We start from the raw sequence: 57025 nt of genomic DNA, 5'->3' as shown, positions 1-57025 counted from the left end.
CAAGAAGAGATCTCTACTACGATAAGATCGGATGGAAACCGATCCGGATCGATCCAGAGGAGGACAACTGGGTTGCGAAACAGGTCGGAAATCGCCTGGAAGAGTTGGTCGCAATGATCTTCTCAAGAAAAACTGGGCTTGAAGTATACGAAGATAAGAATATGTACAGCCATCCCATGTATCCCTTTATGATTGCGGATCTTGATTTTGTAATTGTTTTTCCGGATGGAACAAAAGGGATTCTGGAATGTAAAACCTGCAATTATAACAGCCAGTTCAAGTGGAAAGATAATCAGGTGCCAATTAATTATGAGTGGCAGTGCCGTCATTACATGGCAGTTAAAAATTATAAGGTGGCCTATATAGCCTGCCTGTATGGAAACAATGACTCGGAGTTCTTTATCCGCAGGATTGACAGAGATCTTGATCTGGAAGAACAGCTCATTGAGAAAGAAAAATATTTCTGGATAGAGCAGGTGCAGGTGAGACGGGAGCCTCCGTATGAGGAGCAGCCGGATCTGGTGCTGGAGAGTATCCGCCGATATGCCGGTACGCCGGATCAGACGCTTCCGCCAATTAATCTTGATGAAGAGGATAAGAATCAGATTGACCGCTATCTTCAGTTGGCGGAACGGAAATCGCGTCTGGATGCAATGAGGAGAAAGATTGAACAGGAGCAGAAAGCCTTAAGTATTCCCTTTGTGGAGAAACTGGGGAAAAATTGTTCAGCAGTACTGTTATCTGGGAATGACAGATACAGAATTACTTATAATCCCACCAACAGAAAAATTGTGAATAAAGAAAATATCACGAAGCTGGAGAACCTGTATCCGGATGCCTATGCTGACGTAGTGTCTGAATCTGTCAGTCGCACTTTCCGAGTGAAAAAGGAGGCAGCCTGATGGATACAAAGGTAAAAGCATATATCTGTTCTCCGTTATCTGCGGAAACAGATCAGGAAATTCAGCAGAATATGGTGTATGCAAGACGGTGTGTGGCAGAGGTTGCAAAAGAATTCGGATACCGGGCTTATGCACCTCATGCATATTTACCGGAGCTGCTGGATGACCATGATCCGGAAGAAAGGGCGCTTGCCCTTTCTTTCGGGATATCGGTGTTGGAGCACTGCCATCTGCTTATTATCTGCGGCAGTCGGATCAGCAGCGGTATGGAGATTGAGATTAAAAAAGCATTTCAGGATCAGATGGCTGTATTCCGGTATTATCCGGATAATAAGCAGACGCTGATCCCGGTAAAGGATTGGAGGCAGTTGGATGAAATGCAGATTCCAGTCAAAAATATTTCAGAATGAAGCCAACGGATATACGATAGCAGCTTATTGGACTGCAGATCCTTCGATTCCAAACGAGGCAAGGAAAAAGCCGGCTGGTAACGGATTTATAATTACGGCAGTAGGGAATGATCTTCCGTTGATCAAAAATCTCACATATGAGCTGACCGGATACTGGGTAAACAATCCGAAGTACGGTACGCAGTTTGAAGTAGAAACACATATGGAGATTGTAAAGAGAACGAAGGAAGGAATTATCGGCTATCTGTCATCGGGGGCTATCCGGGGGATTGGAGAAAAGACAGCGCAGGCAATCTTTGACCGTTTTGGACTGGATGCCTTGGAGATTATGGAGCAGCATCCGGAGGAACTCTTAGCAATCCGCGGAATCAATGAGAAAAAGCTGGATGAGATCAAGAGCGCTTATAATGAAAATCAGTGCTTTCGGGAGTTAATGACATTTCTTGCACCTTACAAGATAACATCAAGTCAGGTGAAGAAAATTCTTCTTGAATTTGGCTCGATGGCGCCGGAGATTATTCGGCAGCGCCCTTATAAACTCTGCGAGATCAAAGGCTTTGGCTTCCTTACAGTTGATAAGATTGCGAAAAAGTTCAATGCGAACCTGAATGATCCCATTCGTATTGCAGGCGGTATTTCATATTTGATGAAAAAAGCGGCCAGCGAGGGGGATCTATATTTGTATCAGAAGAGCCTTATATCGAAGGCATTGGAACTATTGAATGCGGAATTGCCCCAGCAGGCTGTAAATGAACGGCAGATCCAGAGGGTTTTGTATCAGTTGGCATTGCAGCGTGATCTTATTGTGGAGGGAAACCGTATCTATGAGTATGGTTTCTACGAAATGGAAAGGGAGACGGCAAAAATGCTTGTCGCTCATCTGCTGGATAAAGTACCGCTCTATAATGTGGAGAAAGAGCTGGAAGAAGCGCAGCAGGTGTTGAATATCCGGCTTTCAGAAGCACAGGCGAAAGCAGTACGCATGACATTCGCACATCCTGTATCTATTATCACGGGAGGACCGGGAACCGGAAAAACAACGGTATTGAAGGTGATCCTCTATATTCAGAAACAGTTGTGTGATGATCAAGTGCAGTTGATGGCTCCTACTGGGCGTGCCGCAAGAAGGATGGCAGAAAGTACTGGTGAAGACAATGCTTCTACAATGCATTCCGCACTGGGTCTTGCAGGAGATGATGAGCTTAATGAGGATTTTGAATATCTGGATGCGAACTTCCTGTGCGTAGATGAATTTTCCATGGTAGATATGCGGCTTGCTTACGAGTTTTTCCGGCATATTAAGCGGAACGTCCGTATTCTGTGTATCGGAGACGCAGATCAGCTCCCCAGTGTAGGACCCGGAGAAGTGTTCCGGCAGTTGATCGAATGTGGACTGATTCCGGTTACGGTATTGGATCTGGTTTATCGGCAGGCAGAGCACATCAGAATTTATGAAAATGCACAGCGAATCAAGGAAAACACCGGAGCTTTGCATACAGGAGATGATTTTCAGATCCTGGAGTGCAACGGTGCAAAGGAAACCGCTGCTTTGGTGCAGAAAGTCTTCCGGCAGGAACTTCAGGATAAAAGCATAGATGATGTTCAGGTACTGACACCCTATCGGAAACGCGGTGCTGCCAGTGTAAATGAGCTGAATCAGGTGCTAAGGGAAATTGTAAATCCCCAAGACAGCCGGAAACGGACGATGACGGTTGGCAAACGAAAGTTTCGGGAAGGCGACAAGGTTATACAGACAAAGAACAGGGATCTGGTCAGTAACGGAGATATGGGAATCATCCGGCAGTTCTTTCTGGACGAGGAAGGCAGGAAGAAAGCAAAACTGTTGTTTTCGGACGACAGGGAGATTATCTATTCTGCCGAAGATATGGATGAGATTGAGCTTGCTTATGCAACGACTGTACATAAATCACAGGGCTCAGAGTATCCCGTAGTGATCCTTCCGTGGATCAAGGGCTTTTATACCATGCTGAACCGTCCAATTTTATATACTGCTGTGACCAGAGCAAAAGAAAAGCTGATTATAGTAGGGGAACAGGCAGCATTATATCAGGCAATCCGGACGGATAACCGTGGTATGAGAAAAACAATACTGGCGAAACGGATTGTTGCAGAATATCATACTGCAACTGAAAATGTACAGGAAACAGATTGTGAACAATTAAAACTGGCAATTTAATTTCCAGAAAATGAGGAAAGAGCGGATTCTATTCTATAAGGGATGATCTGCTCTTCTTTTACGAAAGGAGAAACGACAATATGAGTGAACCATTATATAACCGTTCAAAGGCGGTCGCTGCATTGAATCGGATTGATGGATTTGAGCCGATGGAGTTTGCAAGAGTGATCGAAAAGGAGGGAAAAGAACCACAGCTTTATCTGGATGTGAAGTTTAGAAAACTTTGGTTCCGGCTGTGTAATCCGAATGGAAAGATCAGTAAAAAGATTATTTCTCTCAATGAGAATATGGCGATTGTTGAGGCAAAAGTCTATCTGGATAAGGAAGATCAGCCAGACAGCTATGTGGCCTGCGCCCTGTCTCAGAAATTTCGGACTGATGATCCGAAGTTCGGTGATAAATTTCTGGAAACGGCGGAGACAGCCGCAACCGGACGCGCTCTTGCAGATGCAGGATACGGGATTCAGTTCATTGAAGGGGAAGAAAATGATTCCAATTTAGAGATGGAGGAACGTGATCCAAGTCCGGTGGATTCTGGTATCCCAATTCCCCAGGGCGATCCTCACTTTGAAAACCAGAATGCTTCTCAAGGGGTACAGAATCAGAATTATTATTCTAACGCTGGATATCAGTCAGCACCACAGCCTATGTACAGAACTGCTCCTCCAAATGGGGGAACCACATATCCCCAGGGGCGGACGGCAGGAAAACAGGCATCGGCGGCTTTGGACATAAGAAAGCCTGTGGATGAGCTGATCCGTCTGTTGAATTTTGAGCAGGCAAAATCTGTTGTGATTGATGGGAACGGTGTAAACAGTGGAAAGACAATGGGGCAGCTTGCAATAGAGAATCCCGGATTTTTGCAGTGGTATGTGAATAACTACAAAGGACGAAATAATCTGCTCCGAGCTGCAGCACGGGTACTGCTTGAACAGGCGGCCTGAAGATAATTGTTAGAATGCGACTCCCCGCGGGGAGCCGCAGAAAGGAATTGGCATGAGACACCGCGTAGAAGAGTTCCCTTTCCGCATCCGGGATGTACAGGAATTAATGGGTCTACGACCTGTCCGTATTCATGCAGAGGACAGTGATTTTAACTGCATCTTCTGTGGCGGAGAGGCGAAAATGAATATTAATTACCGGAAAAATGTTTATGGCTGTGTGAAATGCGGCGCCGGAGGCGGGATGCTTAACCTTTATGGCAGCTATTATAATCTAACCGCGAGGGAAGCGTATGACGAGATCTGCGAGAAACTAAGTCTAGGAGAACCTGCCGAAGCTGTTGAAGCTGCAAAGGTTCTTGCCCAGGAAGATATAGAAAAGGCTGTGCCTGAAAGTATCAGAGCTTCAGAGAATGAGATCCATCATACATATTCAATGCTGCTCTCCCATTTAACTCTTTCAAAAAAGCACTTTGAAGATTTGACAACACGCGGATTGACAGAGGAGCAGATCCGCCACGAAGAATATCGCAGCACACCTGTTTTCGGTTTGAAAAAGCTGACGGAGACTTTGATTGAAGAAGGATGTACCGTACAGGGAGTGCCGGGATTCTATCAGGACAAAAACGGACAGTGGACGCTAAATTTCCATAACAGAAATTCCGGGTTCCTGATTCCGGTCAGGACGATTGACGGAAAAATTCAAGGAATGCAGATACGAGCGGATGAGGTGATAGATGACCGGAAATATGTCTGGTTCTCCAGCGTAGGCAGAAATATGGGAACATCATCTGGCAGTCCGGTTCATATGATCGGTGATGCGGACGCTGAAGAAGTATATGTTACAGAAGGCCCGCTGAAAGGAACGATTGCTCACTATATGACAGGGAAAACATTCCTATGCGTAGCAGGAGTTACACAGTATAAAAAGATGCCGCAGATTCTGGAAGCATTGAAGCAGAGGAAGCTGGTACGGGTAAACGAAGCATATGATATGGATAAACTGATCCACTGCGCTGTCCGTCCGGTGGTATGTCAAACGTGTATTAAACGAACAATGTGTGAATCTTACAAGGGATTTTGCTTGCTTAATGATTCGATTTGCAGTCAGGTGTCAGAAATACTCTGCCCCCGCCTTCAAGTGAAGCGGGAGAATATTCAGCGGGGATGTATGCATCTTTACCGGATCTGTAAGGAACTTTTGCTTCCCTGCCAGAGAATGGTCTGGTGTCTGGACGATAAAGGCGAGTGGAATGGCGAGAACAAGGGAATTGATGATTATTATGTGGCTCTGAAACAGTCAGAGCCACAGTGAAAGGAGAACAAGATGAAAAAGAAGTATTGGAAGTATTTTCTCATTTTTATAATATGTGCGATGGCATCCGGTGCGTTGACCTATTCAATCTTGCATCTAATGAAAGCACATCAGGACTACGAAGACAGCCGGGATGTATACGAAGAGCTGGAAGATGACTTTATCGAACATCCAGACACTCAGGACGAAAGTCAGCCGGATACAAACGATGGGAAATATGAATATCTGCAGATAGACTTTGACGGACTACGGAAAGTCAATCCGGATGTGATTGCCTGGATTGACATACCGGGAGGCGGGATCAGCTATCCGGTGCTTCAGGGGGAGGATAATTCATATTATCTTACGCATCTGGCATCCGGACAGTTTGGGATTAGTGGAAGTATTTTTATGGATTATCATAATCGCCCGGACTTTTCGGATCAGAATACGATTATATACGGTCATAACATGAAGGATGACAGTATGTTTGGAAAACTGAATGATTACCAGGACAGAAACATATATGAGGAAAATCCCTTTTTTTATATCTATGTGCCGGGAAAAGTAATGAAATATCAGATCTTTTCGTGTTATGCAGGCTCAGTAAGTGGCGAGGCATATATCTACTCGTTTCCTGAAATATCAGATTTTATGGACTTTACAGAAGCCATCATTTCTTCTGCTGATTATGAAACAGGAATAACTGTCGGAGAAACCGACAGAGTGGTGACATTATCCACGTGTGTCAGTTCCGGACGAAATTACCGGTATCTGGTACATGGAAAATTAACAGAAGTAAACGAGCTTAGGTATTTAGAAAAAATCTAGGGAGGAGCGATTCATGTATATACAGAATAGTGAGTTGAAGTTAGATAAAGGCATATACGCACAGAGGAAAAACTGGAATTATGAAGCAAAAATCGCGTTGGCAAAAAGGCGGATTGAAGAATGGGATGTTCATTGGGATGGCCAAGTATACCTCAGCTTCAGCGGAGGTCTGGATTCCACTGTTCTTCTGGCTCTGATCCGCATGACTATGGGAAAAAGTGTTCCGGCAGTTTTCTGTAATACTGGCCTGGAATTCCCGGAAATCGTGCAGTTTGCGCGGAAAGCAGCGAACTTTGGTGAGTATAAGGAGCTGCGTCCGGCAATGAGCTTTCGGCAGGTTATTCTAAAGGAAGGATATCCGGTGATCAGCAAGGAAAATGCCTGCAAGATCAGGAAACTTCGTCATGGAAACCTGTCACCCAGATATCGGAATTATCTGTTAAATGGTGATGAGCGTGGAAAATTCGGTATGCTTGCAAAAAAATGGCAGAAATATATCAATGCACCCTTTGAAATCTCCGAGAAGTGCTGTGATGTCATGAAGAAGAAACCGTTTAAAAAATATGTGAGAGAAACCGGATGTTATCCGTTTATCGGTATCACGCAGGATGAATCCTTCCGGAGAGCGCATCAGTATTCAAAGACCGGATGTAATGTTTATGACGGTTCTACCATTAAAAGCCAGCCTCTCGGTCCGTGGACAAAGCAGGATGTTCTGAGGTTTGCGTATGAACATATCGGAGAAAAAATCAAATTAAGAGATGGATCGTCTTATATTTTTGATATCAGCCCGGTCTATGGTGAGATCGTGAAAGATCCCCAGGGGATTTACCACTTAACCGGGGAGCAGCGGACAGGATGCATGTTCTGCGCCTTTGGCGTTACAAACGAAGAAGAGCCGAACCGGTTTCAGCGGATGCAGTGTAACTATCCGAAACAGTATCAGTTCTGTATGAAGCCTACGGAAGAAGGCGGCCTGGGAATGCGGCGCGTGCTGGAATACATGGATGTGCCTTATGAAACCTGGGAGTCTGTCGGTCAGATGAAACTATCTTTCGATGGAGATAACCAGGCAAAAGTTGCCTGAGTGAGAAGGAATAAAGGACGAAAAAGAGGAGGAAGCTAAGGCTGCATAAAAATGAAACAAGGAAAGGATGAAGAAAATGACAATAGAGCAGGCTGGTAAGGGAGTCGTAACGGTTGGTGGCGGTACATACAGGATTGGTTTTATTAATTCAGACGGATTCGAGGATGAGACGGAGTTCGATGCATTTAATATGGAGGAACTTAAAATGTTGTATCGGGATTTTTGCAGAGAAAACGGATTCAGACAGAATACCGTATTATATGTTGAGCGGTGAATGACTTTACTCTCAGGGGAAACATATCCTCTGGGAGTTTTTTGCGTTTTACGTGCAGTACACGTATATATAAGTAAACAGGATAAAGGAGAGATTAACTTATGATTAAACGTATTAGGATTCCCGTGGATCACGGTAACGGCAACATAAAAACGATGAATACAGTATTTAAGACAGGGATAAGTGCCAGTGATCTTGCCCCCGGACGCGGAATGGAATATCTGGAATACAACGGGAAATTTTATCTGCCCAGCAATCGTCGAATTCCGTACCAGCGTGATAAGACGAAAGACTCCCGTTTTTTCGCATTGACATTAATGGGGATTGCTAAGGAACTGGAATTAAATAAAAATGTACAAAAAGGCGATATCATACAGGTACAGATGCCAATCGGCCTTCCGCCGAAGCATTTCGCCGAACTTTATGAAAAATATGAGACATATTTCCGACGGAATGGGGAACTGCTCCATTTTCGCTATAAGGATACGGATTATCATATTTCCATTATAGACACACGGGCGTTTCCGCAGGATTATGCAGCCGTAATGCTCTATCATAAAGACATTGCTATGTATCCGCGTACAACTGCTGTAGACATCGGTGCCTTTACGGGTGATTACCTGATGTTCCGTTACGGAGAAGTAGATATGGAATTCTGCGACTCTATGGAGATGGGAATCATCAGTCTGTATAATCGCGTGATTACAGGAATTCGGGCAGATTACGATCAGCTCTTAGACGAGATGGATATTGATAATATCATCCAGGGCAAGTATGACTTTTACGAAGGAGAGATTGTACAGGCGGTTCTTGAGGAAGTACAGGCATATGCAAGAGATCTGCTCTCCAGTCTGCGTGAGAGAGGAATAGATCCACGGTCTACATATATGATCTTTCTGGGTGGCGGTTCCATTCTCCTGAAACCATTTTTAGAACAAACTGGTATGTTGAATCGGTATCGGTTTATCGAGGATATCCATGCCAATGCGAAAGGTTATGACTGGCTGTATCAGCAGGGAGCGTGATCGTATGACAGCAAAAAAGAAGCCATACTCTTTTACCATCGGATTCAATGAGAAAAAACCTGATCATGTCCGGGCGGCCCAGATTCTAAATGAACTGGGTAAAGGGGAAAAATCAGACTATATCGCCAGATGTATCCTGGCCTATGAGGGGGAAAGGGCAGAGTCTGGAGAGGTCAGCTTTGCTGCAATCCGGGAAATTGTTCGGCAGATCCTTCAAGAAGACTATCCGAAAATACAGCAGGAGCCTGAACACGCCGACTCTGCAGAGCAGGTGATCGATTTGTCAGAACATACAACACAGGATTCTGAATTGACTCAAAGCGTGATCCGGAGCATGGCAGCGTTCAGGAAATCCAATACATAAGAAAGCAGGGTGTTGCCCTGCTTTCTTAATGAATTCCAGTTTATGGAAATTTAATTCTTTTCACATATTCCAGACATGATATAGACAGGTTCCTCACATGTTCCTGGCGTATAATGGTCAGCCATGAAGAAGTCGTATATGTAAAACTACTTATTCTTTTCGGGGTGAAGACCATTGTAAAGCCCTTTTAGAACACTGAATGCAACCTGCAGATCCTCCGGAGAGTAATTAGAGAGTTCTTCGGCAATCACATTGATCAGATGACTGTCGTGTTCCGGGTAAAAGAATTCTGTTACCGGGAGATCCAGATATCGGATGAGCTGGTACATAGTATCATAGCGCGGATTACCACGATATTTCTCCACATCCGTTATAGTCCGCAGGGATACACCAGCTTTTTGCGAAAGTTCTGTCTGTGTCATATTTCGTCTTAAGCGTTCTGTTTTAACGGCAATTCCAAGTTTTTCTTTTCGATCCATTATTTCACCTCGTCCATTACTCATATTTTACATGAAATTCTTCATATATGATTAGCAATATAATGCGAAATACACGCAATATAATGCGTATTTTAATAGGAAAGGAATGATCGTCATGCGGTATTTCTTTCATCGGAACAGGGAAACAGGTGATTTCATAAAAAAATTCTACTCATACGATATAAGAAGTCGCCTTGGAAATACGCAATATATGAAGAAAAACAAAACGTAAATGAAGAATTAACCGGATCAGCTCTCGGCTGGTCCGGTATTTTTTTGTCGAAAACTGTCGAAAGGACAAGAGGGCCGCCCTCCGGGATTCAGCAACCTGTCAACATTACTGAATTTCGGAGGATAAAATGAAAAATAAAGATACATATAAGAATAAAACCCAGAATATGTTCGCGGCATATGTCGTACGGTCTGTAAAAGGAGCCAGAATGAAATACATGGACAAGAAAAATTATAGGGAAAGTATGGAGAATCATCTGGAAGACGATGCGGAGTATGAGCCGATGATACATTTTGATGATTATTATGAGGCTGTCAGGAGAGAAAGACTCTTGGAAAATGAAAAACAGGGAAGATACCCTGAATGGGAAAAATTGTCGGATGATCAGCTCATTAAGGCAATCCGTTTGCTTCAGAAAGAAGAAAGGGATCTCATCTTCCAGCATGTATTTCAGCAGAAATCATTCGATAAAATAAGCCGTGAGAGCGGAATGCCGCGGAATAAGCTGGAGAACCGATACTATTATGCACTGAAAAAGATCCGTCAGTGGATGGGAGGTGCAGAGTAATGAGTTTTGAAGTGATTCTGCAGCAAGCGAAGCAAGGAAATACACAGGCAATCCTCGAAATAGTTGAGATGTATAAGCCGCTCATAATCCGGAATGCGATTGTGGAAGGATTTTTTGATGAAGATCTCTATCAGGAGCTGATCCGCGTGTTACTGTCTTGCATAAAGCGATTTGAATTACTGGATTAATCGTTAATACTGGCATGAAAAAAGGGATGCTGCTGGTTCGGCATCCCTAAAAAAATAATATGCTCTTATAGACAATCAATTAAATTTAGCTTTTACAGCATCAATCCATTTTTCGATTGCCTCCACCAAAGCAAACTGTTGCTGCAAAACGGCCATACCGTATTCAGGAATTTCAGGAATATCTTCTTTCTCTTGAATGTTCTGTTCCAAATATATTTTTAATTCTTTTATGTTTTCTTCTATACTGTTTATGCATACTTTCTGTTTTTCTAAGGGCAAACTATCCAAATTAACAATGACAGCATTAAAATCCAAAAAAATATGAATGGGTTTTGTGGAAATATCCAACATAAGTTTTTCAAATTCCTGTTCTCCGGCATCTGTTAAAGAATAGATTGCTTTTTCTGGCATCTTACCCTCTTTAACAATCGTTCCTTTAATAAGACCCTTTTCTTCTAATTGAATTGTTTTTTTATAAATCGACGGTGTGCTGATTTTTACCCATTTAGATATATTTCGGTATTCGACCAATTTCTGAATGTCATAGGCACTCATAGATTCTTTTTTTAACATACCTAAAACTATTAAATCAATCGTTGCCATAATATCATACCTTCCTAATTGAAAATGCTATAAATTATAGTATCAGTTTCACGTCTTTTGTCAAGCAAAAGATAATATATTGACAACTACTATAATTTATAGTAGTATGTCTGAGGTGATAAAATACTATAATTTATATCACTATAAAATATATCACAAATAGAGAGGAGCAATGATTTTTTATGAATGAACAGAACAAAAAGATGGAATTACTTGGAAACGCACCGATACCAAAAGCGCTTGTTTCGCTCGGAATACCAATTATGATAGGTATGTTAATCAATGCACTGTACAATCTTGTGGACGCATATTTTGTTGGAGGTTTGGGTGAGAGTCCTATGGGTGCTATTTCTATTGTGTTTCCTCTAGGACAGGTTGTCGTCGGACTGGGCTTGATGTTCGGAAATGGCGCAGCTTCCTATCTCTCACGATTATTAGGAAGTGGAGACAAAAAAACAGCAAATATTGTTGCTAGTACGGCTCTTTACAGTAGTGTTCTAATTGGAGCGGTTTTAATTATTTTTGCAACTATTTTTCTTAAGCCTATTTTAACATTCTTGGGTGCTACAGAAACGATTATGCCATATGCATTGACTTATGCCAGAATTTACGTTATTTCTTGTATTTTTAATGTGTTTAATGTGACAATGAATAACATTGTAGCGAGTGAAGGTGCTGCTAAAACAACGATGTGCGCATTGCTTTTGGGGGCTGTTATTAATATAGGTTTAGATCCCCTATTCATTTACACGTTTGATATGGGCGTAGCGGGTGCAGCAATCGCTACAGCAATTTCTCAGCTTGTTTCAACTCTTGTTTACCTAACCTATATTTTACGCAAAAAGAGTGCCTTTACATTTAGCATAAAAGATTTTATCCCGACACAGCAGACCTTTGTGGAGATTTTAAAAATCGGCATTCCAACATTAACCTTCCAACTCCTTACCAGTCTTTCGATTGCATTGATTAATCGAGCTTCTAGTGATTATGGAGATGCTGTTATTGCCGGAATGGGGGCTGTAACAAGAGTAACTTCTATGGGAACGTTAGTCGTATTTGGATTTTTGAAAGGATTCCAACCGATTGCTGGTTTTAGTTATGGTGCAAAAAATTTCAAAAGATTGCGGGAATCCATTAAAATATCAATACTATGGTCAACTATTTTTTGCGTAGTTGTTGGTTTGTTAATGGTTGTGTTCTCTACTCAGATCATCTCACAATTCGCAAATGGAAATGGAGAAATGATTTCGGTAGGACAGAAATCTCTTGTTGCAAATGGTTTATCGTTCTTCTTGTTCGGATTTTATACAGTTTATTCTTCTTTGTTTCTTGCACTTGGGAAAGGTACGGCAGGCTTTTTTCTCGGGGCTTGCCGCCAGGGGATTTGCTTTGTTCCAATCATTTTCCTCCTTCCTGCAATCTGGGGCTTGAGTGGAATATTATATGCACAACCGATTGCTGATATAATTTCAGCTATTATAACTGTGTTTATGGCATTTAACTTGCATCGTAAATTGTCAATAGAGGAAAAATCTATTTAGAACAAAATATAATTAGTCATATGCCAAACACTTTTCATTATTGAAAGATTGGATAATATTAAGGAGTATTCTATGAATGGATAAGATGATTATTGTTTATATTGATAAAAGTCAGGCAAGAACAGTTGACAAGAATAAATCGGAGTGCATATTAGCTAAGAGTAAGACAGTACAGGAGCAGCCATATTTAGATCTTGTTATAAGTTCCGTGCAACATAAGATAGTGCTTAATGGAACCGAAGTCCAATTTAGTAAATATGAGTTTAATGTCCTTGAGTACTTAGCGCAACAGCCGGGTCGAGTATTTACAAAAGATCAGATCCTTCAGTCAGCCGGATCAGAAAATCCACAGGATGAGGATAACGCAGTTCGGTGCCTGATTGCAGGGATTCGTAAGAAACTTAGAAAGTATACAAATAAAGAATATATTCAGACAGTACGTGGTGTCGGATACAGATTTGTGATCCCGGAGGAATGAGCCTCCGGGATCTCGTTAAACCTGTTTTACTCCGCTGTCCGCAGGCGTTCTACGACAGTACCCTTGTTGAAGAAGCGCAGGACAATAACCGGGATCACCGCAGCCAAAAGAAGATACACCAACACGATAATCAATGCCGGAACCAAAGTAAAATGCAGCGTGAAGTACCACATCGCGGACGAGTTCAAAACGCTTTTCAGGACGGTCAAGCCAATCATAGCTGCAAAAATGATACCGACTATACCGGCGTCTCCCACATAGTAAAGCCCCTCATAGATCATCATACGGCGAAGCTGGCGGTTCGTCATGCCAATGCTCTGCATGGTAGCAAATTCATGGCGGCGGGTGATAATGTTGGTAATCATCATATTGGTAAAGTTGATTAACCCGGCCAAAGCCATGATTATTCCAATCATTCCGCCTACAAGCAATACGATATTCCCGATAGAGGCAAGCTGCTGTTTCATTAGTGCCGTAGAAGTATAGGAAACAGAAGAATTGTTGCTTGTAAAATCGTTCAGAAAACCGTCAATCTGCTGATTATAACCGTCAGCAACATCAAATCCATAGCTGAACAGAGTGGCGTTGTCATAAAGCTGTCCGAACATTTCATCTGTCATGTAGATAAATGGTGCGTCCCCACCTATGCGTGATGCAGCTAATGCACCAGAAGATGTTTCATATTCATAAGGAGTCATATTTGCGATTGCAAGCACAGTACAGGTTTTTACTAATTCCCCATTCTTATAAAATGATATAGTATCCCCCATTGGAAATTGTTCGCCAAATACTCCAAAGTCAGGCTCGCCAGTTAGCTTATCCATGTAATAGCCAATAATCACATATTCCCCGGTATGCATATTCTGTTTGAGCGTGTCAATGTTTTTTTCACCGTCATAAATCGTTATATCGTCCCAAAAGGCATCCGATACGCCAAAAACATTTCCATACCATTGATCTCCTGCATCTGGCGCAATGGCTACACGTGCATTTCCTCCATGAGCAAAGGTGCGTCCATTCCACTCGTCGGTTCCTTCAATCGTAAAGTTTTCAATACCGTAATCTACGGTTACATCTGTATCATCTAAGGTGTTCCGATATAAGTATCTTCCATTTTCTACACCGGCTTGTTGGTTTATCAATTCCGGCACAGCCAAAGGCAGTCCATCCTCGTGATACATAAACGGATCAGTTTGATTGACGGCAGTGGAATTGTAGACAGTATAATCTGTTTTTGTTTGACGGCTGATCCATTTGTTTTCATCCATACTTTGAGTAATTACAAAAGCAGAATTAAGCAAGACAATACACAAGAGCATGGAAATCACAATGAAAACTGTGCGCCGCTTACTCCGGCCTAAGTTTGCAAGAGCCATACGGGGCAGCTTTGCTCCCTGTGTCCGTTTTGTTACTTTTTTCTTGATATTTTCCTGCCCGGTATAGCGGATTGCCTCTAACGGAGATACCTTTGCTGCCTTTTTTGCGGGTTTCCGGGTGCTGATAAATACAGTCAGGATGGTAAACAAGGCGGCTATCACAAAAATCAACGGAGATACCGATACTTCGGTTGCGTTCAAAGCGTTATATCTTAAAAATTCCATGACAACGGGGAGAAGCACCCAACTCACGAGAAATCCTGCAACTAAGCCGATGGGCAGACCAATCACCGTCAGCAAAACGGCCTGACGGTTCACCAGCTTTTTAATCTGCCGGGTAGAACATCCGATTGTCCGAAGAAGCCCGTACTGCTGAACATCCTGCATGACAGAAATATCAAAAATATTATAAATCAGCAAGTACCCGCAGGCTATAAAGAGAAGTACAAACCCTACAACGGCAACCGCTATAAGCGGATCTATGGATTGTACGGTTGCCTCGTTCTCTGCACAGAGAATATAGTTACTTGCACTCATATCATCGGTGTTCCCGCCAACGGAACGGGCAAATTTCTGTAACTGTTCCTTTACATCCGTCTTATTTTTCAAAACGACATCGGACAGATAGGTGCCAGCCATTTCTCTATCTTCTGCAAAGGTGTTACGGAATAAATCGGGGTTTTCTTCAACAAACTTTTCAGACACAATCATCAAGCTGCTAACGCTGTTCGCTGCTTCCCACCAGCCGGAAAGTACCATATCAAAATGATAGGTCTGCCCCCGCAACTCAAACTCAACGGGAACCTGTGCACCAATTTCGGCTTCCACTCCCAAGGCTTCCAAAGCAAGATCACTAGTGGAAATCTCATTCGCCGCTTGCGGAGCATCCCCGTGTGTCGGCACACAGAAAGTCAATTCCTGCTGAATGGCGTCAGCATAATTAATTTCAGTGCTATGTCCGGGCGAATTTGTTGCAAAACCAATAACCCGCCTGCATCCGGCCTGTTCGACAAAATCGCTGCTGATAAGCTGATCATATTGTTCTTCGTTCATATAACGAATGTCGCCGTCTGCCTTACTTCCTTTTTGCATCTGCATGGAGAGTTGAAGCGAAGATACCATACTAAAAGCAAGGGATGTAATAGAGGTAAACAGGAAAGCCGTCAGAAAAATAGCCAAAATTGCGGCGATATTCCGTACTTTGTTTTTCTTAAAATATCTCTTTGAAAGATGTTTGATAACGGTCATGTTATTGTTGCCAAACAGAATACCATTCATCTATGGCACCCCCTTACTCCATAATCTTTCCGTCCTCAATACGGACAATCCGCTCTGCAAGCTGGGCGATTTCGCTGTTATGAGTAATCATTACAAGCGTTTGATGGAATTTATGGCTGGTGGTTTTCAGCAGACCGAGGACATCACTGCTCGTCCGGCTGTCGAGGTTACCCGTAGGCTCGTCCGCCAGCACAATCGCCGGTTTTGAGATCAGGGCGCGGGCAATGGCGACGCGCTGCTGCTGGCCGCCGGAAAGATTGTTTGGCATATTGTTCAGCTTATCTTCCAATGCCAGCATCCGAACGACTTCCTGCATGAATTTCTTGTCTACTTTGTCGCCGTCCAGTTCCACGGGCAAGGCAATGTTTTCATAGACATTGAGAACGGGGACGAGGTTGTAGTTCTGGAAGATAAAGCCGATTTTCCTCCTGCGGAAAATGGTAAGCTGCTCGTCATTCAGAGTAGACAAATCTTTACCATCCACAATGACCTTGCCGGAAGTGGGAACATCCAGCCCACCGATCATATTCAGCAGTGTGGACTTGCCGCTGCCGGAAGTGCCAACGATGGCGACAAATTCCCCATGTTCTATCGAGAGAGAAACGCCGTCCAGAGCTTTTGTAATATTTGGCTCAACTCCATAGTACTTTTTCAAATCTGTTGTCTGTAAAATAGGCATAAGTTTTACCACCTTTCTTTTGATGGTTCCATTGTAAAGGGAAAACCTCGCAGAAATGTAACGGCAGTTCTTGAATTTCCCCTTAAAATGCCTTAAAATGTCACAATCCTGTGACATTTTAAGAATGGGGCAGGAACACCGAAAAGGTAGAGCCGGTGCCGACTTCCGAAGCGACACGAATAAAGCCCCCTTGTCGGGTGATAATTTCACGGGTAAGATATAGACCGATGCCAATGCCGGGAGCGTCATGCACACTGTCCTCACGGTAGAACCGTTTGAAAATTGTTCCTTGATGTTGTTCAGGAATACCGATGCCCGTGTCGGAAATATCAATCTTCGCATACATTTCCCAACTCGCCACGGTCACTTGAATTTTCCCGCCTTCTGGCGTATACTTCACCGCATTATCCAAGATGTTGAACAGGGCTTCGGTTGTCCATTTCCTATCATGGGCCGCAGTTACCGTTTCCGGGCAATCCACTTTGACCTCGATTTTTTTCTGTTCTGCATTCAGCAAAATACCTCCCAGTGCTGCAGCAAGAGTATCATAGATAGCCAGAGGCTTCGGTTCCAAAGAAATTACACCAGCCTCCAACCGAGATGTTTTAATCATTGCCTGCATGAGAAAATCCAACTTGTCCAACTGGTTTCCCATAGCCAAAAGAAATTCTTTTTGTTTTTCCAGCGATACTGTTTGCTCTAATAAAGTTGCATCCAGCATTTTTAGGTTTGCAATCGGAGTTTTAACTTGATGAGATATGTCTGAAATCAGCTCCTGCAGATCTGCTCGTTCTTTTGCTATGCTGCTTTTGCTCTCCCGCAACACTTCATAGAGCCGAGAAATCCGATGCTGGATTTTATAAAATAGGGATTCTTCCTCTGCGTACTGCGGCATGGCCTGATCTCCCGACATCATATCGTCAAGTAGCTTGCATAGAGAGTCTGAAAACATCGTTAGTTTCTGTCGCACAAATACTAAAAAAGCGGACATACACCCAATAATACATACTACATAGAATAAGACGACGTATAGGACCAGCCTATTTTGTGTAAGGATATACAGGAGAACCAATACAGATAGCGATAGCAACAGAAGAATTGTACAGACGACAATGCATACTTTGTTAAATGATTGGTTTTTTATTCTCATTTATTGGTTCCTCCAATCCACATATAGCCCATACCATAAACTGTTTTAATATAGGCGCGATCTGGTTTTTCAATTTTATTTCGGATACGGCTGATCGTTGAAGTCAGGGCGTGCTCATCTACGAAGTTCCCATCAATATCCCACAGTTTTTCTAATAACACTTGCCGGGTTAACACAATCTTTGGATTTTTTGTCAGAACTTTTAAAAGTCTATACTCCAGCGGAGTAAAAGAAATACTTTTCTCGTTGAGTGTAGCAGTCATTTCTGAAAAGTTGATAACCAGACTTCCATCATTATATAAATCACTATCAGATTGTTTCCTGATCCGGGCCAGCAATGCAGATACTTTTTTCTGGAATACACTCATAGGGAAAGGTTTCGTCACATAATCATCCGCCCCCAGCTCATAACCTTTGAGCATATCGCTCTCCATATCGTTTGCCGTCAGGAAGATAACCGCAGTATCAGGGTGACTGTCCTTAAATTCTCGGCAAAAATCAAATCCGTTTCCATCCGGCAGATTGATATCAAGGACAATCAGATCATATTCCTGCTTCTCACATAAATTTTCCGCTATCCCCTTGGTTAATGCAGCATCTACTTCATAACCTGCAGCGGACAGGTTATAGCAAAGGGTTGTGTTCAAAAGCTGGTCATCTTCGACCACTAAAATTTTCATTGGATCACATCCTTTTGATTTATTTAGAAGTATTCTATAACTCTTCCAGAAATTTTTCCATGTCTTTTATATGTTTTAAGATCTGTGACAACATTTGTTTTTCCTTAGTTCTATTATCGCAATAATATCTATCAAGCATCTCGGCATTTCCTTTAATGACTGTTAAATGAGTTCTTAAATGGTGATGTACATATTGTCTTTGCTGTTTATCCCTTATTATGCTCATATTTATCCCCTTTTTCTTTTAGGATAACAACGAAATGTCACAGAAACCTCACAGGATTGTGACATTTCAAGGCATTTTTGAAGAAAAAAATTATTGGTCTGTGATATTCTGGTGAGATTTCTTTTTTAGTATAGATAATACGAAGAAGGTAGGTGATAAGATGTATATTTATAAAGACGAGAATACAATACGCTTTCGGGATGGACTAACGGTAATGATTACACATCGTCAGATATTATATCATAAGGTGGAAATTCCTACGACTAAAAAGGAATTTGATGTACTTCTCTATTTTGCCGGACAGCCAGGGAGAGTGTTTACAAAAGATCAGATCCTCCAGACAGCCGGATCAGAAGATCCACAGGATGAGGATAACGCAGTTCGGTGCCTGATTGCAGGAATCCGTAAGAAACTTAGAAAATATACTGATAAAGAATATATCCAGACAGTACGTGGTGTCGGATACAGATTTGTGATCCCGGAGGAATGAACCTCCGGGATCTCTATATATACAGTAACTTTTTACTCGTGCATTTTCAAGAAAACAATTTGAAACATTTACAGACTTTTCTTCACAGTCTTGAATTTTGGAGTAATTCTACAATTAGAGAGATGCAGATAGTTTTCATTTGCTCCAATTCATCCTTTCGTTTTTTGGAAGAAATATAACTATGGCACAGGTTTTCAATAATCCCATAACTAATTCGAAGCTTTTCAAGTAGCAGATTATCTGTTGTTGATGAAGATTTTTTTATTTTCATAAAAAGAATGCTTAATATTTCTTCTTCAAATTCATTGAACAAGTTTTGAATATCCGAATTGAGTAAAGCTAATGCCAAAAACTCATTATGTGCATCACGGTTCATTTGATGTGATGAAATAGCAATATCTATGAATTGATTTATTATAAAAATTAAATCTCTTTCATGATCCAGAAACACTAAAATTGGCTGAAATTGTTCGTTCAATCTGCTGATATAAAGTTTCACAACCTCTATAAGAATGTCCTTTTTATCTTGAAAATAACTATACACTATTCCAGTAGATACCCCTGCCATCTTAGCAATTTCTGCAGTATTTGTCTTATAGTATCCTTTTTCACAAAACAAGGTATAACTTGCCTTAATTATTGCTTTCTTTTTTTCGATGGAACGCTTTTGTCTTGGGATACGCACTTGATTGTTACCCATAACTTCACCTCCCTTGGTTCCGACAAAGTAATTATATATCTACTCAAAGAAAAGAGCAAGAAATATGAAAGAAATTTCACATTTTTGCTTGACAAACTGAGTTCGCCCTTTTACACTGAAACATGAAATAAATTTCATGTTTGGAGGACGCGAAATGTCAAAAATAACAAAATTCAATTCGACAAAGAATTATACTTTTTACCTGTCCTTTATGCTTGTTGCTTGTTGTGGAGCATTGATCTGGCAAATCTTTTTTCCAGAACTAGCTGAAGAATTTTCCGTATGGGGAGCAGCTTATGGCTGGCAACGAGAAATTGCATTGTGGAATGTAGGACTAATATTATCAATCGTTTATACATTCTTGAAAAGAAAGAAAGAATTTATGAAAATATTAACGCTACAATCTACAATATTATGTTGGGGGCTTGGGCTCAATCACTTAATAGCACTTTTTAGCAACTTCTGTTTAACAAATATTATACATATTTTGGGTGTATTAGAGGTTATGTTACTTGGTGGTATTTGGGGAACAACCCTGTTGATTAGGGAGAAATAAAAAGCGAACATAGAATAAGTAAAAATATTGCTGTCAGGCAAACGGATTAAAAAACTGTTGTTTTGAAGTCTGGATTATCACGCGCTAAAACAAAAAAAGTAGCCATACGGCGGTGCCCGGGAGGTATCGTTGTGTCCTTATACTTTTCCATCCCTCTATCCTATAATCTGACTTCTCGACACTTTGCCCAGAGATGCGGAGCGGCCGCTCTGGGTGCCGCCCACCGACAGACCTCGTTTCGGTTACTCATTCACCTAATACCGAAACGGAGGTTTATAATGACTGTCATCAATCTAAAAGTAGTATATAATCACTCGAGAAATAGAATAAATTGCATTATGGACAGCGGAGACAATCTGCTGTCCTTTTTGCGTTTCCTGATCCAGTAACGTATTTATTATATATAGGGAGTAATGCATGTGAGATCCCGAAGGGGATCTTTTCTTAACGCTACATAATGGTAATTATGTTGTGTTAGAGTGGCAAAAACCTCGGAAAACATAGTGCGAACGCAACATAATTTCCTACAAACCACTGGAAAGTGAACGCAACATAATTGCAGAGAGGAGGAAGCGGAATGATTTCACTGGAAGATTTTCAGGAATATATGTCGCAGCATGGAAAGTCAGAAAATACGATCCAGACCTATCTTGGCCATGTGAAAGGATATGCGCTGTGGTATGAAGAGTCATACGGTCGGGAGATGACAAAGCTCTATCATACGAATATTCTGGATTATCGATCTTATCTCCAGAATATAAAGAGATTGAAATTCAATAGTATTAATGCAAAATTGTCTGCTCTCTCCTGCTTTAATCAATTCCTTATTGAAACGAAGGACCAGGAAGACGATGCGGTTGTATCAGAAGATCGGCTGAAATTTCAGCAGATGATTGCCAGTCCGTCAGATCTTGAAAAACCGGAAGTGGACGAGTTTCTCCAGCGGGTACTTGTAGAAACCGGAAAGAGGAATTATGCGATAGCGACTCTCCTGGCTTATGCCGGTTTACGAGTCAGCGAATGCACGAATCTTCTTTTGACCAATTTAGATCTTCAGGCCCGGGAGCTGATTGTTATAGGAAAGGGAAATAAGCAGAGGATTGTATTTATCAATGATAAGATTATTCACGCAGTCAGAGAATATCTGAAGGAAAGAAATTCAGATTGCGAATACTTGTTTGTCAGCAGAAAAGGCGGGAAACTTCACCGAAGCAGTGTGAATCGGTTTTTTAGCCAGTGCTCAGATCGGATCAATCCTCATAAGCTCAGACATTTTTTCTGCTCTCATGCGCTTAAATGCGGATACAGTATTCCGGAGGTGGCGAATCAGGCCGGTCATTCAAGCGAACGGACGACGCTGCTGTATACGAATACGAGCAGGAAAGAGATGAAAGAAAAGGCAAATTTGCTTTAAAATTCCAGAATCCGTTGGATTGCTGTTTCTATATTATGAGAAACAAACATAGGAGGAACCAATGGATGGAAACAAGAGAAGGTAATTTATATTATGACAAAAGCAGCGGAAGATACGATATTCGTTTTGATGTGGAGTCGTATTATGGAGGGCTGCACTGTGGAGACTGCTTTGAGGTAAAGGTGAAAGATACGTGGATTCCGGTTCGGATTGAGATGGATACGAGTGATCAGTGGTATCTTGTGGGATACCCGAGGACCAAGCTGGACGGCCTTCGAGTCCGGATATAAGGAGGAACGTGGCTATGAAAAAGGAGTGGGTGAAACCAGAAATGAAAGTGATAACGGATACGAAGATTATTCTGGAGTGTTTATACGAAGTTTATCAGATGGATGAGGTCGCGATTGCAACGGATCAGCGGATAGAAAAAACAATGGTGTATCCATTTGTAAAGATGCTGGAAAATCAATATAGCAATATAAGCGCTGAGGAGATCCATCAAAAACTGTGGGAATTTTATATGAAGGGATATACAAAAGAATTTTTTCTTCAGGAAGCATACAGCTTATTACAGGAAACAGTGGTATCAGTATAAAGAAAAGATTACATTCGGGCAGAGGGAGGGAACGTAATTGAGAATATCCAGAAAATTAGAATATAGGAATCAACGATACTATGGTATAATCCGGATCAGTGGTGAAATAAATCCATATGCGGATGATAAAAACCATGTGCCGAAAATTCTCTATATGAAAGTTTGGAGCGATAATAAGAAGAAATGTGAGGAATTGGTTGAGTATATTGTTGAGCCATGGCAGTCCTCTCTCTGTTATATCTCTCTTTTTTATGATGTTTTTAAGAGAACCAAAAAGCGAAATATAAAAGCGGAAAAAGTGATCAATTCCTATATCCGGATATGTGCGTCTAAAGCGATACTGGAGTCTGTCCGCATACCTCTTATCTCCATATTTGAACAAAACGCGGTCGATATAGAAGTTAAAATTGGCAAGCTAGTTGTCAACAGAATAGCAAACCTTGGGAAAGGCATACAGGCACAGACATATCGTGAATTACACTATTTCAGTTTATTCGGAGTGGGAAAAGATACTATGGAAGACTATGTAAAATCTGGTTATCTGGAGCAAGCAGTTTTCTTCGGTATTTTATACCAGACTCCGCTGCGGATTGGAGAAATTCTTGAACTTGGCAGGGAGTGCTTAAAGGGAAGAATACTTCATGCTTCATCTTTGAAGGTGAAGGATAAGAAAATGTCTTATCGTTTGAATCGGAAACTCTGCAGGATGATTCGAGCGCTGAGCAGAGGCAGGGAAAAGATTTTTGAATTGGATATGCGCTACTATATTTCATGTGTACCAAGAGAATGTGGAACTTTTGCACGTGAATTTCGGCAGGCATATTTAATGCGAAACATATGGCTTGTAGAGGAAAAGTATAACAGAGTATTGTTGTGATAATATGAAAAGAGCCGTCCATAATATCGTTTTTGGTCATATTTATTTGTAGAATATTCAATACTAGAATTATAAGAGAATTTGGCTATTGGCTATTGTTTCATTGAAACTTGCGTTGTTTCATTAGTGATGATATAATAAAAAAAACAATGAAACTTATAAAGAGATTCAAAGGGAGGGCGGATATGCTTGAGTTTCTGAAATCAATATTTGGTGAAAACATTATGATTACATCATATGAATATCCGAGGAATACGCCGGCTTATATCCGTGATAATTACAATCTTCAGCTTTTATCATGGGATGAATATAGATGTGCATTGCTGTCACCGAATAGCCATTCCTGGCGTCTTCCGTCCTTAAAGAAACAGTTCGCAAATTTTTGCAGTTTGTGTACTGTACCGTGCGCACTGTATTTGGAGGGTCTTACTGCGCAGCAGCGTCGGAATCTGATTGAAAGCAGGCTCCCTTTTATAGCCGAATCACAACAGGTTTATCTGCCTTTCTGGGGATGCTTTCTTTATGAAAAATGCGCGCCTGTTTCCCAGGTAGAGGAAACTATGGCACCAGGTACACAGCTTGTATTTCTTTACTTATATTATTATGCCGGACAAAACAGGAACATGAATCAGACCGATTTGTCAAAAAAGCTCCTGCTCTCAAAAGCAACCTGCAGCAGAGCAATCAGAGATCTGACTGAATCAGGAATTATTGAAATAAAAAGTGAAGGTACAAATAAGTGGATTATCCCCCAGTTTGATAAACCGGAATTTTTAAGGAAAGCATATAGCAGGATGAAATCGCCGATAAAGCGTGTTATATATGTGAAAGGCGAGCCGTCAGGACCGCAATTCCTTCAGAGTGGTGTAAAAGCTCTTTCTTCTATATCGATGGTTGGCGCGAAGGAATATGACAGGGGAATTGCCGTCTCCACAAGGGTGGCATCGACAATTCCTACGGAATATATCATATCAAAGAGGGAGTTTGAGGACTTCGGGGGATCGGCTATCGAAGTATGGAGCTATGCCCCGGAATTGCTATCTGATAATGGACGGGTAGATGATATTTCCCTCTTGCTTAGTCTTGACAATGATCCGGATGAAAGGATACAGATGGGGCTGGATGAAATCAGGGAGAAGCATGGGCTTCCGATTAAAGATTACGAATGATAAGGAGCAGAATATGGTAAATGGAATTGAGCTATTTAGGGAACACTTCAGTGATTACAAAGAGCAGTATACAATAATCGGTGGATTTGCCTGCGATCTTCTTATGACGGATGCAGGACTGGACTTCAGGCAGACTGTAGATATTGATATGGTTATCATTATCGAGGCACTTACAACAGAATTTGCGTCTGCTTTTTGGTCTTTTATAGATGCTGGGGGATATCAGGCGCGCCAACGTAGTAGCGGACAGCCGGAATTCTATCGTTTTGTCAATCCGACAGATCCATCATATCCGAAGATGATTGAATTATTTTCGCGTCCGCAGAATAATGTAAAACTGCAGCCAAATACTCACCTTATGCCTCTGCATATTGATGATGAGGTGTCCAGTCTCTCCGCAATTCTGCTGAATGATGACTACTATCATTTTTTATTAGATGGCAGGACTGAAAAAGACGGAATCTCTATTCTGGATGCCGAGCATATTATCCCGCTTAAAATGAAAGCCTGGCTTGATCTCAAGAGCAAAAAGGAACAGGGAATCCATGTCAATTCCAGAGATCTCCGGAAGCACCGGCTTGATGTGTTCCGGTTGTTCCCTCTTGTCAGGGAAGAGCAGACGATTTATGCTCCGGCTTCTGTATTGGAGGATATCAAGGATTTTATCTTACAAATGAGGGAAACGGATATGCGGCTGGCGGATATCGGCATTTCACGATCTAAGGAATCTATCCTTGACATATATAGTAGGATGTACATAGCGGAATAAACGCGATGGATTAGAGGAGGATACAATGTTCACACAAGAACAGAATGAAGAGATTAGGAAAGTAATTAACGTATTTGATGATTATATCCGGGAAACGCCTTATTTTGATTTAGTGTGGTCTGATAAACTGGGATACGTCATGCTTAATGGGATTACGGATGATGGTGATGACTTTTATATAGCACCTGCTATCCTAAGAGACGGGGCAACTCTATTTGATCATATTATTCGTTTTATTTCCACAGATCTGATGAAACGCGAGGGCAAGCCTTCTGATCTGACATTATGTGGAACGGCAGAGCAGCAGGAAATCCGGGATACGCTGTCGCCGTATACAGAACAATTGCCAGAATACGGATATCTGGTCGATGAACTATTCGCAAAGTATGAATAATTGGTTTTGAGATATGAAAAGAGCCGTCCTTGTTGGGCGGCTCGAAGTCTCTTTACAACTTTTGTTCAAAAGAATAGTGATTCATTATGTACAGTGGTGATGGCATGAGCGCATCTGTGGTTAAAAATTCAATACATTATCCGTATAAGATGTTGGAAAGATGTAATAGACTTCCCCATTTTCCCACTGATCGGTAATACTTTCTACAACAGTTGTCTCAAAGTGTTCCGAAAGATAGTCGAAGGATTCATCATTGCTGATGTGTTGAAGAAAGTGCTTACGGACCATATCTTCCACAAATCGACAATCTTCTTTGGAATATTCTCCTGATTCCAGTTTGATACACTTTCTGTATCGTTTACAGTCAAGAAAGAACTGATGAAATTCCTCCAAGGAGGCTGTTTTTTCTGAGATGTAATATGGATCTAAAATAATTTTTCTGGCAAAAGACTCCATGAGAAAGCCAAAATCGTTATCATTTACAGTAATTTTGATGATCATTCTATCCCTCCTGTGTATTTAGAAATACGTATGGTTTATTACAGTTAATTCAAATTCCACGTTTGAGTTTGGCTCGTATATCCATCAGGATAATCCCCAGATGATTTTCTCCATAGCCATTTACTGTACCCCAGTAACGGTCGCCCCATGTATTTCCTTCAAATAGCGGACAGCAACAAGTCTGCAGGAGTTTTTCACGCAGATCCGGATGCTGGAAGAATTTGGCCATGCAGATATTGTACATCTGCTCCAGCTTGATTTCTTCCCAGTCCTCTCTGAGCTGCAGATGTCGGCCAAGCCTTTTGGCATCTCCCGGATGCTGAAGGTTCTGGATTGTGAATTCCTTCCGCTTATTGGGATTGCGTGTCTTCTGGGCCTGAAATGCTGCTTCGTTGTTTGCATAGCGCTGGCCCATATAGGTAATGGGAGCATAGTAAAAATTACTCAAGAAAAAGAATTCTCCGCGGAATTCCGTTACCGCTTCCTGTGCTGCAGGAGAAATTCTTACTGTCTCTGTATGCATTGTCCTCAATGTCTGGTTCATTCATGTTCACCTCTTTCATTCTTTATCAAAGCGACGGATGGAAGCTCGGCAATCGAGATCTGCCATTCGTGCCAGTCTCCGTGGACCACGGCTGTTGCAGAATAACCTTCCAGAAAGCTGCATTCCAGTTCATCCGGTGTTTGTTCAGCATCGTTTATTGCTTCCTCATACGCTGTCTTCATTGCATCATAAACAATAGAATAGTCTGTAGATACGACCGGATCTGTAAGCCCGTCCACATATCCATGTAAAATATATATTTGCATTTGCTGCCTCCTTATGAAAAGGAACCATCCAAAAAGGACAGTTCCTGCGAATTTTATTTAATTTCCTTCTGTGTTATTTTTCTTCTTAGCTTTTTCCTTGAGCCAAAGACCGTTGCTCTTTACCAGAATGCTGCAGTTTTCGATCTCGTACCGCTTTTTAAAAGCATTTGCGCTTTCCCTGGAATAGAACAGAAACATGGCATCATTCAGATCATAGACGGAAACAGCAACCTTTCCGTCAGGTGTTGTCCGTTCACTTTTACTGAAATGACGCAGCAAATTCGGGATTATGGGAGGCATGGGGATTGTATTCCATCTCTCACCATAGCCGAGCTCCTTATAGATGGGTAAGTCATCCTCAAAAACTGCACAGCGCATAGCAGCAGCAAAACCAGCCGGTAACAGCTCCATCAATTTCTTAAGCTCCTTGGTAACTATCTCAAAGATGTACTCCGGATCGGAAAATGCATTGATTTGTTTCCTGATTTTGGATTCAGCGGATCTGTATGCCTTGAAAGCACGATTCCCCTGTTCTTTCAGGTCTTCGATTGATATCTCGGAGGAGAACAAGTTCCTGCTATGTAAGAGATTAGAGATTGTCTCCGGATTTTCATAAAGAACAGTAATGGCAAAATGATAGAATTTCAGTTCAGAGAGAAGCAAAATCGGATTATAAACCGGCATCTCAGAGACTTCAAAATATTTTTTGCCATTATAGAATCCATCTTCACAGCACTGTCTGAGGATACATATAACCAGATCATATAACGGCTTGTCCGTAATTCCCTTTATGATGCTGCCATTATCTATGGAGGCTAATTTTCGAATCTCATCCGCAGATAATGAAGGCATTCTCCAGTTCTTTTGGACAATAATTTTGCCCAGTTCCCAACAGAGCTCGTCGTCTTTTAAAAATTCTTCGATGTAATCAAAGTCATTAAGCAAATATATTTTATTTCTCATTTCATCCCTTCTTTCCTATGCAGCCTGCAAAGCAATAGCATTCTGCTGTACCATCAGCTCTATTTTGTTAAATATTGTGTTGAGCGTATCATTAAATGTGCAGTTACAATCCTGAAGTTCCTGATACAACTTGTATGCGGCTTCCAGTAATTGCGTCTCGTTTTCCAGTGTATCTACAGGAAGATTACACAGACCGATCTCCTGATCGAACCGATCAATATACCGTTCCACAAAGTCTTCAGCGAATGCCTGATACTTCATGATTTCGTAAGCCTGCTCCATTTCCCTGTTCGTCAACGGGATTGCAATTCGTTTCGTTCCGTTCATTCGGTAAATATTCATTCGTTGCTTCCTTTCTTGTTACAGGAATCGTAGTGTCATAGGGCCGTTCCCTGAGATAGATCAGCAATTTCCACTCCAGATTAAGCTCATGATCAATCCATTTTCCATCCACCCAGATCTGCTTTGTGATCGTATTGTAGATGACCGGCTCCCGTTCCATATGATCCAGATCTGCCACAAGGCATGTTTCCAGATCCACAAAGGGCCAGAGAGCGGTTTCCACCTTACTTTTTAATTCTTGTATCAGTGGATCTATTGCTGCTATGCTGTAGGTTCTGCTGATACAGCGGGAAATCTCAGGAATCAGACCAGTCTCATCTATGGCTCGTTGAAGAGTCTCAATCTGATGACCTTCAGGCATATAAGGATTCTTATAAAGCCGGTCCGCAAGCCGCGTGCAGATATAGAGCCGGAGTAAATGGTTGATCTGACCGAGGAGCTGGTAATAGGCATTCCGGAATCTTGTTCTGAGTTCATCACGGGGAACTTGCTCTCGGTTTCTTTTCAGGATAGAGAGCAGCTTTTGCAGACTGCTCTCCAGTTCTATTATCTTATTCAAGCACATATCACCCCGGTTTTTGCGTTCGCCGTAGTATAATCAAGGCGATAGATGATATTTTTTGTTTCAAACAAAATACCTGACTCGGATACTTCCCAGATCTTTTCTACTTCGGAAGTAGGGTGGATACCTGAATTGCTGATGATCCATGCACGCTCTCCCACGCGAAGCGGAAGGGAAAGATATCCGGTTAGATGTAATTCTTTTTTGGGATGATTCTGAAAGTTAATCACTTTATTCTTCTCCATATCCTGTCTCCTCTCATATGGCGGCCTTACGGATTCTTGGCGACATCAGACGGTTGCGAAAACGACTGATGCGGTTTTGAACTCCTGCTACGCTGATACTGCAGTACTCGCTGATCTCGTGATAGGAGTATCCGTCTGCCTTTAAATACAGAACCTCCCGTTCTTTCGGTGTAGAATAAGAAAGCAGCTCATAGAGGATTTCACGATCAAACATTTGATCTTCAATCGCCTTTTCCCGATCCGGAAGAAGACGGTTTAATTCGTTAAGGCTGGAATCTTCCTCAAAGGAAAGAGTTGCAGCACAGCGTTTCGGACGGCGCTGGTAGATCTGTTCTTCTGCCAGAGCATCCATCATCCGGCTCCATGCAATCGTAGAAAAACGATACTTCTGAAGTTCGGGATCAGCAAGATAGCTCTGAACCGCAGAAAGATAACCGAAGATTACAACATCATAGTAATCTGCCATTTTCAGATGAAAATGAGACAGAAAGTGTAAAACTGTGTCGTGATGTTTGTCCGCAAACTGACGTTCATTCTCTGATAATACTGTTATTTTCTTCATTGTGTTTCTTCCTCCTTTGTAAAAAGCATGAAAATCGTAATTATATGTTGGGGCTGCTGATCAGTGAGGCAATCAGGCGGGCGCAGGCCCGTTCCGATTCCGTGATTTCACGTCTCCCCTTGATGACAACAAGTGCTGAAGACTGCCAGAATCTATCCGGTGCAGACAGCGGGATTAAAGTATCTACTTGGGAAACCGATGTATCTGTCAGATAAACCGGCTCTGTAAATATCTGCTGTTTTCCGGACCGGATATAATTCTGAAGGGTTTCAGATATAGTCGTTCCTTCCATGACACAGAGACCTTTGGATACAATCACCTGATCTTCCGTGCATATAGCAGCGCCGCAGCGGGTAACGGAGTAAAGAATATTGAGATATTTTTTCATACTGCGATCCCCGGCAGAAGCGCTTTTGTATTTACTTAACAGGACTCCGTTTTCTACGGTGCGGATCTCTAAGGTATCTCCGCCGGAAAGGTTCATAGTCCGTCGGATTTCATGAGGTATAATGATCCGCCCCTGAGAATCCATTGTCCGAATCATTGCTGGTTTCATTGTGTCCTCCTTCATCTGGTGAGGGGATAGAGATCCCCTCGAATCGCTCAGGCCGCATTAAAATCAGGATTATATCCGTTATCGTAGCCATTGCCGTAATTATCGCTGTAGTTTCCACTGTAACTGTTGTCATAGTTCCCGCCATACGAATCGGTGTATCCGTTGTATGCTGCACCGCCGTTGTTTTGTCTTTGGCTGAGTGCGTTCTGAAGGGCATCCTTTCCGCTTACGATCAGATTAGGTGCGATAGCACCTTCCCATGCATGGATATACCGGACGACGCGGTTTAAGACATGAAACATATCGGCATCGGTAAGGGAAATCTCAATCTTTGCGTTTGAATGAAAGCTGCCTTTTTTCATGTAAGATCCACCGTTTGGATTTTTAACAGCGATCCCTTTTCCGTTATCTACGGATATGATCCATGGAATCCGGCGCGGCTGTCCGTTAGGAGTAACAGTAGCCCGGATAATACTCAGCCGTGTCACCTGCGAATAGCCTCCCTGATCCTGTTCACCAAAGATTTTGTCCTGGTAAAAAGAGAATTCAGGTACTCCTGCGCATAACCGTGTGAAAATGAATTCCAGAGTGTCGGGAGATACGTTGGCATATACAGAAACCGTACGGTCGCCGGTGCCGTTGGAATAATCCAGAAGCCTTAACCCTATCAGAGAGCGAGCCTTCCGATTATTCTCATAGTATTCGCCGTCAGCGTGAAGCTGTGCATACCTGGTAACATCCGCAGTTTTGAGCTTGTCATAAAAGGCAATCAGCCTGCGGTCTGTTTTGAGTACGCTGATCTGCGTAGAAACATAAGGTTCATTCATATTGCTTTCCTTCTTTCTATTCAATGTATTGAGTAATAAGCTGGGGCAACAGCTTCGGTAATTTGTTTAAATCTGTAATATCCAGGAAACCGTCTCCGTAGATCCGCTTAATCCTCTCTTTATCTGAGCCGATTGCAGCCGCAAACAGGATGACACCTTTCTGGCGATATTCCTTTTTAATGGCCCGCAGATCCTTTTCAGCCTCGGTTCCGTAATATCCGGTTCCGGCAGGCTGACCGTCTGAGATCAGGATTAAGATTTTCAATTCTTCCGGTCGTTTTACAAGATGTTCTGCCACAAAGCGGAGCGCAGCTCCGTCTCTGTTTGCTACTCTGGCGGCCATATCCATTAACCGATAGCAGTCCTGATTATCAATCGAATCAAATTCTGCATAGGAATATAGCTGTACAGCATCGGAGTAATCTTCTGTATGACCATAGATCGTGACGGGGATATCAAGAGAACGGCAGAAATCATAGAGAATAATTGCGGTTTGGTTTGCCATTGGAAGCCGGGCCGCACTTCCCATAGAGCCGCTTTCATCAATGAGCAGCCCCACAGCCAGTTCGGATGGATCTCCTGGAAGCCGGGTTCGCGAGAAATATCCGCCGTCATTGTGATATAGGTTCCTTGGTTCCAGACGCCTTCCATATACCAGATGATTCAGCTTTTCGCCGTTCCGTTTCTTATCAAGAATTTCACTGATCGATTGCTGCAACCGTCTGGAGATGTCTAAAAGTGGTCCGGCAATAGCATCATAGCTTCGCTTCAGCCGATCCGGAACATGAGTCATGCGGTTGACGTAGATATGGATTCCCTTATGGATATTGCCGTATTGAATTGCGTTGGACTCCTTCTGGAGCTCTTCGGAAAGATCTTCCTCATACTCCAGTTCGGCCAGATCCTTTGCGAGTTTTGTAAGCACGCCCTTGATATCGTTCGCAGCGTCTTCATAACCAGAGCCGGTATAATCGAAGCTATAAGAAATCCCCGGGTTGTTGCCAACTGACAGATCAGAAGTTTTTTCAAGCGCAATGCGCCCGGTTTCCTCCTGGAGAATTTCCTGTATTTCTTCCCGGCCTTCCTGAAGAACGCCTTTGTCGATTTTTGCTTTGCGTTTATCTTTGGGGCGCCCCTTTTTCTTAGGAAGCGGGCTGCCTCCGGCCACCTGTCTGCCAAGTGTTTCCGCCAGTTCTTCTCCAAACGTGTCAAGATCTCCGGATTGTTCCCGCTGTTCTGCTTCCTGGATCAAGGGCTTGATATATTCCCACAGGATAACGAGAATTTCATTTGCTGCCTTGAACCGTTCCCGCGGATCTGCTTCATAGATGCATTCGGAAACAATGGGAAGACATTCGTAAAAATAATCCAGATATTCCCCCTGGTAATTGGTAGGATTGTTGATGTCTCCTGCCTTGCAGTAATGGATCAGCAGATTCGCGACAATGGCAAATCCCTGATAGTGGCTGTCAATCTGTTTCTGGATTGACGGGATCTGTTCTGCATATCTGTCATTGTTGAGGTTAATGCCCTGACGGATGCTTCCCGGAAATTCCTGGCACATTCTGGCTTCGATATAAACATCTTCAAGGATGTTGAGAAGCTGAGATGCAAATTTCGCCAGTGCGAGGCGTGCGGCTTTACCACTGAGGGCCTGTGATAATTCTTGATAATTAGAGGCATATTGGGAAGCAGCGATGGTTGGTTCACATGGATAAAAGCTGCCGTTTTCCAAAGAACTCAGATATAAGGACGATGCGGTGAAATCAGTGAATAACATATGCCCGCATTCATGTCCGTTCATGCCAGTTAAGCTAAGGGATTTTAAGAGCCTGGTAGGAAAGCTGGCGGTGATCTTATTGGCAGCGTTCATATGAATTGTGATGTTATTTGTATATGCGACAGCCGCATTTTCATCTTCATTCCACATCATTACAACATGAACACCTGACCGGTATCGTTTGGTAATACCTTCAGCAATTCGGCTCTGATAATCCGCATAAGCGCCAGAGGAAAAAAGTTCTTTGTCTGTAATCTCATCGCGCTTTTCCATGATCTGCTTTTTGAGTAATCTGTAATCTGCGCGCAAAATCATTCTCCTTTCGATAGATCTGTTGTAAGCAGCCGCTCCATCGGTATCCCGGAATAGAGGGATACCAGATAGACCACATATGCGGTCGGAGCTGCACGGTTTGCTTCATACATACTAACAGCATACTTAGAAAGGCAGAGCCTTCTTGCAAGTGCTGCCTGTGATAGCCTATATTTGCTTGTGCGCCTTATGTATGAAAGGTTCTTTGAGAAATTTGTCCGGATTTCGGACTCTGATAATTGATTCATAGAAACCTCCTTATGCTGCAAGAAGCGTCTTCATGCAGGTGTCTTCGATTTCTTTCCTGCAGGACGCATCTGAGGAGGCGGAGGAGAGGACAGTATATTTTGCTGCCTCTGAAATATCTTTGATAATCATGTAGGACTGTACCCATGCGATCAGTTCACGAACACCGCAGCAGCCGTCGCGGATGGAGGTTTCCTGACAGTATTCATGGATCTTATGTACAATCTGCGCCATCTTTGTTACTGCGGATTTGTCTTTACATCCGGTGACTCCCATTACCCGTTTCACCAGCGTTTGCTCATCCGGCTCATCCAGATCGATGACAAGGTTCATTCGGGATATGATGGATTGGTTCATGCCACGGCACCCGGCATAATCCACATTGGTTGTAATTACAATGACTGTATCCGGATGGCGTTCCACCGTTTCCCCGGTGGGAAGCGTGATGGATTTACACTGATCCAGAAGCCCGTTTAATCCAACCAGGACAGCAGGATTGGCAATGCAGGTAGGTTCCTGCAGCTCCAGCACATACCCATTGCGGATCGCTTCCACAAGAGGAGTATCTACATAGTGAAAAGAATTGCTCCCATTCTGTGCTGCAGCCGAATGTTCCCCATCCTGACGAACCTTCTCAAGCAAGGTTTTATAGACGGTAAATTCGTCAATTTCATCCTCATAAGTTCCGGTCAGCATATAATATGCACTTGCCGGGTCCATCTGGATATCTGTAAGGGATGGATAAGCCCCTCCGCTATCTTCTTTGTTCTCTTCTGTTGCCGGGAGAATCTGACCGATCAGATCAAATACTTCCGTATTCGCTGAGCAGGTAATGAACCGATAAGGAAGATGCAGTGCTGCAGCAATCGCCTTTGCACCTTCGGTTTTCCCGGTTCCTGCCGGACCACGCATCATAAAGTTACGCATGGCATGAGATGTTCCGGTTGTTCCTTTTGCGTGTTCGCAGATTATTTTGATCTCCGGAGGAATCAGATACCAATCTGGAAGGACTGGTACGGATAATTCCTCTTCGCTTGTCAGTACACGGGATTCATCGAGAACGTACTTCCCGATAAAATCATTGGATGCAATAGTGACTTTCGGACTGCCGGTCGCATTTATGTCTACCATGATTTCAAACTGGCCGGCCAGAGTATTTGTAGGAAGATACGTTCCACGTTTAATGTCCAGCGCGCGAAGCGCAGGAATTGCTCCTCCTGCCGGAATTACCACATTGACTCCATCTGCTCCAAGACCACTTGCATATTCAATGCGTCGGTACATATTGTCGCACATCAAAGCAGCCGCTTTACTTGTGGCGTCATCGTCTGGAAAACTGGCAGTGGCCTGAGCTTTATAATCCTGATACGCCTGGTTGAATTCCGGATCTCCCAGGAATGTAGGAAGCAGCGCAAAGAAAAGCGCCGTTCCGGAATTTCCGGCTTCGTCATAGGAATACGCAGTCGGCTTTGCCGTTGGCGCAATCGGATCGGGATATCGTCCTGCCGAAAATTTTCCGGTATTGCGGTTGAAGATGATTACCTGCAATTCCCCTGAACTGCTGGGATATTCTGCAACCGTAATGTCATTTCCCTGACTGCCTATGGCTCCCTCGTGTGCATGGCCGGAAGCCCGGTTCCCGAGCTCCAGATCCAGATACATCTGTACAGCCTGCATGATTAGCGGATGAACCGTTGCCTGACGCGCTTTTCCGGCAAAGTATTGAGTTGATATGTCTGATCGCCTCAGTAATGTTTTGGCGTATCCCGAAAAGGGAGAAATATGCGGCCGATTCCAGCTCCATGCTTCAAATAATTTACTCATTTTTTATCACCTTCTTTCTAATTCCGCCAAGAAAGGACAAGGGTGCTGCCCTGATTCTTGACTTTCAGTTCATTCTCTTCCAGGATTTTCGTGAGCTCTTTCCAATATTTCCTGCCTGGGAAATTGTCGAAACGTTCCTTGATGACAGGAGTATCTTTTTCCATGATAAATACGTCGCCATTTTCATTGATGGAAAGACTGGAATATCCTCTCGCATTTAGATCAGTGATCACCTGCTGAAGAACATTCTTCCCGATAAGTTCGTACCAGGAAGCGCAGTCAGTTGGCGGGGCCGTCTCTTTTCCATCATCTTCCGAAAAAGATGAACAGGTCAGATCTTTGATGATCAAAAGATGTAGTTGAATACTGCCGTAAGAATCCAGATTGATTTCTGCATGAGTATAATCGCCAGCCTGCATAAGCTGAATCCGGATTGTCTGTCCGGAGAGAATCCTTTTAATGCTGGGCGTTTTTTCCCAGTTCCAGGTGGCCTGCGGATATGCAGATCTTAATTTTTCTGTGATCCGATGACCAATCTGGCATATAAGAGCCGTTGCAAGAGGATCGTCTTCATCCATAACAGGCAGGTGCTTCTTCTTTTTGGGTATCCTTATCGGAGTTCTTTCCCATTGCGGAAAATGTATCCGGGGAAGGACTGCAAGAAACAGAGTTCCCAGAAGACCGATCAGAATAACAGCGAGAAGAATTCTCTGATCAAGATTTGTAGCAAACAGTGCCAAGACCAATACAACACCTGTGAATATTTTAAAAAATGTTAAACTTTTCATACTCTTTCATTCTCCTAAAAAAAGAGGAATTGTTAGGGGATTTCCCGATCCAATTCCTCTGTGATTATCCATGATTTATTTTACTACTTAATTGTACGGAAGCGGTTCCTGGGGAACGCCGTCAAACCCTTTAGAGTAGTAACTGTCTCCGGGATTCGGGTTATACCCATAGCTTCCTCCTGCATTCTGATTCGGGTTTCCATAGCCATTTGCCTGTGCAGGAACACCGCCAGGCACGCTGCCGGAATATCCGCCATTTATATTGCGGCTATTGGCAGAACTGCCATTTGGACCGTTCTTGCCTGCATAACTGCCGCCAGATGTATTCCCGTTCGGATTGCGGTTATTCTGTCCGCCGCCGCTTGGGTAACTACCATTCTGGTTATTCCCATTCGGCTGATAGTTTCCGTTCTGTCCATGATTAAAGTCCTGACCGGAATTCTGACGATTAGACAGACAAAATTCCCAGTTCTCTACATAGCAGTTGGCATTTACTCCGGGCTGCCCCTGATTATAAAGAAAAGCATCAATATCCAGATCTCCGCGGATCTGAATGCATGATCCCTTCTTTACTTTGGCATTTAACAGACGGTCAGCTAAAGTCTTGTTAAAATAACAGTGAATGAATAGAGCGTCATCTTTTCCATCTCTTTTCCGTCTTGGAACAGCGATATCAAGAGAAATATACTCCGTAGCGCTGTTCTTTGCTTGCTGCATGACCGGATCTTTTGTGGGCCTTCCTGAAAAAATTGTAAATAGTGACATAGTGATTCTCCTTTCTGCCTTCTGGCAATGAAATAATTTTGAAAATAAAAAAGTGCCATAAAAGGGCGGATTACGCCAATTTATGACACTAATTTCCAAACATAAACTACATGTGCTCTGGATGAATGGTCCAGACTCCCTTACGGGATAACACAAGAAATAAGTACAAAATCATAATAACACAATATATAGAAGAAATCAACGAATAACATACAATATATAAGCCTTGTAAATAATGATAAAGAAATCTTACAATTAGTTGATATATTTTGTGGCTCCATATTGGCCCTCGTCCAATAATATCGTGATAATAATTGTATTAATGGTAAAAAAATCTTATAATTTAACTCAGAAGAATGGAAGTTATTGTATTATCAAAAAGCGCTTCGAAAAAGGGAATAGAGAACTCCAGAGAAAGATAGTAATGAGGGAAAAAAATTATGAGTACTGTTATTGATTATTTAGTTGAGTTAGGTCTTGAAGGTGGAAAAAATTATTTAGTAGATAAAAAAGAAAAGGCTGAAATTGAAAAGAAGCTTAGAGAATATTGTAGCAAACAGCGTAGAATACATGAACTATCGTCTTTGGTAGATGAAATTGATTTTGAAGGAATATCTGAATATTTAATGACTACTTTATTAGAAAAAGTAGAAAAGTACTTGTTTGGTAAAAAGGATGAAAGAGATGTAGCCTACAATACAATAATAAATAAAGTAGAAGAATTTGAAATCAAAAAAAGTGGAAAAGCAGTATTGTTTGTTAAGGGATCATTGAACATAATATATAATTTTTATAGGAATAATATTGATAAGAGTGTATTGCTGATAGCAGGAGAGATAGAGGATACAATTTTGGATAGAATGGAAGAAATGAATAATCATAGAGTTCAAGTCAATCAAGCGGAAAAGAAGATTGTATCTAAGGGCAAGATGCTCTGTTATACGCCAAATAGGGGAAATAAAAAATTAGAGAAAATACACGATTTTGTTAATAAGAATTATATAAAAAGAGGATTAGGAGATGAATTAACTTTAGACGAGATAGAAAAGTATTCAAATTTATTTAAAGAAGTTGTCAGTGTAAAAAAAGATGAAAAAACTTACAATGTTACGGAGAATAATATTTTTGAATTTGTAAAAAAAGCGATTATAGAATGTAAAGATAAGCAAGACGTAATTAAAATTGTAGGGCCGGATGGAACTGGGAAAAGCTCTTTTTTATCAATTTTATATACCTATTTATATAAGTATTGTATAGATGAAAATATATGCCCCTTTTATATTAATCTACACTTTTATGACTCTATAATTTCCGATGACGATTATCAAGGCGAGATAACAAAGAATAAAATAAATGAAGATGTAAGAGATATAAAAGAATTTATTGAAGAGTATCCTGATCTTACATATGTTTTTATTATTGACGGTAATGAAAATTACTTTAGAACAACATTAAAAGCCGCCAAATACTTTCGCGAATTTTTAGATCATATTACAGGTCATAAAAAAATAGTATGTATTGGTGAAAAAACTAATATACATTCATATCGAACTCGAGATTACTATTATTTTATACAGTTACGTGCGGAGTATACATTTACATTTACTCCAATTTATGCATATGAGAAAGAAAAATTGAAAAAATTTATTGAGTTGTTCTTAGAAATTGGCGAAAATATTAAAATGAAGGATTCTATAAACCGCTATTTGAATTATTTTGATTTAGACGAAATTGATTTGAACATTTTAAATGTTTTCAGATTTTGTTATGAAAGAGATATGCTCAAAGGGGTACAGTCTTTAAGTGAATTATACAAAAAATATTGTCTCTCATATCTTGAAGATAACTGTGAATTTTATGATTGCGCAAAGATGTCATATCAATATTTTATGACAAATAAAAAGTTTTTACAAAACGAAATATATTCTAATATTAGAAAATGGAATTTGATTCATCAACATAAAACAACATCCAATTTCCTTATTGCATATTATTATATTGAATGTTTTAAAAGATATGATGAGGATAATAATTCAGCTCAATTAGAATGTGTGTTCACGCAAGATATTAATGTATTTATAAAATCATTAATAAATGAAAATGAAGGAACACAAAGATTAATCCTTAATAAATGTAAACAGGTATACGAAGAAGGGGGAATACTGGCTCAGGCACAAGCAGTGTACATGGTGGGGAGGCTGACCAATCCGGGCATAATAACAAGAGCACTTCATTGGCTTAACAAGAAATATGAAGAACTTGATGTTAAGTTAAAGACTAAAAATATACGTCAAATTACAGAAGAACTTAAGAATATATATTTTTTATTTAGGTGTGTTAATATTAGTCTGATTTATTTAGGACAAAAAGATAAAAAGGAAGGGTATATAGAATTATTATTAACTACTCCTATAATCAATGAAATTAATAGGACCTTTCATTTGGAATATTATGGGGATATTTTAAGAACTCCGGATAGTCCAATTTATTATTATGAAGATGATGGTTCAGCCAAGATAGATAAGACATATAGTAAATTGTATAGCCGAATACTAAAATTTTTAAAGGCGTCTAAAGGATATCGAGATTTCAGTTTTGAAATTAATTTGCTGACATTGTGTTCATTGGTTCAAGTACGAATGGGAAAAGAGTCACTACCTAATGAGTATATACAAAAGTTACAAAGTATTATTGATGAAAGTCTTAATAAAAAGGGAAATTCTTTTGGGATTGATTTTAAAGCATATTTAATGATGCTTAAAGAAGATATAACAGATAATGCATATTCAGCATACCATTTATACGAAAAATTATATGGAATTAAAAAAATTGAACGAAACGGATGGAAAAAAGGAATAAAGAATAATGCTATAGAACATCCTTATGAAAATGTCGCAGAACATATTTATTTTACTTGGATGCTGGGAATGCTATATCTTCCAGATAATCCTCCAGAGGGGGCGGAGTATAAGTATTATGATAAGCAAAAAATTTTAGATATCATATTAATACATGATTGGGCAGAAATTGATGTAGGTGATGCTGTACCTGAAGAAGATACGGAAGAACATCGTGAATTGGAAGATCTTAAGATGCGAATACTTCTAATGCATGACACATACAATGAAGTGGGAAATATGTCACAATATAAAACGATGTGGAATTTATATGGTAAAAATAAAACTGATATTAATGTAAAACTAGCTTATGAAATGGATAAAATACAGGCTATATATCAGTTTTATCTTTATTCTAATGAAGGGGCAGAATTTACTGATGAAAAAAGAGAAAATTGGATTAATGAGAAAAATAAGATAACATCCTCAGTTGGACAAAAAATACTACAAGAATTAGTGTTAGACAAATATGAGAAATGAATGATAGGTACAAAAGCTTAAGTCTAATCTGACAGATACTAGGCTATGAAAAAGTAGCAGAGGCATGAAATTAAAGTTTTGACTAAGTAGCCGGAAACGGAATAATCCTGTTTCCGGCTTTTAGCAGTATTCATTGTTTATGATTGTGATACAGATTCTACGATCTCTTCAAATCCCAACAGATTTGGCGCGGATGGATCAATCGCTTCAGTACTACTGGATTTTTTACGAAAATACAGCTTATAGTGATGTCCTTCCAGTAGCTTTATACTTTTCTCAAATGTGAAATGATATTCTTTCCCCTCATCTGACTTAAATGTAATCTGCTGACTCTTCTTAAAAAGGGAAGGCTCTCTTTTTACGCATATCCCGGAGAGGACATAATAAGATCCGGATCTGATATCTCTTAACAGGAGCAAGAAGCGGATCAGGCTGCAGGCACCAATGAGGATACTCAGCATCAGAAGGATACGATCTCCGGTGCTCAGGGCATAGACACTTCCGCCCAGTAAACAAAGAAAGCCGATTGCAGCAACTGCAACCAGCTTTGAAAATAATGGCTTTGGCATAGTAACTCCTTATTTTTGAAAAATTATCTGTTTCTTCAGGTATAAATTCGCGATTCCTTCAAGAACCGGATACTGAACATGGTTCAGTACTGTCTGTTCGATATCTTCCGGGCTTTCCGAATTCGTCAGGCGCTGAGCATCCGGTGAATCTGGTAAAAATTTCAGATCAGGCACCTCCTGCAAAGCGGAAGGATCTACAAATCCAATCAGCTCGGCTACTGAGAAGGAAAGATGCTGTGCCAGCTTCAGGATCAGGGCTTCCATCGGTGTATTCTCAGGTCGCTTCAAATAATGGGGTATCCTGTAAAGCGGCAGACGTCCACTCAGCCAGAGCTTGATGCAGGCAAAGAACCGAACGTGGAAAGCCTCATTTACTGGAGCAATATGAAGATGCCCGAGGAGATGATAAAGAGCATCTACAGCAGTACAGCCGGTTCCATTTACAACAAGTCCTCGGATGAGCAGTCTCCGCAGAATATAGTCGAAGTCCGGATCTCCGGGCAAATTCTGGTGTTTGATACCTGCCTGGTAGAACCGGAGCAGCTCTTCTTTGGTGAGGATCTGGAAAGCCAGACCGGACCAAAGAATGAGTTCCCGGGGCGTAACGGCATACTCTTTTTTATTGACTCGAACAATGGGGAGTTGTTTTCCATATTCTGTTTTCTGCATTGTCAGATGTCCTACGGCTGTAAATAGTGTCAGCATAGATTTTTCTCCTTCCTTACGCTAAAAGCTGATTTAATTCCGTGTCTTCCCGCAGATATTTTGCAGCCAGGCTCATCCAGGCACGGACAGAATTCGGGGATACACTGAAATCCTTGGAAATATCAACGCTGTTGTATCCCTCTGATTTTTTCATAAGGGAGTAGATCCCTTTTTGAACAACCCCTTTGCTGTCACGTTGCCTTTGCTGGAGGACTTCTGCAATCTGGGTTCCATGGATCACGGTGAAGGGTTCCACCGCTACAGTATCCTGGGGCTCCGGGGTATCGTCCAGAGGACAGAGCAGTTTGTGATACTGGACTGTGCTCCTGCAGTAATCGTGCAGTGCATTCCGGATCGCTTTGGCCGCATACGGCGGAAATGGAAATTCCGGATTATAGCAGTGTGCTGCATTACAGAGGGCAAGACAACCGGTCTGATACAAGTCATCCCATTCAATTCCCGGAGTTCGTCCAAATGCGTGTATATATTGTTTTACAGCAATCTCTACTAAATATAAGTGTTCTTCTACCAATTTCTGCTGATCCGGCATCAGAGAATATTTAGCCATGATGTTCACCGCCTTTCACGCCGCCGATACAGTCTGTCGGTTGTTGACAAGCACTTTTCGGGATTCCCGGATTACCTGCTCACAGCGGTAGTCACCAAACTGTGCAATGTGTGTATGCGCCGGATCAGTTCCCAGCTTGTCTGACAGCCAGTAATATGCCTGCTTGCGAGACATAATCCGCTGTTTCCAAATCTGGTCAAATGCCTGGTGAGCAAGAATCCGTTTCTTCCGAAGAGCGGCATTAGCCAGACTTCCCATAGGAGTTTTCGTTCCGGGATGTACACTCACATAAGCATCACAGGCAGGATAATGGCTACATACATAGACATATCCCTTCTGTTTTGGATCATGGAAGATCTCAGATGCGGGTTTTAAGATTGCAGGGCTGCCGCAATAATTGCAGCGGATTTCATGTTTTCGTTTCATAGGGATTCACCTCTCTTTGTTCTTATTGTAAAAAGACAGGTGATGAGATACGAGGGGAAAACCGCCAAAACTGGTTCGGATTATTCAAATTCTGGTGATTTCCCCCAGAAAATATTATTCAGAGTAGAAAAGCGCTTTTATAAGGGGAAAGTATCCCTCATCCGTAAACCGGTTGTAATTGACCGGAGTGAAAATGAACTGCGCAAGGAAACAGCGTACTAAAAAGATCAGGATCAGTACGACACAGAGCGTATGGATGCTGCGGATACGAGGCCGATCTTTTTTGAATACCCGAAAATGGTACAGAAGTAAAAAAAGAACCGGCAGAAAGATTAAAGTCTGGAAAATCTGGTCAATCTGTTTTACGATCTGAATCATCATTACTATGCAGCTCCTTTCCTTTTTCTTAAATATACGTTCCTTATGCTAAAAGCGCAAAATTACCAATTATACAAAGTATCTGTGAGCGTTTTGACAGACCACTGAAGCGGACACATTCCTTCCGGGAGCTGTTCAAAATACGCTTTATACATATTCCGGAACTGATGAATGGTAAGAGAAAAGAGGCATTCTGACGCTTCCGGACGTTCCGGGAAGATGACCAATGCATCTTCAGCGCGGAGACATACGGGAGTTCCCTGCTTGTCGGGAAGAAACAAAAAGTCGCTCTGTCTGCACGGATTATCATAGAGACAATTTCCGCAGGTAACATATATCGTGTTATGCCAGTTCCCGCCGCAGAGGGAGAGAAAGCAGCATAACAGCTTGGGATCTGAATAAAGCATCATGATTTCACCACCTGAGAAAAGGACCCGGCTTACGAAACCGGGCCCTTGCGATTATGAGTTTTTGTTGTGTCTGCGCTTATAGAGCAGATATCCGCCGGTTCCGGCTAATACGAGAATAGCGACGCCGCCGATGATCAAATAGAGCATCAAGTTGGTTTCATCGCCTGTTTTTACCGGGGCAGATACATCCGGAGTATCCTCTTCCGGCACTTCGGGCGGATTCTCGGAAAGCAGAACAGACTGTTCCGTGCTTTCCAGATCTTCGTGTGAAGCAACCGGGATTTCCGAGTCTCCGGATATGAGATAAAGTTTCTCAAATACGACGAGAGTTTTCCCGGCCAGATTGCTTCCGTTGAAGGTAAAAGATACCTCAACTGTGCCGGAACTTTCTTCCGGGGTAAATTCCACCTCAGCTGTAACCGGCTGGCCGTCGATTAAAAGCTGTTCTCCGGTTTCTTTATCCATCAACACCCCTTCGGCACGGAAGGTAAGTCCTGGAACCAGATTCTTATAGGCAATCTCATCTAAGATTGTTACTTCCTCGTCAGCAAGTGCCTCCTGATCTCCGTCATCTGCATCCGATGCAGTTGTTCCGATTTCAGGATAGTAGATGGACTGGGAGGGAGAATCAATCTGCCGGTGCGAAGCGACAACCTGATCTTTATAGAGGATCTCTTCATAGACAACTAATGTCTTCCCTGAAAGTGCGGAAGCATCAAAGTGGAAGGAAAGCTCCACAGATCCGGAAGATTCTTCCGGTGTAAACTCAGCTTCTGCAGTGACCGGCTGCTCATTGATGAGAAATTCTTCTTCCGTTTCCTGATCCATCAACACACCGCGGATCGTGAACGTTTCTCCAGGAATCAAGTTCGTGTATTCTGCAACATCCTGTATGGAGGCTTCTTCCTGAGTAAGTCCGATCTGGCTGCCGGTATCCGGATTTGTAGCCGTAGTATTAACAGAAGGAAGCACCAGCGTTTGCTCAGGTGAGTCGAGATCCTTGTGCTGAGCGATTTCTTCGCCTTTATATAACAGTGACTCGAAGACAACTATTGTTTTTCCGGATACTTCTGATGCATTAAACGTGAATTCGACATCCACGGTGTCGGCTGATTCTTCCGGTGTAAATGTAGTTTCTGCCGTAACCGGTTCGCCATCAATCAGGAGTTCCTCACCGGTTTCTTTATCCATTAATACTCCCTGAAGCGTCAGTTCTTCTCCGGACTGCACATTTGCATAGGATACCGTATCGATCAAAGTGACTTCTTCATCCGCATGGGCAATCTGCGCTCCAGTTTCAGAATCTTTTACCTGTGTACCGATAGACGGAAAATAGATTGACTGGTCCTGATCTGAAATATCAGCGTGAACAGCAAGTTTTAAGTCTTCCTGCCACAGTTCCTCGAAACAGACCACTGTGGTTCCCTCCAGGCCCGTTGCATCAAATGTAAATTCTACTTCTACACTGCCGGTTGATTTTTTCGCGGTAAATGTGGTTTCGGAAGTAACCGGCTCACCGTTAATCTCCAGAGCTTCACCGGTTTCCTTATTCATCAGAGTACCGATAACCTTGTACTCCACACCTTTCTTGAGCCCCTCGAATTCAACGGTATCGACAATCGTAACTTTGTCATCCGGTTTTGCCATCTGTGAGCCGCTTTCCTGATCCAGTGCGGTTGTAGCAATCTCGACTTTATCATTCGTCAATGTGCCAAGATCAATGGTTACGGAGTCTCTGTATACTTCTACATCAAAGGACAAAAGATTCCGGCCTTCATTGGCTTCGCAGCGCTGTTCTTCGACTGTGTATGTATCATAGATCAGCGCTCCTTTGGAATCATCCGGATCAGAGGAACCGAACCATATGCCATCCTCTGCTGTTTCCCCGCGGTTGGTGTTGGAGGTATGTTTATTCCATTCTGCAGAAGTGCTGGCATAACCATTCCGGTCGGTTACGATCGTATGGCTTTCACCTGTTGTTTTGGAAGTAATGGTGAAAGGAACACCAGCCAGACGGCTTAAATCCCCATCGCTTACCTTTACAAGCTCCAGATCTCCACGGATCACCTGATTAGAGATAGACTGATCTTCTGCGGTCAGTTCAACGATTTTTCCATTTTCCGTAACATCAAATTCAAGGGAAATACGGCCTTCGTTCAGATATCCTTCAGGAGCTTTCGTTTCGTCAACACGGTAATGACCATAAGGAAGAGTATCCGCAGCTGTGGAAGCAAGTCCGTTTTCATCCGTAGTCAGTGTCAGGACAGCTTCCCCATTTTCGTATGTTTCCCCATTTACGATCACCGGATTTTCATTCAGTGTAATAATGGTAAATTCCGCACTTTCCAGGGTAGCATTCCCCTGTGCAGCAGCTTCCCCGGTTTCCAGATCCCGTTTCTGGATCTGTACGCCGCCGCGGTAGATCTGCTCAGGTACTTCGGACGACTGATAAACATTTATGGTTTCCGATTCGCTTGTACCGGATATTTTCTGCACAAAGATGGTGTCATTTACAAAATATCCTGCAGGTGCTTTCGTTTCCTGTACAGTCACGGTGCCAAGGGGGAGACAGATGGTACTGCCGTCGCTTGTATAGTAAAAGTTATCACCGGATACAAGGGCATCCTCAGTAAATTTTAATGCCCCGTCAGAGCCGGTCTTCAGTACCCATGTTCTTACAGGTTTAGCGCCGTCCGCGGCAGGATCAGCGTCGGACTGCTGGGTATAGAACTTAACCGTGAATTCGGCCCCGGCAAGAGAAGCAGCGCCCTGGGGCGTGGAAGCCTCCAGTTCTTTATCCAGCTTCTGCAGAACAAGGTCAATGGGATTATTAATAGGAATCTCAGTTACCTCTGCAGTGCTTGTAGCATCTGAAGAAACTGTAACGTTGTGAGCCTGTGTATCTACGATATATCCTTTGGAAGCGGAGATTTCTTTTACTGTGTAATTCCCTTCCTCCAGCTCACCAGATTTTGCATAACCGTTGGCATCTGTCACCAGCGTTTCAATGAGTGATTCGCCCTGATAGATCCCGTACTGCGCTCCTTTCAGGCTGTAATTTCCATTGCCGTTAGAGACGCCCGCGTTTGCTGAAGACTTCTGAATCTCAATCCATCCATAAGGTTTCTCATACCAGCTTCCTGCAACGGTCTGACTGCTGGATGATGGAATGATAAATGCGCGGAAGGAAGACGGGGGATTTGGAAGATTCTTTATTGCATTTGCAATCTCCACCGCTTTATCAATATAGTTCTGGGGTGCGCCGTAGAAGGCTCCGCTTCCGGCATCATAGTCCGCATATACATAGGATGCAGTCAGATGACCGATGACATAACAGTTGGTTTCAGACCATCCGCTTAAATACTGACTCTGAATATTTTCTTTTTCATAGCCATATCCACCCGGCAGATAGTAAAGTGCTTTGCGCAGTGCAGAGCCGCTGGAAAGCAGGTCATATGAGTAGGTTCCGGACTCAGGTGTCTTCATCATCGGCTGCACGCAGTAGGCGGTATTGCTCCCGTCAACTGTCATCCGCGAGGTATAGTAATCTCCATAGGAGATTAAATCACCTGCATGGAAATTCAGCGTTCCGTCAGCCGCATGAACCGGAAGCTGATTTGCAGCAAGTGTTCCGACTGTAATTACAGCAGTCAGGATAAAAGCAAACAGCCGTTTTGCGGTAGTTGTTATCTTTTTTCGCATAATTCTCCTCCTTAAAAATAAATCCATAAAAGGCGGCAGAAATGTATGACTGCCGCCTGTAACCTATGGGAACTTTTAGCCGGCTTTCTGTTTTTGACGCTCCAGAAGTTCCAGAAGCTCCTGCCGGTCCGTCGTAATCAGTTCCTTTTCCAAATTTGATGCCTTGAACTCCACTGTGATGTTATTATTATTAGTGGATATCAGGCCGTTCCCGCGCTGGAAGTGGGTAATGTTCATCACCTCCGTTTCAGACAGCCGGAGAATGTTCTTCACACGCTGCGCCTCCTCATCCTCCATGTTGAGGACGATTTTGGTTTTGCAGTTGTTTATGATCCCCTTCCCGTACTTCCCGTCATCCAACGCAAAAAAATCATTGAGATCCTGAGTTGCAAAAATACCCGCGCCAGAATAGGCACGGATGACTTTGGCAATCTCCAGTACAAATTCCGCCGCCAGACGGTTGCTGGCAGCGCCGATCAACTGCCAGACTTCATCGACAAATACCGCTTTTTCTTCCGTGCGGTTTTCTTTTGCTTTATCCCAGACATAATCCAGAGCTACAAACATGCCGACCGTCAAAAGATCCCCGGTCAGCTCCGAAATATCCAGGACAGTATATTTATTTGTCAGGTCCACATTCGTATGCTGATTAAATGAGGAAGCAGATCCGTGAACCAGACGATTCAGAATATGAGCAAGGCGCTTGGTATCCTCGCTTTTTACCAGGATGTTATAGACATCCTCCAGAACCGGCATCTCCTTATAACGGTCCGGGTGTTCCGGATCGATCAGGGATTCATTTTTATGAGTGATCCCTTTTAATGCATAGGTCTTGATCAGAGCCTCATCTAAAAGCTGCCGTTCTTCGTGCGTCATATCCGGGATGAGCAGACTGAAAAAAATGTGCAGTTTCTGGATCTTAGCAGCCAGAGCCGAAGTATCCATAGTCGGCCCGTCGAGCAGCTCGTTTACGGAGTTATCCACCTTGCGGATTTCCATGATGTTGATGCAGCTTAAGCTGGCGGGCGAGATCTTGATGAATTCACCGCCTACATTCTTGCAGGCCCGATAGAATTCATGGCCTTTGAGCGGAGCGATGATGAAAACCTGGATGCCTTTGCGCCGCATCCGCAGTGCCATGGTCTGCATGGTGAAGGTTTTCCCTGCCCCGGAGCATCCCAGAATACAGATGTTGGAATTCTTGTATTGACGGGAATCAAATATGTCTGCAATTACAAGGCTGTTATTATGCTTATTTACGCCAAACAGGATTCCATTATCGTCACATATGGAATAGCTCACAAAAGGATAGCAGGTGGCTGCGCCGCTGGTCAGGACATTCCGTTTGGACAGCTGGAACAGCTTTTTGTCCAGATTCATCAGCGGCAGAGTAGATAAGAAAGCGCGCTCCTGAAGAAAATAGCAGGAACGCAGATCCATATCCTGTGAGATCAGCAGTTTCTTCATCTCCTGAATCCGCCATTCAAGCTCCTCAAGGGAGGAGGCTGTAATGGTGATCAGAAGGTTCATATAATAAAAGTCTTCGTTATTGGCAAGCCCCTGCTTTAAGTAATAACCAGCGCGGATGGCAGAGTCCAGATCGTCATAATCCGTATTTGTATCAGAAGCATCTTTCAATTTGGAACGGTTGATCCGGATCTGCTGGCCAAGACGCTGCTGGATTTTATCCTTTGGCTGTTTCTGCAGATACAGATCCACGTCAATCCCTTCCCCTGCGTTGATGAGTAAGGACAGCCAGCCCGGATACACCAGATTTTTATAGCCGTCACTGGGAACCATCAGGTAAGAATGGTATACACCGTTGATGACGATATAATTTGCATGGCGGAAATCTATGGACTCCGGAGCGATAAACTCATTCATCCGAATATGGTCTGCCTCTGATTCCCGATTCTCAGCAACATACCGATCCAGTACCTCGCGGATACGGTCGGGCAGAGGCTTAGACGCACAAAGGCTTCGGTTCAGAAGGGTATAAAGGACATCTGTAGTAAATTCGTCTTCATTGTCATGTTCTGCCACAATATTTCCACATTGGAAGAGATAGGTTTGGGCCGTCTGTGCTGCTGTTTCTAACTGAGCAATGATGTCTTTTTCCTCTTCTTTTCGATTTGTATTAAAAGGCTCATACTCAAAAATAAGAAAAAACCGTCGCGAGACGGCCTCCCTTGAACTCAATTTTTGTACAAACTGAATGTAATCTTTCTGCAGTTCCCGACAGTGAGGATCGGTTTCACGATCCAGCTCCAGTGCAGCCTGCTCCAGATGTTTGTTGATATCTGCCTTTTTAGAGATCATCTTGATCTGCAGCTTCACAGGGCTGATCTTCAGATATGAGATAAAGCTGTAAATAATTCCCTGTTGTTCCCGAGCGCTTCTAAGAAGAAAGTTAATCGGATCAATCTCCAGAATTTTTATATAACAGTGATCCGTCGTATAAACGATACCGTTCATGATCTTTTCGATAGGAAGATAATCCTCAAGTATCTGATCCTTCCGTTTTTTATCGGCGGACTTCTGTTTCTGGACAGAGGCCGTTTTCTGCTCAGCATATCGCGCATTCCGTTTCGCCTGCTTATCCGCCTTTTTCGCATCCCGCGCATCCTGTCGCTCCTTGCGGGCTGCCTGTTTCTGCGCGGACCGGGCTGCTTTCTGAGCCTGAATTTTCTGATGTTTTTCCTGTCTTTTTTCATATTTTAAAATTCGGATATCCTCCCGGGCCTGTCTGCGGATTCCATGCTTGGTTGATGTATCAAACTGACGACGCTCTTTTTTTTTAACGAGTGTCTCTTTCTCCTTAGCAGCTTTGGTCCGATTGTCATTGCCATCACGTGCAGAACGACGTTTCTTTTTTGTTTTCTTCGGCTTCGGCTCCTTACTGCGGGATTTCACTCTCTGCTTTGGAGCGGGAGCATCCGGAATCTTGTCCGACCGATAAATGATCCGCCGATCCTTGATAAAAAGAAGAGCGCTGCCAAGAAAAGCAGTGATGCTCATTCCTCCGATTCCGATCAGTGAGATCATAAAAAGAGGAAGCGCAGTCATGCAGAGAATGATGATCCGTACAGTTACCGAGAAGGGAAGCTGCAGAACCGGATAAGTGATTAAGGCAGCAATAACGCCGCCTTCAATCGCATTGCGAATGTCAAACATACCACCGAAGATCTTCCCTTTTTCAATAAAATTCGGCGGGATGAGAGTGGGTTTCTGATTTTCCTGTTCGCTCATTTGCTCACCTCCGATTCAGCAGGCTGCGATGAGGAGATATCGTCATAACCGCCTTCCTGCCTGTTTTCCACCTGATCGGTTGTAACCGTAGGCAGCGAGTCATCCGTCTGCTTTTCGTAACTCCGCTGTTCTGTCGGAAACTCAGCCTCTTCATCCCCGAATAAAAGAACACCCAGATCACCGATATATTGAACCGGCAGCCGGGTGCTGTCAGAAAGCAGGAAGAAAAGTCTGGTTGTATTGTTATCCGGATATGTGGTTTCATCCGGAAGGAAAGTAACGGATTTAATTTCGATCCGTCCTGAATTCTGCAGATAAACAGGAAACAGAGCCTTTAAATCTGCAGTTATGCTGTCGGGGAAAAAGGGAGACAGCTTTTCAAATCCGGTATATTCCAAATCTGTCATCTCTTCATTGGGCGTTGAGTCTTCCCGGTCAGAGCTTGCCAGATCTGTTTGTTTTTCTGAAGTATTTTTGCCTGATTTCCAGAGGTTGGGAAGTATGATCCCGATGACCACCAGAATGATCAACAGCAAAATGGCAAGAATTACCCTAAGTCTGCTCATTGTGTAAAAACTCCTTTATTTTGCAGGGAAAATCCAATACTGACGGGAGGTTGCGTGAATCTCCGTCATCATATCGAATTTCCGGTTTACATAGTTTTTTTGGTCACTGTCATTCGGATCATTGACTAGGACTTTACCGTTTGCAGTAACTCCCCGCAACACGATGAAGTGTCCGCCGGAAGTAAACAGGCCCGGCATCTGAGAAGAGATTACCGGACAGCCCTGGGAGAGAGACTGCAGCACGGTATTCGCATCCGTAGTTGTTGTAACAGTTCCGCATCCGAAGTGATCGGAGGCTGCCTGAAAATAGGACCACTTTGTTCCATATCCAAACGAATAGTAAGCGTTTCCGCACCATGCGACCGCATCTGCAGGAGTAATCGTCGAGTCGGTCAGATAGCTTGCAATCATGGCGAAAGCCGTAGGCCCGCAGCCACAGTCGGCAATAGAACCGGACCCGTAAGGAATATTGGAATATTCGGTCTGGATGTAGAGTGGGATCTGCATTCCGTTTGCCGGATAATTTCCACCGGTTGACATGATCACGTAATATCTCAGAACATGATCCACATAGTCCTTATCGCCGTATACGGAATAGTTCCAGCCTGGGCGGGAACACATCATATCAGAATAGGCGGCTGCGTTTTCTTTCGTATATCCGCCGTCGCGTTCCATTGCCCAGTCAATGTAAGCGGAACCGAAATTATAGCCCTGAAGGGCCAATTTAATCCGGTCCAGGTCGGTCGGCCCGGTACACCCTGCTTTTGTCAGGACGGCTCTGAGTGCCTGTATCCCGCATTCGATAGAATATTCCGGATCTGTAATCCCTCCGGGCGTTCTTGGGTAGCGTGTGTTATAACCGCTCTCAGATGCCTGCATGGGATCACTTCCCTGTCCGCCGGATTCCTGCATCATCACAGCCAGAACAAGTTCCACGTAATCGCTCATGCCATATTGAGCCGCAATCCGCTGTACAGTGCTTCGGTAAGCCTCGACTTCTGCAGAGACGTTGGCAACGGCCACACCAGAGGCGCTTCCTCCAAAAAATGTGGTCAGGTTTTCCGCATAGTCAGAAGCAAGCTCTTTCTGTTCATCGTCCAGATGAAACACATGGTCTGAAAAATAAGTATCCCCGGCATATTGAATATAATAGGTATGCCGGATAAAAGTTACTGGCTCGGAACCTTCTTCTGCTTCTACAGTTACCTCCTCAGAAGAAACAGTATAAGAAAAAAGCCCTTCTTTGTTTTCCCGGATCAGTGCCTTTAGTTGGTTTGTGTTGATATTTTTGAAATCCTCCTGACTTGCACAGAACTGGGCAATCAACTGATTGGCATTGACAGCAATCAGATTGGCATAGGGATCTGTGATTACAGCAGTATCCCCTTCTGGAAGAGCTTCAATGGCTGCATTAACCTCAGCCAGAACTTCATCATGGCACTCTTCCAGCACCTCGACGATTGCCTGGTTTGCGCTTTGCAGGTTCTTCTGGATCAGGTCATTATCATTGAGTGCGCCGGTATCATCGGTTAAGGAACCGAAGATCAGGCCGGGGAGCATAAGAATAAAAAGGACTGCCAGAATCGGAATCGCAAGGAGCGCTGCCAGGATTTTCAAGATGGTATGCCGGTTCGCGATTGCAAGACTGAGGGCAGCTCCCAAAGGTCCTGCGACAGCAGCGCCTTTTGCACTCTTGGCAAATAGGGAGAAGGTTCGAAGCGACCGGATATGGGAAACAGCGGATGTGCCTACCTGAACTGCTTCATCCAATCCACTCTGTTGTTCCGCCATATTTAGATGCGATCCTTACGCGCAGGAGCAGGCGGAACTTTCTGGACAATGGATTCCTGGTAGGCAACGGCTCCGTTGTCATCCTGATAAGGTTTCTTTTCTACTGTGTCCTGTGCGTATTGTTTATACCAGGTGGCACCGTCTACGGACTGAACGGTTTCATAGTCGCCGTTTGTGGGAGCCATATACTGATCCGATAGATACATGGCAAAATCCCGGGATGTTCCATCTGTAGTTTCTGTACCGGTAATGCGTCCGCCGCCAATCTCCATATTGGAGTACTGCGGGAGCGGTTCAGAGGTAGATGTGCCTTCTGTATCGCCAGAGCGCAATCCCATATAGGAAGCGTAGGCTTTCGCAGCATCATCACCGGTAATTGAACCGACCTGTCCGTAGCTGCCTTTGGCAATATCACCGATCACCCGGTTGGCGAAATCTCCGCCTTTCTGCAGGGAAGACTGATACATGGAATTCCCGATGCTGCCGCCTTCGGAATAACCGGTCGCTGCATTGACAGCACTGCGTTCCATCTGTCGTCCGACTGCACCGGCGAGCCCGCCGGAGAGAAAACTTCCGCCAACTGCGGCGCTTCCGGGCGACGATGCTTTGCGGTATCCGCCTCCGCCACCATGACCACGGAGGGCGCCTGAAAGACCGCGGCCGGCGATTAAAAGTTCTGCCATCATATTCCCGCCGGTGTTGCCGACATTAATTCCGAGGGAAGCCATGAAGCTGTCGATCTTTTGCGATACCTTCAGGAAAGCAATGGCGCATAGAAACCAGATAAATATATTTCCGGTTACGGTTTCTTTTCCCTGGTCCGCCACAGCCTGCTCAACCTCTGCTTCTGTCAGCTCTGCCGCAAAAGCAGTACTGGAGAAACAGAACAGGATACAGACTGCAAGGAGCAGGAGAATAAGAGTTTTCTTATGTTTCATGAATTCCTCCTTTATAGAGAAAGTGGGTTGGCGAGAAAGGTTCCGACCATTGTTGTAAACAGCCGCAGGCACCAGGCATTCATCAGCAATAAAAAAAACTGGCCGCCGAGCATCCGGCACCAGCTCTTGAAAATATTGGATGTTGCCTTTGAAGCACCGGTCGCAAAGGCGACAGGCGCAGTATAAACGAGCACTCCGAGAAGAATGTACCTCTCTGCAGCTTCAAATAGTAATTTGATATAGTTCCATGCAAGGATCAGAACCAGAATCAGCGCGATAATAGCCACAGCCCCGTTTGCACAGACTCCTAAGATGACTGTGATAACGGAGTTAAAACTGCCGAACTCAAGCGGTGGAAGATCTTCGGAAAGAATCCAGCTATACGGAGTACCTGCAAGATCGAGAAGCAGATTTACAATATCGTTGGCATAGAAAATCAGGAAAATAAATATAAACGTCATAATAGACAGTTTGATCGGATCTTCCGCTTCCACCCCGATACCTGCGAAATAGTTTTTGAACAGTTGCCAGATCCAATTTAAGAGGACCAGGCCCAGTGCAAGGGCAACAAAGATTTCATACATGTCTTCCGCCGCTGGAAAATAACGAAGGAAGGTGTCCATAGAGCAGCCCAGCGCACCAAGTACGGATGTGGTAATCAGATCCAGCGCATTCATCACCTGCTCTGCGATCCATTCCACGATCCCGTCTAAAATGCCCAAGAGAACGCCCCCTTTCTTTTAACCGTTCCACTGTCCGCCAGCGAAGAAGGGGGTGATGTAGGCCATAATAAAACCTAAGCCGTTTAAGATGGCCCAGGTAATAATGATTCGTTTCAGCCATGCTCTGGACTCATCCACGGTCTTGCCGGATTTCGAAAAATTCATCAGAAGTAGAGCCACAGAAGCTGTAACGACAGCGGCAATCGTGGAGATCAGGACAATCTGGTTATAGACATCCTGCATGATCTCTTTCGCTTTATCCCACATGTTTGCGGCGAGGACTGGCTGTACGTTCCCGATCAGCAGCGTTGTAAAAAGAAAGGCTGCATAAAGGACAGCGCCACGGTTGATCCTGCGGTGTTTCTGGTTTGGGTTAATCACGTAAGTACCTCCTTTAGTTGCACCGGAACCTCAGAGGAGACTCCGGTGGTGCTTATAGTTTCCAGCCTCCTTTGCGGTCCATGCCGCAAGCATAAAAGAAAGCAGCCTGGCCAATCAGACTGCTTTCCGAATCAATATGAAGTTGTAGTTTGTTCTCACCTCCTGAAATACCACACCGTCCGGGAACAGAGGCGCATCCCGTGTGTTGTATTCCGTCTGCATATAATTTTGACAATACCAATCTTAGCATATGGGATTTACCGTTACAATCGCATGAATGTGCCACTTAAAGACATTTCTGTGACAGAAGAAAGTCAATCAAATAGATTGAGGCTATATAACGAATAGATACTGTTTTGATGAGATGGAAATACATATACTAGAGGTACATGATTTTAACTAATAGATATAGAAAACGGAGGTGGTGCGATGAAAGGAATAGGAACAAGAATAAAGGCGGGGAGAGTCGCCGCAGGGCTGACGCAGGAGCGTCTGGCAGAAAAAGTCGGAATCAGCAGTACCTATCTTAGCGCCATCGAATGTAATGTGAAAGATCCGAAACTTGCAACATTTATTAAGATTGCCAATGCAATCGGCGCATCTGCAGATGATCTGCTGGCGGATGTCCTGAACGTAAAACAATATGAACAGTACATTGAACGTGAGGAGCGGATAAGGAAACTGCCGTTGAAAGAACAAAATAAGATTTACCGCATTCTGGACGTGATGATCGAGGAAGCGGAGAAAGAGTAAAGAGCCTGTGGGAAACCACAGGTTTTTCTATTGGATAAAATTGGCAGAATATGAAGAAAAAAGCGATGAAATACGCACTATATGATGAATTTGTATCTGGACTTTGTTATAGTAACTCTAATAGAATTAGTTTATACAACTAAAAGGATGATAAGGTGAGTGGATGAAACGATATCGGATTACAATAATTATTGGCAGCCTGATGTTCCTAGCCGGCCTTTCGATTGGTTTGTGCCTTCCGGCAATGCGTGCTTCAACGCTGCAGATGGATTCTCAGGAAAGTGAGCAATGCCAGATTACACAAGGATTAGTAAAGAGCACTTTGGATAATAAAGAAGAATGCTGTCTGTGTGGCAGCAACAGTCGGAGCCTGATGGGAATGTATCGGGGGAAAGATGATCTGGGAATCATTTCATTGAATAATTGGTATGTTCTGGATATGGGTGTTGGAAAAGCTGAAGACGAAACTATGAGTGGTCAGAACTCCTCAAGGATTACAGCGACAGGAGAAGGCGGCTGTATTTTTCGTGTGGATCAAAACCATGTTCGAAGGATCTCAGAGGTGCGGATAGAATACGGTGAGGAAAATTATTTTGTTGTAGATAAGGTGCGAGGATATCTCTGCCAGACATGTTTGGATAAACTGCTTGATGTAATAGATGAGGACGGAGATTCGGAATGTCCGATAGGCTTGTGTATGATTGATTTTCAGACACAGGAGTTATACTCCCTGCAGGAGCAGTATGTCAGTTATTATATTCGGGATTACTATGTGAAGATTGAGAGTGGAGAAGACAAAATAGTGACGGCGGTTTATGCACCGGAAAGACAATAAATCGCGTAGCGGTAACAGGCTGACAAGTTGTCTGGCGGTGTGGTATGATAGGCATAATTAGATGGAAAGGTGTGGCAAATGAGAATTCTATTAGTTGAAGACGATGCTCAGATGAATGAAGCACTAAAAATATTTTTTTGTAAAGCAGGATATACAGTACTACAGGCGTATAACGCAAAAGAGGCGGAGTGGTATTTGGATAAAGAGACGGACGTTATAATTGCAGATGTCGGTTTGCCGGGAACTTCAGGGATAGATTTCTGCAAAAAACTTCTTAAATATAAAGAGATACCTGTAATCTTTCTGACGGCTAAGGATGATGAGGAAGATATACTGGAAGGATATGAAGCCGGATGTCAGGAATATGTAACCAAGCCTGTTTCACCGAAAGTTTTATTAAAGAAGGTTGAAGTGATCTTAAAACGCAACAGATCAGGTAATATCATGGAGTATAAAGATCTGCGGATTGATTTTGATAAGCGAAAAGTATGGAACTGTGACACGGAAATTAAACTTACGATAAAGGAATGGAAAGTTTTGTCTATTTTAGCAGCAAGTCGGGGAAATATTGTAACCAAAGAAATGTTACTGGAGAAAATATGGGATGCTGACAATAATTTTGTAGATGACCATGCCCTGACGGTAGTTATCAATAGATTGAGAAAAAAAATAGAACCTGATCCATCCAGTCCGGTTTACGTTAAAAATGTTTTTGGGGTAGGATATACATTCGGAGAATAAGAGGCAGGTTATGATGAGAAGAAGCATAGTGGGAATTAATACAGTTATAGTTGTATGTTTTACG

At 42.9% G+C, this 57025-nt stretch carries 62 protein-coding genes (2 of these 62 cut by a window edge); 28 read left to right on the top strand and 34 right to left on the bottom strand.

Annotation, left to right across the window (positions count from 1 at the left end; genetic code table 11):
- From FGQ86_RS03460 to FGQ86_RS03415, 10 genes are all read left to right on the top strand, one after another.
- Positions 1–902, top strand: the 3' portion of a protein-coding gene (locus FGQ86_RS03460; RefSeq protein WP_243127145.1) for a lambda-exonuclease family protein. It extends 136 nt beyond the left edge of the window; the window shows 902 of its 1038 coding nt (coding positions 137–1038); its start codon lies beyond the left edge, outside the window; it ends in the stop codon at positions 900–902.
- Positions 902–1312, top strand: coding sequence for a hypothetical protein (locus FGQ86_RS03455; RefSeq protein WP_138303018.1), 411 nt, complete (start codon positions 902–904; stop codon positions 1310–1312). Before FGQ86_RS03460 ends, FGQ86_RS03455 begins: the two co-directional genes overlap by 1 nt.
- Positions 1275–3509, top strand: coding sequence for an ATP-dependent RecD-like DNA helicase (locus FGQ86_RS03450; protein ID WP_138303017.1), 2235 nt, complete (start codon positions 1275–1277; stop codon positions 3507–3509). The genes FGQ86_RS03455 and FGQ86_RS03450 overlap by 38 nt, the downstream gene beginning before the upstream one ends.
- 80 nt (positions 3510–3589) lie before the next feature.
- Positions 3590–4453 carry a hypothetical protein gene (locus FGQ86_RS03445; protein ID WP_138303016.1) on the top strand — a complete coding sequence of 288 codons (864 nt, stop codon included), beginning with the start codon at positions 3590–3592 and terminating at the stop codon, positions 4451–4453.
- A gap of 181 nt (positions 4454–4634) precedes the next feature.
- The gene (locus FGQ86_RS03440; protein WP_243127143.1) at positions 4635–5765 is read left to right on the top strand and encodes a DNA primase; all 1131 of its coding nucleotides are present in this window, start codon (positions 4635–4637) and stop codon (positions 5763–5765) included.
- 12 nt (positions 5766–5777) lie between these two features.
- Positions 5778–6575, top strand: coding sequence for a class B sortase (srtB, locus tag FGQ86_RS03435; RefSeq protein ID WP_138303014.1), 798 nt, complete (start codon positions 5778–5780; stop codon positions 6573–6575).
- Positions 6576–6588: 13 nt separating this feature from the next.
- Positions 6589–7662 carry a phosphoadenosine phosphosulfate reductase family protein gene (locus FGQ86_RS03430; RefSeq protein WP_138303013.1) on the top strand — a complete coding sequence of 358 codons (1074 nt, stop codon included), beginning with the start codon at positions 6589–6591 and terminating at the stop codon, positions 7660–7662.
- Positions 7663–7738: 76 nt separating this feature from the next.
- Entirely contained in the window at positions 7739–7936 is a 198-nt protein-coding gene (locus tag FGQ86_RS03425; RefSeq protein WP_138303012.1) for a hypothetical protein, read from the top strand.
- 101 nt (positions 7937–8037) lie between these two features.
- Entirely contained in the window at positions 8038–8961 is a 924-nt protein-coding gene (locus FGQ86_RS03420) for a ParM/StbA family protein (protein WP_138303011.1), read from the top strand.
- A gap of 4 nt (positions 8962–8965) precedes the next feature.
- Complete coding sequence (locus FGQ86_RS03415; protein ID WP_138303010.1) at positions 8966–9325, top strand: hypothetical protein; 360 nt, start codon at positions 8966–8968, stop codon at positions 9323–9325.
- A gap of 146 nt (positions 9326–9471) precedes the next feature.
- Here the strand turns inward: FGQ86_RS03415 and FGQ86_RS03410 are convergent, their stop codons facing one another.
- Complete coding sequence (locus FGQ86_RS03410; protein ID WP_171031504.1) at positions 9472–9804, bottom strand: helix-turn-helix transcriptional regulator; 333 nt, start codon at positions 9802–9804, stop codon at positions 9472–9474.
- Between the two features lie 359 nt (positions 9805–10163).
- On the opposite strand from FGQ86_RS03410, the gene FGQ86_RS03405 reads away from it, so the two are divergent.
- Both FGQ86_RS03405 and FGQ86_RS03400 read left to right on the top strand, forming a co-directional pair.
- Positions 10164–10604, top strand: a complete 441-nt coding sequence (locus FGQ86_RS03405) for a sigma-70 family RNA polymerase sigma factor (RefSeq protein ID WP_138303008.1) — start codon at positions 10164–10166, stop codon at positions 10602–10604.
- Positions 10604–10792: a helix-turn-helix domain-containing protein gene (locus FGQ86_RS03400; RefSeq protein ID WP_138303007.1), complete on the top strand. Its 189-nt coding sequence runs from the start codon at positions 10604–10606 to the stop codon at positions 10790–10792. Before FGQ86_RS03405 ends, FGQ86_RS03400 begins: the two co-directional genes overlap by 1 nt.
- Before the next feature lie 75 nt (positions 10793–10867).
- Here the strand turns inward: FGQ86_RS03400 and FGQ86_RS03395 are convergent, their stop codons facing one another.
- A complete protein-coding gene (locus FGQ86_RS03395) occupies positions 10868–11395 on the bottom strand; it encodes a PadR family transcriptional regulator (protein ID WP_138303006.1) in 528 nt (175 codons plus the stop codon).
- A 182-nt stretch (positions 11396–11577) separates the two neighbouring features.
- Here FGQ86_RS03395 and FGQ86_RS03390 point away from each other — a divergent pair, with 182 nt between their 5' ends.
- Together FGQ86_RS03390 and FGQ86_RS03385 are read left to right on the top strand one after the other, a co-directional pair.
- Positions 11578–12936, top strand: a complete 1359-nt coding sequence (locus tag FGQ86_RS03390) for an MATE family efflux transporter (protein WP_138303005.1) — start codon at positions 11578–11580, stop codon at positions 12934–12936.
- A gap of 76 nt (positions 12937–13012) precedes the next feature.
- The gene (locus FGQ86_RS03385; protein WP_243127142.1) at positions 13013–13414 is read left to right on the top strand and encodes a winged helix-turn-helix domain-containing protein; all 402 of its coding nucleotides are present in this window, start codon (positions 13013–13015) and stop codon (positions 13412–13414) included.
- A 26-nt stretch (positions 13415–13440) separates the two neighbouring features.
- Here the strand turns inward: FGQ86_RS03385 and FGQ86_RS03380 are convergent, their stop codons facing one another.
- The 5 genes from FGQ86_RS03380 to FGQ86_RS03360 all read right to left on the bottom strand — a co-directional run bounded on the left by FGQ86_RS03380 (position 13441) and on the right by FGQ86_RS03360 (position 18803).
- A complete protein-coding gene (locus FGQ86_RS03380; RefSeq protein WP_138303004.1) occupies positions 13441–16068 on the bottom strand; it encodes an ABC transporter permease in 2628 nt (875 codons plus the stop codon).
- Between the two features lie 13 nt (positions 16069–16081).
- Positions 16082–16747: an ABC transporter ATP-binding protein gene (locus tag FGQ86_RS03375; protein ID WP_138303003.1), complete on the bottom strand. Its 666-nt coding sequence runs from the start codon at positions 16745–16747 to the stop codon at positions 16082–16084.
- Between the two features lie 118 nt (positions 16748–16865).
- The gene (locus FGQ86_RS03370) at positions 16866–17897 is read right to left on the bottom strand and encodes a HAMP domain-containing sensor histidine kinase (RefSeq protein WP_138303002.1); all 1032 of its coding nucleotides are present in this window, start codon (positions 17895–17897) and stop codon (positions 16866–16868) included.
- Positions 17894–18577: a response regulator transcription factor gene (locus FGQ86_RS03365; RefSeq protein ID WP_138303001.1), complete on the bottom strand. Its 684-nt coding sequence runs from the start codon at positions 18575–18577 to the stop codon at positions 17894–17896. The genes FGQ86_RS03370 and FGQ86_RS03365 overlap by 4 nt, the downstream gene beginning before the upstream one ends.
- Before the next feature lie 34 nt (positions 18578–18611).
- Positions 18612–18803, bottom strand: coding sequence for a histidine kinase dimerization/phospho-acceptor domain-containing protein (locus FGQ86_RS03360; protein ID WP_138303000.1), 192 nt, complete (start codon positions 18801–18803; stop codon positions 18612–18614).
- 160 nt (positions 18804–18963) lie between these two features.
- On the opposite strand from FGQ86_RS03360, the gene FGQ86_RS03355 reads away from it, so the two are divergent.
- Entirely contained in the window at positions 18964–19293 is a 330-nt protein-coding gene (locus FGQ86_RS03355) for a winged helix-turn-helix domain-containing protein (RefSeq protein WP_138302999.1), read from the top strand.
- Between the two features lie 82 nt (positions 19294–19375).
- Here FGQ86_RS03355 and FGQ86_RS03350 read toward each other — a convergent pair whose 3' ends face one another.
- Complete coding sequence (locus FGQ86_RS03350; protein WP_087150738.1) at positions 19376–19993, bottom strand: TetR/AcrR family transcriptional regulator; 618 nt, start codon at positions 19991–19993, stop codon at positions 19376–19378.
- Between the two features lie 154 nt (positions 19994–20147).
- On the opposite strand from FGQ86_RS03350, the gene FGQ86_RS03345 reads away from it, so the two are divergent.
- The 8 genes from FGQ86_RS03345 to FGQ86_RS03310 all read left to right on the top strand — a co-directional run bounded on the left by FGQ86_RS03345 (position 20148) and on the right by FGQ86_RS03310 (position 25767).
- Positions 20148–20549 carry a hypothetical protein gene (locus FGQ86_RS03345; RefSeq protein ID WP_087150739.1) on the top strand — a complete coding sequence of 134 codons (402 nt, stop codon included), beginning with the start codon at positions 20148–20150 and terminating at the stop codon, positions 20547–20549.
- A 577-nt stretch (positions 20550–21126) separates the two neighbouring features.
- Positions 21127–21963, top strand: a complete 837-nt coding sequence (locus FGQ86_RS03340; RefSeq protein WP_138302998.1) for a tyrosine-type recombinase/integrase — start codon at positions 21127–21129, stop codon at positions 21961–21963.
- A 65-nt stretch (positions 21964–22028) separates the two neighbouring features.
- On the top strand, positions 22029–22253 hold the full coding sequence (locus tag FGQ86_RS03335) for a DUF5348 domain-containing protein (protein ID WP_138302997.1): 225 nt from the start codon (positions 22029–22031) through the stop codon (positions 22251–22253).
- Between the two features lie 14 nt (positions 22254–22267).
- A complete protein-coding gene (locus FGQ86_RS03330) occupies positions 22268–22558 on the top strand; it encodes a hypothetical protein (protein ID WP_138302996.1) in 291 nt (96 codons plus the stop codon).
- Positions 22559–22595: 37 nt separating this feature from the next.
- A complete protein-coding gene (locus FGQ86_RS03325) occupies positions 22596–23435 on the top strand; it encodes a hypothetical protein (RefSeq protein WP_138302995.1) in 840 nt (279 codons plus the stop codon).
- A gap of 185 nt (positions 23436–23620) precedes the next feature.
- Entirely contained in the window at positions 23621–24604 is a 984-nt protein-coding gene (locus FGQ86_RS03320) for a winged helix-turn-helix domain-containing protein (RefSeq protein ID WP_171031503.1), read from the top strand.
- Between the two features lie 13 nt (positions 24605–24617).
- Entirely contained in the window at positions 24618–25373 is a 756-nt protein-coding gene (locus tag FGQ86_RS03315; protein ID WP_138302993.1) for a hypothetical protein, read from the top strand.
- A 25-nt stretch (positions 25374–25398) separates the two neighbouring features.
- Entirely contained in the window at positions 25399–25767 is a 369-nt protein-coding gene (locus FGQ86_RS03310) for a hypothetical protein (protein ID WP_138302992.1), read from the top strand.
- Positions 25768–25887: 120 nt separating this feature from the next.
- Here the strand turns inward: FGQ86_RS03310 and FGQ86_RS03305 are convergent, their stop codons facing one another.
- The 15 genes from FGQ86_RS03305 to FGQ86_RS03235 form a co-directional block, all read right to left on the bottom strand.
- Complete coding sequence (locus tag FGQ86_RS03305; protein ID WP_138302991.1) at positions 25888–26268, bottom strand: hypothetical protein; 381 nt, start codon at positions 26266–26268, stop codon at positions 25888–25890.
- A gap of 49 nt (positions 26269–26317) precedes the next feature.
- Positions 26318–26812, bottom strand: coding sequence for an NADAR family protein (locus FGQ86_RS03300; RefSeq protein WP_243127140.1), 495 nt, complete (start codon positions 26810–26812; stop codon positions 26318–26320).
- The gene (locus FGQ86_RS03295; RefSeq protein ID WP_138302990.1) at positions 26809–27078 is read right to left on the bottom strand and encodes a hypothetical protein; all 270 of its coding nucleotides are present in this window, start codon (positions 27076–27078) and stop codon (positions 26809–26811) included. Before FGQ86_RS03295 ends, FGQ86_RS03300 begins: the two co-directional genes overlap by 4 nt.
- Before the next feature lie 57 nt (positions 27079–27135).
- A complete protein-coding gene (locus FGQ86_RS03290) occupies positions 27136–28041 on the bottom strand; it encodes a hypothetical protein (RefSeq protein ID WP_138302989.1) in 906 nt (301 codons plus the stop codon).
- A 15-nt stretch (positions 28042–28056) separates the two neighbouring features.
- Complete coding sequence (locus FGQ86_RS03285; RefSeq protein ID WP_138302988.1) at positions 28057–28302, bottom strand: hypothetical protein; 246 nt, start codon at positions 28300–28302, stop codon at positions 28057–28059.
- Positions 28280–28942, bottom strand: coding sequence for a hypothetical protein (locus FGQ86_RS03280; RefSeq protein WP_138302987.1), 663 nt, complete (start codon positions 28940–28942; stop codon positions 28280–28282). The genes FGQ86_RS03285 and FGQ86_RS03280 overlap by 23 nt, the downstream gene beginning before the upstream one ends.
- A complete protein-coding gene (locus FGQ86_RS03275) occupies positions 28939–29190 on the bottom strand; it encodes a hypothetical protein (RefSeq protein WP_138302986.1) in 252 nt (83 codons plus the stop codon). Before FGQ86_RS03275 ends, FGQ86_RS03280 begins: the two co-directional genes overlap by 4 nt.
- A gap of 13 nt (positions 29191–29203) precedes the next feature.
- On the bottom strand, positions 29204–29752 hold the full coding sequence (locus tag FGQ86_RS03270) for a sigma-70 family RNA polymerase sigma factor (protein ID WP_138302985.1): 549 nt from the start codon (positions 29750–29752) through the stop codon (positions 29204–29206).
- Between the two features lie 40 nt (positions 29753–29792).
- Positions 29793–30308, bottom strand: a complete 516-nt coding sequence (locus FGQ86_RS03265) for an AbrB/MazE/SpoVT family DNA-binding domain-containing protein (protein ID WP_171031502.1) — start codon at positions 30306–30308, stop codon at positions 29793–29795.
- A gap of 47 nt (positions 30309–30355) precedes the next feature.
- Positions 30356–31135, bottom strand: a complete 780-nt coding sequence (locus tag FGQ86_RS03260; RefSeq protein ID WP_138302983.1) for a hypothetical protein — start codon at positions 31133–31135, stop codon at positions 30356–30358.
- Between the two features lie 16 nt (positions 31136–31151).
- The gene (locus FGQ86_RS03255; protein WP_347562472.1) at positions 31152–33224 is read right to left on the bottom strand and encodes a VWA domain-containing protein; all 2073 of its coding nucleotides are present in this window, start codon (positions 33222–33224) and stop codon (positions 31152–31154) included.
- 2 nt (positions 33225–33226) lie between these two features.
- Positions 33227–33475, bottom strand: a complete 249-nt coding sequence (locus FGQ86_RS03250; protein WP_087150758.1) for a helix-turn-helix transcriptional regulator — start codon at positions 33473–33475, stop codon at positions 33227–33229.
- 10 nt (positions 33476–33485) lie between these two features.
- Positions 33486–35297 (bottom strand): AAA family ATPase, encoded by a 1812-nt coding sequence (locus tag FGQ86_RS03245; protein WP_138302981.1) that lies wholly within the window; start codon positions 35295–35297, stop codon positions 33486–33488.
- A gap of 17 nt (positions 35298–35314) precedes the next feature.
- Complete coding sequence (locus FGQ86_RS03240) at positions 35315–36085, bottom strand: hypothetical protein (RefSeq protein WP_138302980.1); 771 nt, start codon at positions 36083–36085, stop codon at positions 35315–35317.
- 87 nt (positions 36086–36172) lie between these two features.
- Positions 36173–36850 (bottom strand): single-stranded DNA-binding protein, encoded by a 678-nt coding sequence (locus tag FGQ86_RS03235; RefSeq protein WP_138302979.1) that lies wholly within the window; start codon positions 36848–36850, stop codon positions 36173–36175.
- Positions 36851–37290: 440 nt separating this feature from the next.
- On the opposite strand from FGQ86_RS03235, the gene FGQ86_RS03230 reads away from it, so the two are divergent.
- Positions 37291–40227 (top strand): HD domain-containing protein, encoded by a 2937-nt coding sequence (locus FGQ86_RS03230; protein WP_138302978.1) that lies wholly within the window; start codon positions 37291–37293, stop codon positions 40225–40227.
- 137 nt (positions 40228–40364) lie between these two features.
- Here the strand turns inward: FGQ86_RS03230 and FGQ86_RS03225 are convergent, their stop codons facing one another.
- The 11 genes from FGQ86_RS03225 to FGQ86_RS03170 form a co-directional block, all read right to left on the bottom strand.
- Positions 40365–40796, bottom strand: a complete 432-nt coding sequence (locus FGQ86_RS03225; protein WP_138302977.1) for a hypothetical protein — start codon at positions 40794–40796, stop codon at positions 40365–40367.
- 9 nt (positions 40797–40805) lie between these two features.
- Entirely contained in the window at positions 40806–41501 is a 696-nt protein-coding gene (locus FGQ86_RS03220) for a cell division protein (protein ID WP_138302976.1), read from the bottom strand.
- 16 nt (positions 41502–41517) lie between these two features.
- Positions 41518–42069, bottom strand: a complete 552-nt coding sequence (locus tag FGQ86_RS03215; RefSeq protein WP_138302975.1) for a sigma-70 family RNA polymerase sigma factor — start codon at positions 42067–42069, stop codon at positions 41518–41520.
- Positions 42070–42084: 15 nt separating this feature from the next.
- On the bottom strand, positions 42085–42495 hold the full coding sequence (locus FGQ86_RS03210; protein ID WP_138302974.1) for a zinc-finger-containing protein: 411 nt from the start codon (positions 42493–42495) through the stop codon (positions 42085–42087).
- Positions 42496–43334: 839 nt separating this feature from the next.
- Positions 43335–46985, bottom strand: a complete 3651-nt coding sequence (locus FGQ86_RS03200; RefSeq protein WP_138302972.1) for a VaFE repeat-containing surface-anchored protein — start codon at positions 46983–46985, stop codon at positions 43335–43337.
- 75 nt (positions 46986–47060) lie between these two features.
- Positions 47061–50234 (bottom strand): ATP-binding protein, encoded by a 3174-nt coding sequence (locus FGQ86_RS03195; protein WP_138302971.1) that lies wholly within the window; start codon positions 50232–50234, stop codon positions 47061–47063.
- Positions 50231–50800: a DUF5038 domain-containing protein gene (locus tag FGQ86_RS03190; RefSeq protein WP_138302970.1), complete on the bottom strand. Its 570-nt coding sequence runs from the start codon at positions 50798–50800 to the stop codon at positions 50231–50233. Before FGQ86_RS03190 ends, FGQ86_RS03195 begins: the two co-directional genes overlap by 4 nt.
- 15 nt (positions 50801–50815) lie before the next feature.
- A complete protein-coding gene (locus FGQ86_RS03185) occupies positions 50816–52591 on the bottom strand; it encodes a lysozyme family protein (RefSeq protein WP_138302969.1) in 1776 nt (591 codons plus the stop codon).
- Between the two features lie 2 nt (positions 52592–52593).
- The gene (locus FGQ86_RS03180) at positions 52594–53529 is read right to left on the bottom strand and encodes a hypothetical protein (protein ID WP_138302968.1); all 936 of its coding nucleotides are present in this window, start codon (positions 53527–53529) and stop codon (positions 52594–52596) included.
- A gap of 11 nt (positions 53530–53540) precedes the next feature.
- On the bottom strand, positions 53541–54251 hold the full coding sequence (locus FGQ86_RS03175; protein ID WP_087150775.1) for a hypothetical protein: 711 nt from the start codon (positions 54249–54251) through the stop codon (positions 53541–53543).
- Positions 54252–54269: 18 nt separating this feature from the next.
- On the bottom strand, positions 54270–54632 hold the full coding sequence (locus tag FGQ86_RS03170) for a fimbrial protein (protein WP_171031501.1): 363 nt from the start codon (positions 54630–54632) through the stop codon (positions 54270–54272).
- Positions 54633–55061: 429 nt separating this feature from the next.
- Here FGQ86_RS03170 and FGQ86_RS03165 point away from each other — a divergent pair, with 429 nt between their 5' ends.
- The 4 genes from FGQ86_RS03165 to FGQ86_RS03150 form a co-directional block, all read left to right on the top strand.
- Positions 55062–55385 (top strand): helix-turn-helix transcriptional regulator, encoded by a 324-nt coding sequence (locus tag FGQ86_RS03165; RefSeq protein ID WP_087150776.1) that lies wholly within the window; start codon positions 55062–55064, stop codon positions 55383–55385.
- A 163-nt stretch (positions 55386–55548) separates the two neighbouring features.
- The gene (locus FGQ86_RS03160; protein ID WP_138302967.1) at positions 55549–56220 is read left to right on the top strand and encodes a hypothetical protein; all 672 of its coding nucleotides are present in this window, start codon (positions 55549–55551) and stop codon (positions 56218–56220) included.
- A 78-nt stretch (positions 56221–56298) separates the two neighbouring features.
- The gene (locus FGQ86_RS03155; protein ID WP_138302966.1) at positions 56299–56961 is read left to right on the top strand and encodes a response regulator transcription factor; all 663 of its coding nucleotides are present in this window, start codon (positions 56299–56301) and stop codon (positions 56959–56961) included.
- A 10-nt stretch (positions 56962–56971) separates the two neighbouring features.
- On the top strand, positions 56972–57025 hold the beginning of the coding sequence (locus tag FGQ86_RS03150) for a HAMP domain-containing sensor histidine kinase (protein WP_138302965.1). The gene runs 942 nt beyond the window's last position; only the first 54 of its 996 coding nucleotides appear in the window; its start codon is at positions 56972–56974; its stop codon lies off the right edge, out of view.

It is taken from the genome of Clostridium sp. BSD2780061688st1 H5 (assembly GCF_005845155.1).
In the GTDB taxonomy this organism is placed as follows: Bacteria; Bacillota; Clostridia; order Lachnospirales; family Lachnospiraceae; genus Claveliimonas; species Claveliimonas intestinigallinarum.
This window is presented reverse-complemented; position numbering and strand designations above follow the sequence as displayed.

What these genes read in the sequence shown, in the direction of transcription:
- FGQ86_RS03455 (WP_138303018.1), top strand. Translation starts at nt 902, where the DNA reads ATGGATACAAAGGTAAAAGCATATATCTGTTCTCCGTTATCTGCGGAA.
- FGQ86_RS03450 (WP_138303017.1), top strand. Translation starts at nt 1,275, where the DNA reads ATGAAATGCAGATTCCAGTCAAAAATATTTCAGAATGAAGCCAACGGA.
- FGQ86_RS03445 (WP_138303016.1), top strand. Translation starts at nt 3,590, where the DNA reads ATGAGTGAACCATTATATAACCGTTCAAAGGCGGTCGCTGCATTGAAT.
- FGQ86_RS03440 (WP_243127143.1), top strand. Translation starts at nt 4,635, where the DNA reads ATGAATATTAATTACCGGAAAAATGTTTATGGCTGTGTGAAATGCGGC.
- srtB (WP_138303014.1), top strand. Translation starts at nt 5,778, where the DNA reads ATGAAAAAGAAGTATTGGAAGTATTTTCTCATTTTTATAATATGTGCG.
- FGQ86_RS03430 (WP_138303013.1), top strand. Translation starts at nt 6,589, where the DNA reads ATGTATATACAGAATAGTGAGTTGAAGTTAGATAAAGGCATATACGCA.
- FGQ86_RS03425 (WP_138303012.1), top strand. Translation starts at nt 7,739, where the DNA reads ATGACAATAGAGCAGGCTGGTAAGGGAGTCGTAACGGTTGGTGGCGGT.
- FGQ86_RS03420 (WP_138303011.1), top strand. Translation starts at nt 8,038, where the DNA reads ATGATTAAACGTATTAGGATTCCCGTGGATCACGGTAACGGCAACATA.
- FGQ86_RS03415 (WP_138303010.1), top strand. Translation starts at nt 8,966, where the DNA reads ATGACAGCAAAAAAGAAGCCATACTCTTTTACCATCGGATTCAATGAG.
- FGQ86_RS03410 (WP_171031504.1), bottom strand. Translation starts at nt 9,804, where the DNA reads ATGGATCGAAAAGAAAAACTTGGAATTGCCGTTAAAACAGAACGCTTA.
- FGQ86_RS03405 (WP_138303008.1), top strand. Translation starts at nt 10,164, where the DNA reads ATGAAAAATAAAGATACATATAAGAATAAAACCCAGAATATGTTCGCG.
- FGQ86_RS03400 (WP_138303007.1), top strand. Translation starts at nt 10,604, where the DNA reads ATGAGTTTTGAAGTGATTCTGCAGCAAGCGAAGCAAGGAAATACACAG.
- FGQ86_RS03395 (WP_138303006.1), bottom strand. Translation starts at nt 11,395, where the DNA reads ATGGCAACGATTGATTTAATAGTTTTAGGTATGTTAAAAAAAGAATCT.
- FGQ86_RS03390 (WP_138303005.1), top strand. Translation starts at nt 11,578, where the DNA reads ATGAATGAACAGAACAAAAAGATGGAATTACTTGGAAACGCACCGATA.
- FGQ86_RS03385 (WP_243127142.1), top strand. Translation starts at nt 13,013, where the DNA reads ATGGATAAGATGATTATTGTTTATATTGATAAAAGTCAGGCAAGAACA.
- FGQ86_RS03380 (WP_138303004.1), bottom strand. Translation starts at nt 16,068, where the DNA reads ATGAATGGTATTCTGTTTGGCAACAATAACATGACCGTTATCAAACAT.
- FGQ86_RS03375 (WP_138303003.1), bottom strand. Translation starts at nt 16,747, where the DNA reads ATGCCTATTTTACAGACAACAGATTTGAAAAAGTACTATGGAGTTGAG.
- FGQ86_RS03370 (WP_138303002.1), bottom strand. Translation starts at nt 17,897, where the DNA reads ATGAGAATAAAAAACCAATCATTTAACAAAGTATGCATTGTCGTCTGT.
- FGQ86_RS03365 (WP_138303001.1), bottom strand. Translation starts at nt 18,577, where the DNA reads ATGAAAATTTTAGTGGTCGAAGATGACCAGCTTTTGAACACAACCCTT.
- FGQ86_RS03360 (WP_138303000.1), bottom strand. Translation starts at nt 18,803, where the DNA reads ATGAGCATAATAAGGGATAAACAGCAAAGACAATATGTACATCACCAT.
- FGQ86_RS03355 (WP_138302999.1), top strand. Translation starts at nt 18,964, where the DNA reads ATGTATATTTATAAAGACGAGAATACAATACGCTTTCGGGATGGACTA.
- FGQ86_RS03350 (WP_087150738.1), bottom strand. Translation starts at nt 19,993, where the DNA reads ATGGGTAACAATCAAGTGCGTATCCCAAGACAAAAGCGTTCCATCGAA.
- FGQ86_RS03345 (WP_087150739.1), top strand. Translation starts at nt 20,148, where the DNA reads ATGTCAAAAATAACAAAATTCAATTCGACAAAGAATTATACTTTTTAC.
- FGQ86_RS03340 (WP_138302998.1), top strand. Translation starts at nt 21,127, where the DNA reads ATGATTTCACTGGAAGATTTTCAGGAATATATGTCGCAGCATGGAAAG.
- FGQ86_RS03335 (WP_138302997.1), top strand. Translation starts at nt 22,029, where the DNA reads ATGGAAACAAGAGAAGGTAATTTATATTATGACAAAAGCAGCGGAAGA.
- FGQ86_RS03330 (WP_138302996.1), top strand. Translation starts at nt 22,268, where the DNA reads ATGAAAAAGGAGTGGGTGAAACCAGAAATGAAAGTGATAACGGATACG.
- FGQ86_RS03320 (WP_171031503.1), top strand. Translation starts at nt 23,621, where the DNA reads ATGCTTGAGTTTCTGAAATCAATATTTGGTGAAAACATTATGATTACA.
- FGQ86_RS03315 (WP_138302993.1), top strand. Translation starts at nt 24,618, where the DNA reads ATGGTAAATGGAATTGAGCTATTTAGGGAACACTTCAGTGATTACAAA.
- FGQ86_RS03310 (WP_138302992.1), top strand. Translation starts at nt 25,399, where the DNA reads ATGTTCACACAAGAACAGAATGAAGAGATTAGGAAAGTAATTAACGTA.
- FGQ86_RS03305 (WP_138302991.1), bottom strand. Translation starts at nt 26,268, where the DNA reads ATGATCATCAAAATTACTGTAAATGATAACGATTTTGGCTTTCTCATG.
- FGQ86_RS03300 (WP_243127140.1), bottom strand. Translation starts at nt 26,812, where the DNA reads ATGAACCAGACATTGAGGACAATGCATACAGAGACAGTAAGAATTTCT.
- FGQ86_RS03295 (WP_138302990.1), bottom strand. Translation starts at nt 27,078, where the DNA reads ATGCAAATATATATTTTACATGGATATGTGGACGGGCTTACAGATCCG.
- FGQ86_RS03290 (WP_138302989.1), bottom strand. Translation starts at nt 28,041, where the DNA reads ATGAGAAATAAAATATATTTGCTTAATGACTTTGATTACATCGAAGAA.
- FGQ86_RS03285 (WP_138302988.1), bottom strand. Translation starts at nt 28,302, where the DNA reads ATGAAGTATCAGGCATTCGCTGAAGACTTTGTGGAACGGTATATTGAT.
- FGQ86_RS03275 (WP_138302986.1), bottom strand. Translation starts at nt 29,190, where the DNA reads ATGGAGAAGAATAAAGTGATTAACTTTCAGAATCATCCCAAAAAAGAA.
- FGQ86_RS03270 (WP_138302985.1), bottom strand. Translation starts at nt 29,752, where the DNA reads ATGAAGAAAATAACAGTATTATCAGAGAATGAACGTCAGTTTGCGGAC.
- FGQ86_RS03265 (WP_171031502.1), bottom strand. Translation starts at nt 30,308, where the DNA reads ATGAAACCAGCAATGATTCGGACAATGGATTCTCAGGGGCGGATCATT.
- FGQ86_RS03260 (WP_138302983.1), bottom strand. Translation starts at nt 31,135, where the DNA reads ATGAATGAACCTTATGTTTCTACGCAGATCAGCGTACTCAAAACAGAC.
- FGQ86_RS03250 (WP_087150758.1), bottom strand. Translation starts at nt 33,475, where the DNA reads ATGAATCAATTATCAGAGTCCGAAATCCGGACAAATTTCTCAAAGAAC.
- FGQ86_RS03245 (WP_138302981.1), bottom strand. Translation starts at nt 35,297, where the DNA reads ATGAGTAAATTATTTGAAGCATGGAGCTGGAATCGGCCGCATATTTCT.
- FGQ86_RS03240 (WP_138302980.1), bottom strand. Translation starts at nt 36,085, where the DNA reads ATGAAAAGTTTAACATTTTTTAAAATATTCACAGGTGTTGTATTGGTC.
- FGQ86_RS03235 (WP_138302979.1), bottom strand. Translation starts at nt 36,850, where the DNA reads ATGTCACTATTTACAATTTTTTCAGGAAGGCCCACAAAAGATCCGGTC.
- FGQ86_RS03230 (WP_138302978.1), top strand. Translation starts at nt 37,291, where the DNA reads ATGAGTACTGTTATTGATTATTTAGTTGAGTTAGGTCTTGAAGGTGGA.
- FGQ86_RS03225 (WP_138302977.1), bottom strand. Translation starts at nt 40,796, where the DNA reads ATGCCAAAGCCATTATTTTCAAAGCTGGTTGCAGTTGCTGCAATCGGC.
- FGQ86_RS03220 (WP_138302976.1), bottom strand. Translation starts at nt 41,501, where the DNA reads ATGCTGACACTATTTACAGCCGTAGGACATCTGACAATGCAGAAAACA.
- FGQ86_RS03215 (WP_138302975.1), bottom strand. Translation starts at nt 42,069, where the DNA reads ATGGCTAAATATTCTCTGATGCCGGATCAGCAGAAATTGGTAGAAGAA.
- FGQ86_RS03210 (WP_138302974.1), bottom strand. Translation starts at nt 42,495, where the DNA reads ATGAAACGAAAACATGAAATCCGCTGCAATTATTGCGGCAGCCCTGCA.
- FGQ86_RS03200 (WP_138302972.1), bottom strand. Translation starts at nt 46,985, where the DNA reads ATGCGAAAAAAGATAACAACTACCGCAAAACGGCTGTTTGCTTTTATC.
- FGQ86_RS03195 (WP_138302971.1), bottom strand. Translation starts at nt 50,234, where the DNA reads ATGAGCGAACAGGAAAATCAGAAACCCACTCTCATCCCGCCGAATTTT.
- FGQ86_RS03190 (WP_138302970.1), bottom strand. Translation starts at nt 50,800, where the DNA reads ATGAGCAGACTTAGGGTAATTCTTGCCATTTTGCTGTTGATCATTCTG.
- FGQ86_RS03185 (WP_138302969.1), bottom strand. Translation starts at nt 52,591, where the DNA reads ATGGCGGAACAACAGAGTGGATTGGATGAAGCAGTTCAGGTAGGCACA.
- FGQ86_RS03180 (WP_138302968.1), bottom strand. Translation starts at nt 53,529, where the DNA reads ATGAAACATAAGAAAACTCTTATTCTCCTGCTCCTTGCAGTCTGTATC.
- FGQ86_RS03165 (WP_087150776.1), top strand. Translation starts at nt 55,062, where the DNA reads ATGAAAGGAATAGGAACAAGAATAAAGGCGGGGAGAGTCGCCGCAGGG.
- FGQ86_RS03160 (WP_138302967.1), top strand. Translation starts at nt 55,549, where the DNA reads ATGAAACGATATCGGATTACAATAATTATTGGCAGCCTGATGTTCCTA.
- FGQ86_RS03155 (WP_138302966.1), top strand. Translation starts at nt 56,299, where the DNA reads ATGAGAATTCTATTAGTTGAAGACGATGCTCAGATGAATGAAGCACTA.